Origin of the sequence: Pseudomonas flexibilis (assembly GCF_000802425.1) — a bacterium.
GTDB classification, from domain to species: Bacteria; Pseudomonadota; Gammaproteobacteria; order Pseudomonadales; family Pseudomonadaceae; genus Serpens; species Serpens flexibilis.
Genome location: NZ_JRUD01000003.1, coordinates 1 through 54,977 on the forward strand (window position 1 = coordinate 1; position 54,977 = coordinate 54,977).

Sequence of the window (54,977 nt, forward strand, 5' to 3'; positions counted from 1 at the left end):
GTGGAGTATTGCTGCTGCTCCTGATTTTTTCTGTTTGGTATGTTTTTTTGTTTAATGGAACGGCATAACATTGGATAAACACGTAAGGAGTCGTAGGCAGCGTCAGATGTGTATAAGAGACTGATAGTAGGTCATCGTCAAGCACCTAAAACCAAAACCCCAATCCGCAACCGCGGGTTGGGGTTTTGTCTTTTCCACGGCCTGGTTGCGAAGTTGGTGTGTAGAAAAGGGTAACGCTCGTGGGGGGCTTCGGCCTGGAGGGGAGTTTTCGGCACGACTATGGGTTGGCTGCCTCAGCGGCGCGAATCCCTATAGTGGAGCATTCGGAAGCCTCTACTTTTCAAGGAAGACCCGAATGCATACCCCTCGAGCCGGGCGTTTGCTAAGCCTTGTCTGTGGTGCACTGGTCGCCGGAACCAGCGCAGCAGCACTGAAACCTCTGAACGATGCCGAGCTGTCTGCTGTTTCCGGTCAGGCTCTGATCAGTCTGGATGCCCTGACCTATGCTGGCTACCAGTACACCCGCATCAACTTCGGAGCGGAGATTGACGTCCTCCTCAACATGGATGAGCTGCGCCTGGGTGACTTCGACCGCTCTGGCATCCCGGGGCTGGCGTCGAACCAGTCCGCTGACATTCTGATCAACAACTTCGCTCTCGGGCGGGTTCGTAACAACGATTCTTCTGCGGCTGCCATGGAGCCGTTCAAGATCCAGGATCCCTATCTGGAATTCGCCTTCAAGGTTAACGACCAGGGGATTCGAGAGGTCGCTGGTGTGCGCTTGGGTTTCGGTCGTTCCATGGGTCATCTCTCCGGGGACATCCTGTCGCTGACCGGCAAGATGCAGGGCAAGATCTATGGTCCAGCCTCCCTTGGCAAGGATTTCTACATGGAGCAGAACGGGATCAGCAATCTCGGCTGCCTGGTGGATATCAACTGCATCGCGCTTTCGCTGGCAGGTGACACGGAGGTCTACACGACCGTGGAGCTTCTGCAGCAGGGCACCGGCTATACCACGCTCGACGGGGTGCCTATCAACCGCGCCACACACATTGGCGTGCCTGCGGGTAGCTCGTTGCAGACCGATGAGACCGGCCTGATTGCGGCGTTGATCCCCACGCTGACCAAAGCGAGCAATTGTGAGGCCCTCGGGTTGATCACCTGTTTCCCGCTCACAAACTACAAGTCCATTTTTGTCGGTGACCCCACCAAGACGAACATTGCCCAAGGCGGCGCCGAGGGGATTTTCTTCTCGATCCAGAACCAGAACGTGCCCTGGCAGGATCTGGCCAATGCCGGCAAATTCGTGGATACCCAACGAGGCGCCTTTGCCAATTTCGCGAAGACAGGCAGCGGCGCAGATACCATTTACCCGTTCATGCTTAATCTCTTCGACGCCTTGCGGGGCACAGCCCGTGAACCAACTTGCATGGGTGCGCAGGCGGCGGGGTGCTGATCATGAATCGTTGGGCTCGGGATGGTGCCTTGCTGCTGCTCCTGGCCAGTACCCACGCAGGTGCAATGCAACCGCTGGACGATCGAGAACTGGATTCGGTCAGTGGTTCCGGGATCGGCTTCTTTCTCGATAGCTTCCTATACGACAAGGGGGAGGCGACGGCGCGGATCGAGGGCTTCAAGGATTCCAATGGCAATCCCGTGGTTATCCATCTGGAGGACTCCTATATAAAAGGGCAGGGCAGCCAACGGGGTTCCCTGGACACCCTGGCGGCCATCGGCAGCCCGCTGCATCCCTTCCGGTTAGGGATCGTGGAGGCTGCGCAGGTACCCTCCTTGCCCGTTGGTGTTGAGGCGCTGCAACTGAAGACGCCTACCTGGACGGACCCCCTCAACAACACTCATCAGTACGGCCTGTGGTCTTATTACCAGGGGTGCCTGTTTGGCGAGGCGGGTTGCAACAATCCCGATCTGGCCGTGACCAACCTGAATGCCGACATGGCCGCCCTGACGGCTCGGCAGTCATCCCTGCTTCAGCGCTATGCAGGGGTGGGCTTCCTGACCCTGCAGCAGGAAATCAATGCCGACATGGTGCTCGTCCAGACCCGGCAGCAGACCGTGGATACGATCAACGACCAGTACAACACCGCCCGTAGCACGATGACGAACCTGCACGGGGCGGCCCGGGATACCGGTATCTATCCCAAGCCCGCGCTGGGTGAGAAATACTGGTGCGGGAACGCTTGTATCCCCTCCGATGTAAGGGCTTACAACGCATCGGTCGATACGTTCATGGGCAAGAGTGACGAACTCATGGCTGCTTACCTCGCACTGAGCGAGGCCTGGCAGAAAGAACGCTATGGCCTGACGTTGACTGAGCGGGCACAGGACTACAACGAGTTCAGCAGCCTCTGCGGAACACCGAGCGCTGAACAGCCCACCTGTAGTGCAGGCCGCATCACCAAGCTGGAAGGGGACAGGGCATCCCTGCTGCTGGTCGCTTCCTCACTGAAGGACGGCAAGACACGGGTTCCGGGCCTGGATATCGGCTTTGGCTCGGTGTTCAGTCTGCCTTCTACCGCCTGGAGCGGCAGTTCCAGCGGCGCGACCCAGGGTGCTACGACCACGCGGAGCGACTTCTTCTCCCTGAACATCGAGGGTTTCACCCTGCATGGCTCGTATCTGAACATATGGGGGAATGCGGATGGACTGGTGGGTGAGATCAGCATGCAGCTGTACGCCGACAAGCTGATCGCCGGTGCCTGCCGCGATTGCAGCGATGCCAATCGTCTGGTCGCCAAAAACCTCTATCTCGACCTCAACCTTGGCCATGGGCGCCTGCAGCCCCTTAACTTCAGTGTGCTGGATGATGGCGAACTGCGTTTCCGCCTGCCGGGGGTGACATGGGCCAACCACCAGCAGTTCTATGCTCAGGTGCCGAAGAGCAACATCAGCATCGGCAACCTTTCGTTGAGTAACGTCAACCTGGGTTCCCAGGCCATTCGCGGCTTGCGCATCGACTACCTGGACATGCGAACGGTCAATCTGCCGCGCTGAGGAGGAAACATGCTTCGTTCTTTCGCCTGTCTGCTGAGTATTCTTTCCCCCTTGGCGCTGGCCGATCTGCAGCCTCTGGAAGAGGCGGAGATGGCAGCGGTCAATGGCCAGGACGGCATCAGTATCAGTGCGTCCATCCGCTTCAACCCGAACCCGCAACTGACGCGCTGTCCCGGCGGCTGCGGGGCGCGTGTCGCGATCCGACCAGGTCAAAGTGCCGGGGTTATCGCCATCGACAACATCAAGGGCACCTTCAGTTTCGATGGCGTCACCCTGGATGTCGTGACCATTGATAGCGGCTTCAATGGCGAGGGGGCCCTGTTCAATCAGGACGCACTCAAGCTGGGGTTACGCGAGAGTCATTTCAGTGATGTCCAGTTCACCCTCTCCGGTGCCAACCAGGTCAGCGTCAGCCAGCCGGAACTGCAGCAGACCGATCTACTGACCTTCCACACCGACGGACAGGTGCAACTGCGCGGCGACCTTTACATCTTCCCCTCGAACTGAAGGCGTTGACGGCCCGACTCGGGAACTGGTGCTTTCCCCTCGACAGGTTTCCGGCCACAATTCGCCGCATGTGGCGTGCGGGACTACCGGCGCCGGGTCGAGACTTGGGTTCCGAGGGTGCCGATATGAGCAGCAGCGAGCGCGTCATCATTTTCGATACCACTCTGCGCGATGGTGAGCAGAGCCCCGGTGCTTCCATGACCGGTGAGGAAAAGCTGCGAATCGCCAAGGCGTTGGAGCGCCTGAAGGTCGACGTCATCGAAGCCGGCTTTGCCATCGCCAGCCCCGGCGACTTTGCGGCGGTGAAGGCCATCGCCGATACCATCAAGGACAGCACTGTCTGCAGCCTGGCCCGGGCCCTGGACGCCGATATCGAGCGCGCTGCCGAGGCACTGGCCGGCGCCAATTCGGCACGCATCCACACCTTCATCGCCACCAGCCCCATCCATATGCAGCACAAGTTGCGTATGGCGCCCGATCAGGTGGTGGAGCAGGCCGTACGTGCGGTCCGCAAGGCGCGTAACCTGTGCGCCGACGTCGAATTCTCCTGCGAGGACGCCGGCCGCTCCGAGCTCGACTTCCTGTGCCGGATCATCGAGGCGGCCATTGATGCCGGCGCCCGCACCATCAACATTCCCGATACCGTGGGCTATGCCATTCCGCACCAGTACGGCGAGCTGATCGCTCAGTTGCTGGCGCGCATCCCCAATGCCGACAAGGCGATCTTCTCCGTGCATTGCCACAACGACCTGGGCCTGGCGGTGGCCAACTCGCTGGCCGCGGTAGCCGCCGGCGCACGCCAGGTGGAATGCACCATCAACGGCCTCGGGGAGCGGGCCGGCAACGCCGCGCTGGAAGAAGTGGTGATGGCCCTGCGCACCCGCCAGGATCTGTTCGGGCTGAGCACGCGCATCGAGACCGAGCACATCCTGGCCGCGTCCCGACTGGTTTCCGGCATCACCGGATTCCCCGTCCAGCCGAACAAGGCCATCGTCGGCGCCAACGCCTTCGCCCATGAGTCAGGCATTCACCAGGACGGCGTGCTCAAGCACCGCGAGACCTACGAGATCATGTCCGCCGAGTCGGTGGGCTGGAACACCAATCGCATGGTACTGGGCAAGCATTCCGGACGCGCCGCCTTCCGTTCGCGCCTCGAGGCGCTGGGCATCGGTTTCGCCAGCGATACGGAGCTGAACGCCGCCTTCGCGCGCTTCAAGGAACTGGCCGACCGCAAGCACGAGATCTTCGACGAAGACCTGCAGGCGCTGGTAACCGACACGCTGGCGGCGGAGATGCCCGAGCCGTTCAAGCTGAGCGACCTGGCGGTGACCAGCCGGATGGGCGAGGTGCCGGTGGCGCGCCTGGTTCTCAACCTGAATGGCGTGGAACGGGAAGCCCAGGCCCAGGGTTCCGGTCCGGTGGACGCCACCTTCAAGGCCATCGAAAGTCTGGTGCACTCCCAGGCGACCTTGCAGCTGTATTCGGTCAATGCCATCACCCAGGGCACCGACTCCCAGGGCGAGGTCACGGTGCGCCTGGAAAAGGATGGCCGCATCGTCAACGGCAACGGCGCCGATACGGATATCATCGTCGCCTCCGCCAAGGCCTACCTGAACGCGCTGAACCTGATGCAGGCCGGCGCGCGCAAGGCCCATCCGCAGGTATCCGGGATTTGATCGACGAAGCGCGCCGCCGCGCCTATTTGCGCGCCATGCAGATTGACAGCTGGGCCGCCTGCCGCACCCTGCCGTTTGCTGCGCCGTCCAACGCCGAGCTGTGGCTGCCGTTGCCTGTCGCGGTGCCGGAGCGTTTGCCGACTGCAGTGCAGGAAACCGCTGTGTCAGCGCCGGCTGCAACGATGCCCCGGGCCGAGTTGCCGCGGCCGCAGCTGCGCCCGCAGGTCCGCCCGGCCAGTGCCGTGGTGGACGAACCAGCGCCCGCGCCGAAGCCGGTGACCCGCAGCAGCGAACTGCCGCGCTTCAGCCTGCAACTGCTGCGTGCCGGACAATGCCTGCTGCTGGTGGAACTGCCCACCGGCGAGACGTTTCAGGGGCGCGATCCCGCCTATCTGCTGCTGCGCGATCTGCTACGCGCCGCCGGCCTGCCGGACAGCCCGCAACTGGTGGGTGAGCCGGTGCGCTGGCCGCTCCTGCAGGCCGGCAGCCTGGACCAGGGGCCGGAAATGGCCCGCGAGTTCGTGCAGAGTTTCGTTGCCGCGCGTCTGGAGGAACAGGCGCCGTGCGCCTGCCTCTGGCTGATCGGCGCCTCGGCGCTGCGCTTCGCTGGCGATCTGGAGCCCGGCGCGGTCCTGCGCGAGCTGCACCACGAAACGCTGGGGCCTGCCTGGACGCTGCCGGGTCTCGATCAACTGCTGGAACAACCTGCACTCAAAGCCGAGCTCTGGCGCTCGATGCGCCGGGTGATGCGCCGCTGGCAATCCCACTGAAGTAATCCCGACCCGCCATGACCGACAACCTGCATTTCCGCCCCATGACCGAAGCGGACCTCGACGCCGTGCTTGAGATCGAACGCTCGGCTTTCAGCCATCCCTGGTCGCCGGGCATCTTCCGCGACGCCTTGAAGTCGTATGAATGCTGGGTGATGCTCGAGGCCGGCCGCCAGGTTGGCCACGGCGTCATCGACCTGATCCTCGACGAGGCCCACCTGCTGAACATCACCGTCGCCCCGGATTGCCAGGGCCGGGGGCTCGGGCTGGCCCTGCTGAATCATCTGATGACCCGCTCGCGGGAGCGCGGCGGCCAGGAGTGTTTCCTCGAAGTGCGCGCCTCCAACCACAGCGCCTATCGACTTTATGAGCGCTACGGCTTCAACGAGATCGGCCGGCGTCGCAACTATTATCCGGCCGCCGGCGGCGGTTCCGAGGATGCGCTGGTCATGGCCTGCACGCTGCTCGACTAGCGCTCGTCCTCTTCGTCCTCTTCGTCTTCCTCCTCGTCCGGCCGGCCATCCAGCGGCATGACCCGCGCCATCTCGGCCTCGTCCAGCCCGCCGCCCTCGCCGATCTCACTCTCGTCGACGATGCTCAGGTCCTGGTCGGCCGGCAGGCCCTGGCCGCGCTCGCGGGGCGAGCGCGCGCCACTCTCGTCGAACAGGGTTTCCGGGCTGAGGTCATCCTGGGTGATGCCGTCCTCATGCACGTCCGGCCCCAGGGATTCTCCGCCGGTCATGCCGGCCTCGCGCTCGCGTTCCGGGGTCAACTGGTCCAGAACCTCACGGGGGGCGGGCTCGCCGAAGCGCCCGCTCGGCCCCGGGTCGTCGAAATCCAGCTGCTCGATCGAGCCCATGCGATCTTCCATCGTGTCGATTTCGGAGGGTCCGCTGGGCGGATGCTTCTTGTCGTTCATGGCCAGGACTCCACGGCTGCTCGTGCAGTGGACCGGGCAAAGATGGGATGATTCCGCCGCGCCGGCCGTCGGCGGCGCCCACAGGAGTGAACATGCGCATCATCGGTAGTCTGCTGGCACTGGCCTGCCTCATGGCCAGCCTGGCAAGTGGAGCGGCGGAACGCCGCTTCGTGGTCCTGCACACCAACGACTGGCAGTCGCGGCTGCTGGGCTATGGCCCCAACAGCGAATACAGCCCGGATTCCCTGAACGACGACCTGACCGTCGGCGGCGTCGCACGTCTGGCCACGTTGCTACACGAGCGCCGCGCGGCGCTCGGCGAGGTGCCGCTGCTGACCCTGGATGCCGGCGATTTCAGCATGGGCACGCTGTTTCACACGGTGGCCCGCGAGGAGGGCGGCGAACTGCGCCTGCTCGGCGCGTTGGGCTACGACGCCACCACGCTGGGCAACCACGAGTTCGATTTCCGCCCCGCCGGCCTGGCGCAGATGATCGCGGCCGCCGAGCGGGCCGGCGACGCACCGAATGTGCCGATCCTGGCCAGCAATATCCGTTTCTCTGCCCAGAGCGCCGACGACGATGCGCTGGAAGCGCTGCAGCGCGCCGGTCGTATCCAGCCGTACCGGATCGTGGAGAAGGGCGGCCTGCGTTTCGGCCTGTTCGGCCTGATGGGCCGCGATGCGGTGGAGGTCAGCCCGCTGATGGCGCCAGTGACCTTCGCCGACCCGCTGGCCGCCGCCCGCGACATGGTGCGCCTGCTGCGTGAACAGGAGCGGGTCGACGTGGTCATCCTGCTCTCGCACATGGGCGTCAGCGCGCAGCCAGACGGCAGCTGGCGCGGCGAAGACGTCGAACTGGTCGAGCAGGTGCCGGGCATCGACCTGGTAATCGGTGCACACTCCCACAGCCTGTTGCGAGAGCCGCTGCGGGTCAACGACACCACCCTCGTGCAGGTCGGCTCGGAGATCCAGTACCTGGGCGAGCTGCACATGACGCTGGATGCGCAGGGGCGCGCCCGAGTCGCGGAGTATCGCCTACACGCCATCGACGACCGCACTCCCGGCGATCCCGCCATCGGCCAGCGGGTCGCCGCGCTGCAGCAGGCGGTCAGCGAGCGGGTGCTGGCCGCCCATGGCTACGCCTTCGATCAGCCGCTGGCGCGGGTCGAGCGCACCCTGACGCGCGCCTACGACGACTCGGTGCTGGGCAATCTGGTTACCGATGCCCTGCGCCGCGGGGCCGGCAGCGATATCGCCTTCACCGGTAACGGCACCCTGCGCGACGAGCTTTACCGCGGCCGCGAGGGCGTGCAGAGCGTGGCGGACCTGTTCCGCGTCGCGCCGCTGGGCATCGGCGAGTTCGACGACCAGCCCGGCTATCCGCTGATGCGCGTGTACTTCACCCCCCGCGAGATCCGCCAGATCCTCGAAGTGCTGCTGCTCGCCTATCAGATGCGTGACAGCGACAGCTACTACCCGCGCGTCTCCGGCGTGAAGTTCACCTACAACCCCTGGCGCATGCCGTTCGACCGGGTCAGCCGCATCTGGCTGGGTGATGCCGAGCGCGGCTATCGCGAGCTGGACCCGGACGCCCCCGGACTGATCAGCCTGGGCGCCACCACCTACGTGGGCAGCTTCACCTGGCTGATTCCCGAGCTGACCTACGGCCTGTTCGAGGTGGTGCCCAAGGATGCCGAGGGCCGGCCGCTGGCGCAGATTCGCGATGCCGTGCTGGATCGCGACCCCGACACGCCGGGCATCCAGGAATACAAGGAATGGCAGGCCTTCCTCGACCATGTGGCGGCGCTGCCGGCGCGGGACGCCCGGGGGCTGGCGCTGCTCACCGATCAGGGCGCCGCTGCCGAGCAGCGCATGCTGCGGGTGGCCAGCCTGGCGCCGAGCGAGCTGTTCCGCCACGCCGGTGGGCTGCAATGGACGGCCACGCTGCTGTGCGCGTTGTTGTTGTGGCTGGCCGGCTGGCTGACCTGGCGCCTGTGGCGCCGGGTCAGGGCAGGATGACGAGACGGTCCGACAGCTGATTGTGCGGGTGGCTGGCCGGCAGCCGCTCGCGCAGCACCGCGCCACAGCCTTCGATGCAATCGAGGAAACCCTGCAGCACCTGACCCTGGCGCACCTGTGCGGTGAAGCGGTCCACCTGGGCCTGCCAGGTGGCATCCTCGATCCGGCTGGCAATGCCCCGGTCGACGAGGATCTCCACGTAGTGCTCGGCCTCGCTGACGAAGATCAGCATGCCGACGTCGCCGTGGGTGTGATGCAGCTTCTGTTCGAGGAACTGCCTGCGGGCCAGATTGGCGGCGCGCCAGTGGCGTACCGCGCGGGGCGTCAGGCGCACCCGCAGCGCGGGCAGGCGAAACAGCAGAGCCAGAGCCAGAAAACCCAGCCATTGCACCAGCAACAGTTGCCGGGCGTTCCACCATTCACCGAACAGGTTGAGCAGCCCAGGCAGCAGCAGGGCAAGCAGACCGGCCCAGAGCAGGGCGATGTAGCGGTAGTCGTCGGCCTGCGCGGCCAGCACCGTGACCAGCTCAGCGTCGGTGTCGCGCTCCACCCGGACGATGGCCTCGGCCACCCGCTGTTGTTCCTGTTCGTTGAGCAGGCTCATCTCGTCTCCCGTCTACCAGCCACCCGAGGCGCCGCCGCCCCCGAAACCACCCCCGCCACCGCCGAATCCGCCACCCCCGAATCCGCCACCCCCGCCCCGGCCCATTAGCGCGCCCAATGCGGCAGCGGCCATGACCGAGCGCGCCTGCCGGCCGCGGCCGCCACGGCCACCGCCGATGCCGATCACCGCCAGCATCACCAGGAACACAATCAGCAGCACCAGCAGCGGTGGCTGCTCCTGGGCGGGCTGGCCCAGCGCCGGTAGATAGCCCTCCATCGGCTCGCCACCGACCACCTGGATCATCCCTTCCACCCCGGCACGAATCCCGCCGGCGAAATCGCCCTGGCGAAACGCCGGGGCGATCAGGTTGTGGATGATCAGTGCACTCTGCGCATCGGTCAGGCGATCCTCCAGGCCATAGCCGACCTCGATGCGGATGCGGCGTTCGGCCTGTGCCACGATCAGCAGCGCGCCATTGTCGCGACCCTTCTGGCCGATACCCCATTCGCGGCCCAGGGTGAGACCGGTTTCCTCGATGCTGCGTCCGCCCAGGTCGGGCAACGTGACCACCACCAGCTGGTCGCCGGTGGCCTGCTCGTGGCCGGCCAGCAGACGGTTCAGCTCGGCCTCCTGGGCGGCGTCGAGCAGTTCGGCGCGGTCGACCACCCGGCCGGTGAGCGCGGGCACCGGCGGCTGGGCGAATGCCAGCACAGCCCAGAAAACCAGGCACAGACCGGACAGCGCGCGGAGCATCAGAAGCGCACGGCCGGCACCTGCTCGGCGTCCGGTGCGGTGGCCTCGAAGGTCTCGCGCAGCGGCATGTCGCTGTACAGCAACGTGTGCCAGATGCGCCCCGGGAAGGTGCGGATCTCGGTGTTGTAGCGCTGCACGGCGGCGATAAAGTCGCGGCGCGCCACCGCGATGCGGTTTTCGGTGCCTTCCAGCTGTGACTGCAGGGCCAGGAAGTTCTGGTTGGACTTGAGGTCCGGATAGCGCTCTACCACCACCATCAGGCGGCTCAGGGCGCCGCTGAGCTGCTGCTGGGCCTGATCGAACTGGCGCAGCTGCTCGGGGTTGTCCAGCGTGGAGGCATCCACCTGGATGGAGGTGGCCCGGGCGCGGGCCTCGATGACCGCCGTCAGGGTGTCCTGCTCCTGGCGGGCGAAACCCTTCACGGTCTCCACCAGGTTGGGAATCAGGTCGGCGCGCCGCTGGTACTGGTTCTCCACCTGCGCCCAGGCGGATTTCACCTGCTCGTCATAGCTGGGAATGTTGTTGATGCCGCAGCCGCTCAAAAGCAGTGCGACCAGGAGCAGTGGAAGGTGGCGCAGCATCGCGGCGATCTCCGTCGGCAGGGCATGAAAATGAGCGTAGCCGCATTGAGCCCTTACGCCGCCTGCGCGCGCCTCCTATAATCCGCGCCGCCCGACCCTTTTCCGCTATTGAACCGGAGAATCCCATGCTCAACCGTCCCCTGACGCTGGTCGCCAGTGTCGTCCTGTCCCTGTCCGCCGCATTCGCCAACGCCGCCGAGGTGCTGCGCGTATCCGCCATCCCCGACGAAGCGCCCACCGAACTGCTGCGCAAGTTCAAGCCGCTGGGGGCCTACCTGGAGCAGCAACTGGGCATGCCGGTGAAGTTCGTGCCGGTCTCGGATTACGCCGCCGTGGTGGAATCCATGGCCAGCGACCGCATCGACCTGGCCTGGCTGGGCGGTTTCACCTTCGTGCAGTTGCACCTGAAGGATGCCGAGGCCCGCCCGCTGGTGCAGCGCGAGCAGGACCGGGTGTTCACCAGCAAGTTCGTCACCGCCGATCCCAAGGTGCAATCGCTGGCCGACCTCAAGGACAAGACCTTCGCCTTCGGCTCGATTTCCTCCACCTCCGGCAGCCTGATGCCGCGCTACTTCATGCTGCAGGACGGCGTGGTGCCGGAAGAGCATTTCAGCCGCGTGGCCTATTCCGGCGCCCATGACGCCACCGCCGCCTGGGTGCAGGCCGGTCGTGCCGACGCCGGGGTGCTGAATGCCTCGGTGTGGGACAAGCTGGTGGCCAGCGGCAAGGTGGATACCGGCAAGGTGCGCGTGTTCGCCACCACGCCCACCTACTACGACTACAACTGGACGGTGCGCGGCGGCCTGGATGCCGAGCTGGCGCAGCGCATTCAGGCGGCCTTCCTGGCCCTCGATCCGGCCAATCCGGAGCACAAGGCGATTCTCGACCTGCAGGCTGCCAGCCGCTTCGTCGAAACCCAGCCGGAAAACTACCAGAGCATCGAGCAGGCGGCCCGTTCGGCAGGGCTGTTGAAGGAGTGAGTGTTCGACTGGCCGGCGTGGGCTTTGTCCACGCCAACGGGGTGCAGACCCTTTCCGACATCGAGCTGAGCGTGGCGCCCGGCGAACGAGTGGCGGTGATCGGGCCTTCCGGGGCCGGCAAGACCACGCTGCTCAATCTGCTGGCCACCCGCTTGCGCCCCAGCCATGGCCGCCTGGAGCTGCTCGGCGAGCAGCCCTGGGGGCTGTCGTCCCGTGCCCGCCAGCGACTGCGCGCGCGCATTGGCCTGGTGCACCAGGCGCCGCCGTTGCCGCCGCGCCAGCGCGTGGTCACGGCGGTGGGCGCCGGGCGCATCGGGCGTTGGTCGACGCTGCGTGCGCTGGCGAACCTGATCCATCCCCTGGACCGCGGCGGGGTACGCGACGCGCTGGCGCGTCTGGATCTCGCCGACAAGCTGTTCGCGCGCTGCGATCAGCTGTCGGGCGGGCAGCTGCAGCGGGTCGGCATCGCTCGCGTGCTGTATCAATCCCCGGAGCTGATGCTGGCCGACGAGCCGGTGTCGGCCATGGATCCGATCCTCGCTGGCCATACCCTGGCGCTGCTCAATCGCGAGGCGGCACAGCGCGGCATCAGCCTGCTGGCCAGTGTGCACGCCGTGGAGCTGGCCCTCGAACACTTCCCGCGCATCGTCGGCGTGCGTGACGGACGCATTGTCTTCGACCGTCCCGCCGCCGAGGTGACGGCCGCCGAGCTGCAGGCCCTGTACGCCAACGCGCAACTGCAGCAGGCGCCCGAGTTACACGCGCCGCTGCAACCGATCATTCCGCGCTGCTGATGAATAGCCTTCCCCGAGACCCGGCGGCCCTGCCGCGGCTGCTGTTGACCCTGCTGGCGCTGGCGCTGCTGTGGCCCGGCCTGTCGCTCAGCGAGCTGGACCTGACGGCGCTGTTCCGCGCTGACAACGCCACTGTGATGGGCGGCTTCCTGGCTGGCTTCTGGCCTCCGGCCCACGATGCGTCCTTCCTGCAGCTGCTCTGGCAGGCCACCCTGGAAACCCTGGCCATCGCCACGGCAGGCATGTGTCTGGCATTGCTGATCGCCATGCCCTGCGCGCTGCTGGCCACTCGGGCGCTGTCGCTGTCGGCGTTGCCGCGCGGCGGGCGTCCGGCCGGGTGGGCCGTCGCGTTGCGCTGGCCGGTGCGCGGCCTGCTGATCGTGCTGCGCAGCGTGCCGGAGATCGTCTGGGCCCTGCTGTTCGTGCGCGCCGTTGGCCTCGGCCCGACCGCCGGGGTGCTGGCCATCGCCATTACCTACAGCGGCATGCTCGGCAAGGTCTACGCGGAAATCTTCGAGTCGGTGGATCCGCGTCCTACCCGGGCCCTGTTCGGCGCGGGCAGCGGACGGCTGGCGGCCTTCGCCTACGGCATATTGCCGAATGCCGCCTCGGAAATGCTCTCCTACACCGTGTACCGCTGGGAGTGCGCCGTTCGCGCCTCGGTGGTGATGGGCTTCGTCGGCGCGGGCGGGCTGGGCCAGCAGATGGACCTGTCGCTGCGCATGTTCGCCGGCGGCGAAGTGGCCAGCATGCTGCTCACCTTCCTGCTGCTGGTGCTGCTGGCCGACCGGCTCAGTCGGCTGCTGCGGGAGCGCTACACATGACACGCCTGATCAACGGCCTGCTGCTGGCTGCCTTGCTGATTGCGGCGCTCTGGTCCTTCCAGTTCCTTGATCTGGACTTCGCCAACCTGGTCAGCGCTGACGGGCTGAGCCAGATGGCCGACTACGCCAGCGGTTTCCTGTCGCCGGATTTCTCCGCGCCACACCTGAACGCCATCGGTCGCGGCGCGCTGGAAACCCTGGCCATGTCGGCGCTGGGCACCCTGCTGGCCGCGCTGCTCGGTCTGGCGCTGGCGCTGCCGGCGTCCGGCCGCTATGGCGTCCTGGCGCTGCAGGCGTCGCGTTTGCTGCTCAACGCCCTGCGGGCCATTCCGGAACTGGTGTGGGCGGCGCTGATGGTGCTGGCCGCCGGACTCGGACCGAATGCCGGCACCCTGGCGCTGGCGCTGCACACCGCCGGGGTGCTGGGTCGACTGTTTGCCGAGGCGCTGGAGAACACGCCGGCCGAGCCGGCCGACGCGGTGCGTCTGGCCGGAGGAGGGCGGGTCGCTGCGTTCTGCTACGGCACGCTGCCGGGTGTCTGGCCGCAGCTGGTGGCCTACACGCTGTATCGCTGGGAAAACAATATCCGCATGGCCAGCGTGCTCGGCTTCGTCGGCGCTGGCGGGCTGGGGCAGATGCTCTACATCAGCCTGAGCCTGTTCCAGGAAGCCCAGGCCGCCACGGTGATCCTCGCCATGTTGCTGCTGGTGCTGGGTGTCGACGCGCTGAGCGGTTGGGTGCGCCAGCGCTGGGTGACTCAATAAGCGCGAGCGCGCTTGCGCCTGTGGGAGCGGACTTGTCCGCGAGCTTTTCCTTGGCTGATACCAGAAGCTCGCGAATGAATTCGCTCCCACAGTGCACCACGCGCCGCTCACACCGTCGGCGGCTTGTCCTGCGCCACATGCTCCAGATCCACCGGCTCGCCGGGCTGCAGAGCCAGGCGTTCGCGAATGTCCTCGAACATCCGGTCGTACTCCGCATGATTCGGCAGGATAGGACTGTGCTCCGCCACCGGCAGGCCGTGACGTTCGGCGATACGGGCCACCTGGCTGGCGAAGTTCGGCGCGGTGTCGCGGTGCAGGCTCAGCTCCTCGGCGAAAGGCTTGCCGTCCAGCTCGCCGGAAATTCGCAGGTGGAGCATCGGTCCTTCCCGGGCGTCGTGCCGCACCTCGTAGTGGAGGTCGAGATGCCAGGCGGGGGAGTCGCCCGGCAGGCTGGCGCGGTGCAGATGGCCGGGTTCGAACATGGGCGCCTCGGAAGCAGGGGAAGGGTTTCCTCAGCCTAGGCGCCATTCGTTTTTTGTAGGAGCGGCTTTAGCCGCGAAGGCTGCGGGGTACGCAAGGGCGTCGCGGCTGAAGCCGCTCCTACAGTTCCTGCGGATGCTGAAGCACCGTCTTAGTGCATCGCGGCGCTGCCGGCGCGCTCCTGCACCAGCACCCAGGGTGCCACTACCACCGCCCAGAGATACGGATCGCGGCGCTGCCAGTCTTCGGCGTACTCGGCGCTGATGCGTTCCAGCTGGCCCGAGGTCAGCCACGTGGCGACTTTCGACTGGTCGTCCCCGGCCACGGCTTCGGCCACGGCCACCAGATCCAGGCTGGCATCGACCCATAACAGGCTGCCCTTGGCGAAGAACGGCTGCAGTTCCTCCCAGCGGATCGTGGCGGTTTCGCCCAGCAGCTTGGCATAAAGAGTGCTTTGGGTTTGCGAGGACATGGCATTCACCGGATTGAGCGGGCGGCAATGATACCCGCACCGCTGTCGGTGGAAAAACCATGGGGTACGTCGCTCGGGCACGGAGGCTTTGTTTCAATTCGAGACCAGGCGCTCCGACCGGGGCCATGGCGGCTTCCCAAGGCGGGAAATGGCGCTCTACACTCATCGGGCACTGCCTGTGGTTTCAGTCATCCCGGACGACAACAATCAGAAGAGTGGACACTATGACCAAGTCGACACAGCACCTGCGCAAGCTCATTACCGCAATGGCCCTGGCCGGCTGCGCCAGTCAGGCCCTGGCCGCCGACAACATCAGGATCGCGCTGGCCGGACCGGTGACGGGTGCCGTCGCGCAGTACGGAGAAATGCAGTTCGTTGGCGCGCGCATGGCCATCGAGCAGATCAACAAGGCCGGTGGCGTCAACGGCGCCCAGCTCGAAGGCGTGGTCTACGATGACGCCTGCGATCCCAAGCAGGCCGTGGCCGTGGCCAACAAGATCGTCAATGACGGCATCTCCTTCGTGGTCGGCCACCTGTGTTCCAGTTCCACCCAGCCCGCCTCGGATATTTACGAGGACGAGGGCATCCTCATGATCACCCCCGCCTCCACCAGCCCGGACGTCACCGCGCGCGGCTACCAGCTGATCTTCCGCACCATCGGCCTGGACAACCTGCAGGGTCCGACCGCCGGCAACTTCATCGCCGACAAGGTGAAGCCCAAGGCCGTGGCCGTGGTGCACGACAAGCAGCAATACGGCGAAGGCATCGCCACCGCCGTGCGTGACACCCTGAAGGACAAGGGCATCAACGTGGAGGCCTTCGAAGGCATCAACGCCGGCGACAAGGACTTCTCCGCCCTGATCGCCAAGCTCAAGCGCGCCAATGTCGACTTCGTCTACTACGGCGGCTACCACCCCGAGCTCGGCCTGCTGCTGCGTCAGAGCAAGGAGCGCGGCCTGGCCGCCCGTTTCATGGGTCCGGAGGGCGTCGGCAACAAGGAAATCTCCGCCATCGCCGGCCCGGCCTCCGAAGGTCTGCTGGTGACCCTGCCGCGCTCCTTCGACCAGGACCCGAAGAACAAGGCGCTGGTCGAGGCCTTCAAGGCGAAGAAGGAAGACCCGAGCGGTCCGTTCGTATTCCCCGCCTATGCCGCCGTGCAGGTGATCGCCCAGGGTATCGAGAAGGCCGGCGGCACCGACACCGAGAAGGTGGCCGCCGCCCTGCGCGCCAACACCTTCGACACGCCCACCGGCACCCTGGCCTTCGACGAGAAGGGCGACCTGAAGGATTTCAGCTTCGTCGTCTACGAATGGCACCAGGACGGCACCAAGAGCGAAGCCACCAAGTAAGTCCGTCATGACCGGGAGCCCACCGCCTGCGCGGCGGGCTCCTTTCGCATGTGCCTTACGGACCCGTCGGCCGCCTTGTGGCGGCCGGACGGCACGAGGTAATCCGCAATGCCCGAGCTCTATCACTACCTTCAGCAACTGGTGAACGGCCTGACCATCGGCAGCACCTACGCGCTGATCGCCATCGGCTACACGATGGTGTACGGCATCATCGGCATGATCAACTTCGCCCACGGCGAGGTGTACATGATCGGCTCGTACATCGCCTTCATCGCCATTACCCTGCTGGCCATGGCCGGCGTCGACAGCCTGCTGCCGATCATGTTCGTCGCCTTCGCGGCCAGCATGATCGTCACCAGCGCCTACGGCTACAGCATCGAACGGTTCGCCTACCGGCCGCTGCGCGGCGGCAACCGGCTGATCCCGCTGATCTCCGCGATCGGCATGTCGATCTTCCTGCAGAACATGGTGATGCTGTCCCAGGACTCCAAGGACAAGGCCATCCCCAGCCTGCTGCCCGGCAACTTCGTGCTGGGGGAAAGCGCCATGAGCGGGGTGACCATTTCCTACATGCAGGTGCTGATCTTCGTGGTCACCTTCCTGGCCATGCTGGGCCTGAGCCTGTTCATCTCCCGCTCGCGCCTGGGACGTGCCTGCCGCGCCTGCGCCGAAGACCTGAAGATGGCCAACCTGCTGGGCATCAACACTAACCAGATCATCGCGCTGACCTTCGTCATCGGCGCTGCACTGGCCGCCGTGGCCGGCGTGCTGCTCGGCATGCAGTACGGGGTGATCAATCCGCACCTGGGCTTCCTGGCCGGCATCAAGGCGTTCACCGCCGCGGTGCTTGGCGGTATCGGCAGCATTCCCGGCGCGGTGCTTGGCGGCCTGCTGCTCGGCGTGGCCGAGGCGTTCGGCGCCGACCTGTTCGGTGACCAGTACAAGGACGTGGTGGCCTTCAGCCTGCTGGTGCTGGTGCTGCTGTTCCGTCCCACCGGGATCCTCGGCCGTCCGGAGGTGGAAAAGGTATGAGCCGCAACCTCAAGACCGCGCTGTTCAGCACCCTGCTGCTGTTGCTGATCTCCTACCCGATCCTCGGCCTGAAACTGAGCGTGATCGGCATCGGCCTGCAGGTGGAAGGCGCCGATGCGCGCACCCTGTGGACCATCGGCCTGGCCGCCGTGGCGATGTTCACCTGGCAGCTGCTGCGTGACCGTCTGCCGGGCGCGGGTCGCCTGGCGGCCATGACGCCGTCGGTGCCGGGCCAGGTGAAGCACTGGCTGACCCTGCCGTCCACCCAGCGCTGGATCATTCTCGCCCTGGTGATGCTGGCGCTGGTCTGGCCGTTCTTCGGTTCGCGGGCGGCAGTGGACATCGCCACGCTGATCCTCATCTACGTGATGCTCGGCATCGGCCTGAACATCGTGGTCGGCCTGGCCGGCCTGCTCGACCTCGGCTACGTCGGTTTCTACGCCGTGGGCGCCTACACCTATGCCTTGCTTGCCGAGTACGCCGGCTTCGGCTTCTGGCTGGCGCTGCCCATCGCCGGCCTGATGGCCGCCACCTTCGGCTGCCTGCTGGGCTTCCCGGTGCTGCGCCTGCGCGGCGACTACCTGGCCATCGTCACCCTGGGTTTCGGCGAGATCATCCGCATTCTGCTGCGCAACCTCACCGATATCACTGGCGGGCCGAACGGCATCAGCCAGATCCCCAAGCCGACACTGTTCGGGTTGAGTTTCGACCGCCGCGCACCGGAGGGACTGGAGACCTTCCACGGCTTCTTCGGCATTCCCTACGACTCCACCTACAAGGTGATCTTTCTCTACCTGATCGCCCTATTGCTGGTGCTGCTGGCGCTGTTCGTCATCAACCGGCTGATGCGTATGCCCATCGGCCGGGCCTGGGAAGCGCTGCGCGAGGATGAGATCGCCTGCCGCTCGCTGGGCCTGAACCCGACCATCGTCAAGCTCTCGGCCTTCACCCTGGGCGCCACCTTCGCCGGCTTCGCCGGCAGCTTCTTCGCCGCGCGCCAGGGGCTGGTGACGCCGGAATCTTTCACCTTCATCGAGTCGGCGATGATCCTCGCTATCGTGGTGCTCGGCGGCATGGGTTCGCAGCTGGGCATCATCCTCGCCGCGGTGGTCATGGTGCTGCTGCAGGAAATGCGCGAGTTCAACGAGTACCGCATGCTGATCTTCGGCCTGACCATGATCGTCATGATGATCTGGCGTCCGCAGGGCCTGTTGCCCATGCAGCGCCCGCACCTGGAGTTGAAGTCATGAGCCGCCCGCTGCTGGAAGTCCGGGGCCTGTGCATGCGCTTCGGGGGCCTGTTGGCCGTCAATGGCGTGAACCTCAGCGTGCGGGAAGGGCAGATCGTGTCAATGATCGGCCCCAACGGCGCCGGCAAGACCACCGTGTTCAACTGCCTGAACGGCTTCTACCGCCCCACCTCGGGGGAGATCCTCCTCGATGGCGAGCCGATCCAGGGCCTGCCGGGGCATCGCATCGCCTGCAAGGGCGTGGTGCGCACCTTCCAGAACGTGCGCCTGTTCAAGGAGATGACCGCGGTGGAGAACCTGCTGGTTGCCCAGCACCAGCACATCAACACCAACTTCTTCGCCGGCCTGTTCAAGACCCCCGGTTACCGACAGAGCGAGCGAGCGGCCATGGGCCGCGCCGCCGAGTGGCTGGAGCGCATGAGCCTCACCGAGGTGGCCAACCGCCCGGCGGGCACGCTGGCCTATGGGCAGCAGCGGCGTCTGGAGATCGCCCGCTGCATGATGACCCGGCCGCGCTTGCTGATGCTCGACGAGCCGGCCGCCGGCCTAAACCCCCGCGAGACCGAGGACCTCAAGACGCTGATCGGCCAGTTGCGCGACGAGCACGGGGTGACCGTGCTGCTGATCGAGCACGACATGAAGCTGGTGATGAGCATTTCCGAACGCATCCTGGTGATCAACCAGGGCGCCCCGCTGGCCGAGGGCACGCCGGTGGAGATTCGCGCCAATCCGGATGTGATCAAGGCCTACCTGGGGGAAACCTGATGCTGCAGTTCGACAACGTTTCCACCTTCTACGGCAAGATCCAGGCCCTGCACGGTGTCAGCCTGAGCGTCGAGCGCGGCGAGATTGTCACCCTGATCGGCGCCAACGGCGCCGGCAAGTCGACCCTGCTGATGACCCTGTGCGGCTCGCCGCGCGCCGCCAGCGGCAGCATCCGCTACGAGGGCGAGGAGCTGGTCGGCCTGGACACCTGCGACATCATGCGCAAGAGCATTGCCGTGGTGCCCGAGGGCCGGCGCATCTTCGCCCGCCTGACGGTGGAGGAGAACCTGGCCATGGGCGCCTTCTTCACCCGCAAGGACCAGTACCAGCAGGAACTGGAGCGGGTGCTGGCGCTGTTCCCGCGCCTCAGGGAGCGCTTCGTCCAGCGCGGCGGCACCATGTCCGGCGGCGAGCAGCAGATGCTGGCTATTGCGCGCGCGCTGATGAGCCGGCCGAAGCTGCTGTTGCTCGACGAGCCCTCGCTTGGCCTGGCACCGATCGTCATCCAGCAGATCTTCGAGATCATCGAGCAACTGCGCCGTGACGGGGTGACCGTCTTCCTGGTCGAGCAGAACGCCAACCAGGCGCTCAAGCTGGCCGACCGCGGCTACGTGCTGGAAAACGGCCGGATCGTCATGCAGGGCAGTGGCGACGAGCTGCTGCGCGATCCGCGCGTGCGCGAGGCCTACCTGGGCGGCTGAGCGGTGGCCTGCTGCGGCCGGTAGCCCAGGCGCACGCCGCCCCAGTGGCGGCCAAGCACGTGGACCGGGACCGACAGGTCGTGCATCAGCTCGCCGGTGTCGCGGCTGTAGGTCTGCAGCAGCAGGTTGCGCTCATGGCTGCCGCAGCGGAGGCCGGTGCGGTCGTTGAAGATGCGCTTGCTGCGGCTGCGCAGCTGGTCCACCTCGGGATCGCCGGTCGGCGGCTGGTTGAAGGCCTGGTTGTGGGTGGGCACATAGCCGTCCGGCGTGGTGGCGATGGCGTACACCAGCGCCGGGTCGCGGGCCAGCAGCGGCTCCTGGATGGCCGGCAGCACCTGGTCGGCATAGCGATCGAAACGGGTGTGATAGCGGACTGGGTCGGTGCCGGCTACGGCCTGGTAGTCACGGTCGAACAGGTCATCCATGCTGAGTCGCCCGCTGGCCAGATCCGCCTCGAAACGCGCCGCCAGTGCGGCGGCGCCCTCGCGGGCCAGGTCGTAGAAACGCTGGTGATAGGCATCCAGCTGCACGTTGGCCAGCTGCTCGCTGACCGTTTCAGCCTGCGTCACCAGTTGCCCGGCGGCCTGTTCCAGCTGCCGCGTCTGGCCTTCGCTGTCCAGCACATCGGTGCGCAGTCGGTCGAGCGCGGTGAACTGAGCGGTCAGGCGTTGCTGGCTGTCCTCGGTGCCGGCGGCGATCTGGCTGACCTGGCTGGCCACATCGCCGGCCAGCTCGGCAATGTTGCCCAACTGGCGGCCGGTGACTTCGATCAGCGCGCCGGTCTCGTCCAGCTCGCCGGCCTGGCGCTGGATGTGGGTGACCACCGCTTCGCTCTGCTGGTGGATCTCGGCGATGCGCGCGCGAACCTCCTCGGTGGCCCTGGCGGTGTGCGAGGCCAGGTTGCGCACCTCGTCGGCCACCACCGCGAAGCCGCGCCCGGCGTCACCGGCCCGCGCCGCCTCGATGGCCGCGTTGAGGGCCAGCAGATTGGTCTGGCTGGCGATGGTCTCGATCACGTCGGCGATGCGGCGGATCTCCTCGGAACGGGTCGCCAGCTCGCCCACCAGTCCACGGCTGGCCTGGCTTTGCGCGCTCAGCCGGCGCATGCGGGCGATGGTCTGCTCCAGCTCCGCCTGTCCACTGACACTGCCCTGGCGCATCGCCTCGGCGGCATCCAGCGCTCGCTGCGCCTGTGCGGCGCTCTGCTGCCCGGTGCTGACCATGGCCTCGGCGCCCAGGGCGATCTCGCCCAGCGCGTCGCGCTGCGAATGCAGGCGCTGGGCCAGTTGCTCCACATTGAAGGCCACCTGGGCGGCGGCCAGGGCGTTCTGGGTGGTATGCCGGGAGAGTTCCTGGCTGAGGTTGCGGAACGCCTGAGCTTCCTGCTGGGTGCTGGCCGGCGCGTCCGCGCGCAAGCGGCGCAGCCTGAGCCAGGGCCACAAGCCGAGTAATAGCAGTGCCGCCAGGTCGAGCCCGGCGGGCAGCGCAAGCCCGCGCAGAATCAGCCAGGCGCCGAGCAGGGTAGCGCCATGCAGCAGAAAGAGCGGGGCGAGCGGGCGAAGGGTGGGGCGCATGGCGGCTCATTCTTGTTATCCGGGCCCCCCGTTAAACCACGAAGCGGGCGGATTCCACCATGCGCCAATGGTCGTGACCGGCCGGTCGCGGCTGTTACAGCCGGTGGCTGATACCCAGGCTGAGTGCCTCGACTTCGGGAAGCATCAGGAACTCGGCATTCAGCGTCAGCTCCCGGGTGGGGTGGTACTGCGCGCCGATGCCCAGCGCGATGCCGGATTCGGTGCCGCTGGCATTGCCCCACCAGCCATCCACCGAATAGGCCACGCGGGCCAGGCCGGCGACGCCGTACACCGCCAGGTTGCTATCGACCGGCAGGATGCCCTTGGCCAGCAGGGCAAAGTAGTTGTCGATTTCCAGGTTGTCATCCTCGCCCAACCCCAGGCCCAGGCGGGCTTCGGCAGCCAGGTTCGGGTGCAGGACCGCGCCGGCGTGGGCGCCGAGGCCCAGCACGGTCGGGTCGTCGAACAGCGATCCGTTGACGCCGACATACAGGTTGTCCCGGGCGGAGGCGAGCATGTCATCTATCGGGGCGGCCTGGGCGAGGGTGCTCAGGCCGAAAACCAGGGCGGCCAGCGTGCATTGCAGTTTCATATCTTTCCTTGCGGAGTGGGATGCGGGGGGAGGGCTGCGGGCAGCCTGCGCTGATGCAGGCCAGGCATGGCCCGGCGCCACATCAGGCTGGGCCGGAATCTTATGGACAACCCCCGCGGAGTCAATGCCATCGTCAGCGACCTGGGTCGAGCAGAACGGATAATGGGATACCCTTGGCGCAATCCCTTCACTGGAGTCCGGAATGTCTGCCCTGCCTTCCCTCGCCTTCGCCGGCATCGGCCTGATGGGCCTGCCGATGTGCCGCCGCCTGCTGGCGGCCGGTTTTCCGCTCACGGTCTGGAACCGTTCCGCCGACAAGTGCGCGCCGCTGGTGGCGAACGGTGCGCGCATCGCAGCCCATCCCGCCGATCTGTGCGAGGCGGACATTGTCATGCTCTGCCTGGCGGACACTGCCGCCGTGCGCGACGTGGTGTTCGGCGCCGGTGGCATCGTCGAGCGTGCGCGGCCCGGCCAGTTGCTGGTGGATTTCTCCAGCGCGGAACCGGCTGCCACCCGCGAGATGGCCGCTGAACTGGAGGCGCGCACCGGCATGCGCTGGGTGGATGCGCCGGTTTCCGGCGGCACGCCGGGCGCGGCGGCCGGCACCCTGGCGATCATGGCCGGCGGTCAGGAGGCCGATATCGAGCTCGTTCGCCCGGTGCTGGCGCATCTGGGCCAGCGGCTGACGCGCATGGGCGAGGTCGGCGCCGGGCAGGTGACCAAGGTGTGCAACCAGATGATCGTCGCCTGCAATGCGCTGGTGATCGCCGAAGTGGTTGCGCTGGCGGAAAAGGCCGGGGTGGATGCCGCGCTGATCGCACCGGCGCTGGCCGGCGGCTTTGCCGATTCCAAACCGCTGCAGATTCTTGCCCCGCAGATGGCCGAAAGCTGTTTCGAGCCAATCAAGTGGCACGTGCGCACGCTGCTCAAGGACCTGGACACCGCTGTGCGCCTGTCCCGCGAGCAGGGCAGCGCCACGCCGATGAGCGGCCTGGCCGCCCAGCTGATGCGCCTCCATGCCGGCCAGGGCCACGCGGAGCACGACCCGGCCACGCTGGTGCTGCAATACCGGGAGGCCCGGCCGTGAGAATCGCCGCCAATCTGTCGCTGCTGTTCACCGAGCGCCCGCTGATCGAGCGGCCGCGTGCCGCCTGCGCCGCGGGTTTCGAGGGCGTGGAGATCCAGTTTCCCTACGAGCTGCCAGCCGTACGCCTGAAGGAGGAGCTGGAGCGCCTGGCGCTGCCGCTGGTGCTGATCAACCTGCCGGCCGGCGACCTGATGCAGGGCGGCGACGGGCTGGCCTGCGTGCCGGCGCGCCAGGCCGACTTCGACCGGGCGCTGCAGGAGGCGCTGAGTTATGCGGCCATGACCCGCCCGCAGGCGGTCAACGTGCTGGCCGGGCGCCTGCCGGCCGGCGTCGCCCGCGAAGACGCCCTGGCCACCCTGGCCGCCAACCTGCGCACCACCGCCGACGCGTTCCAGCTGCTGGGCATCCGGGTGTACTGCGAAGCCATCAACCCGCTGGACATGCCGGGCTTTCTGGTCAATACCCCCGAGGATCTGCTCGGCCTGCTGGACGCCGTCGCGCACCCCAATCTGTTCGCCCAGCTCGACCTCTACCACATGGCCCGCCAGGGTCTGGACCTGCCGACGGCCATCCGGGCGCTGGCCGGGCGCATCGGTCATGTGCAGTTCGCCGACTGTCCGGGGCGCGGCGCGCCGGGCAGCGGGGCGCTGGACTTCACCGCCGCGCTGCAGGCCCTGCGCGAGGCGGGTTATGACGACTGGCTGGCCGCCGAGTACCGTCCGGACGCGGCGGGCACCGAAGCCGGGCTGGGGTGGCTTTCCCGCTGGCGGCCCTGACCGCCTGCCCGAACACAAAAGCGCGCGGACACGTCCGCTCCCACGAAAAGCACCGCCGCATGGCGGTCAGTGCTTTTCCAGCCGCCGTGCCCACCGCTTCGGCGGCCAGGCACGACGTTGTCCGCCCTACGACCGGCATTTGTGCGCCTTCGCTTCTACAGTCAACGGTCGAAGCCTCTGCCGGAGTCCGCCGACCATGCCGCCCACCGCCGTCCAAGCTCCCAACGCCTGGCGTGTGCTGTTCCTGCTGTTCCTCGCCAATCTGTTCAACTTCTTCGACCGCACCATCCCGGCCATCGTCACCGAGCCGGTGCGCCGCGAGTGGAACCTCAGCGACCTGCAGATCGGCCTCTTCGGTACTGCCTTCACGCTGATCTATGCACTGGCCGGCATTCCCCTTGGACGGCTCGCTGATTCCGCCTCGCGGACACGCATCATGGGCTGGGGACTGACCCTGTGGAGCGGCCTGACCGCCCTCAATGGCCTGGCCTGGAATTTCTGGAGCTTCCTGTTGATGCGCATGGGCGTGGGCATCGGCGAGGCCAGCTACGCGCCGGCGGCCAACTCGCTGATCGGCGACCTGTTTCCCGCCGATCGCCGGGCACGGGCCATGGGTCTGTTCATGCTCGGTCTGCCGCTGGGGCTGACCCTGGCGTTCTTCACCGTCGGTGCCATGGTGGAAGCCTTCGGCAGCTGGCGGGCGCCGTTCTTCCTGGCCGCCGTGCCGGGCCTGCTGCTGGCGCTGTTCCTCTTCTTCATCCGCGAGCCGGCGCGCGGCGCGGCGGAGGGGCGGGTGATGGCGGCGCAGCCGGTGGACCGGCCGCTGCGCCGATTGCTGGCCATCCCCACCTTCGGCTGGCTGATCCTGGCCGGGCTGGCGTTCAACTTCGCGGTGTACGCCTGCAACCTGTTCATGGTGCCGCTGCTGATGCGCTACTTCGCCCTGACGCTGAACCAGGCGGCACTGTCCACCGGGCTGATCGTAGGGGTATCCGGCCTGATCGGCCTCACCGCCGGCGGCTGGCTGGCCGACCGCACCCACCAGCAATGGCCGAGCGGCCGGCTGCTGTTCGGCGCGCTGAGTCTGTTGCTGGCCACGCTGTTCACCGGCGTGCCGCTGCTGGCCGGGCGCATCGAGGCGGCATGGTTCGTCGGGCTGTTCAGTGTCGGCTGGCTGTGTTCCTACTGCTTCTACACCACGGCCTATCCGGCCATTCAGGACGTGGTCGAGCCACGGCTGCGCGCCACCGCCATGGCGCTGTTCTTCGCCGGGTTGTATCTGCTGGGCGGCGGTCTGGGGCCGGTGGTGGTGGGGCTGTTGTCCGATCACTTCGCCGAAACGGCCCGGCTGGCGGCGGGCACCGCCGACATGCAGGAGGTGTTCAAGGCCGCCGGGCTGCACGACGCGCTGTATGTGATTCCGGTGGCGCTGCTGCTCACCACGCTGTTTCTGCTCCAGGCGTCGCGCTGCTTCGTGGCGGATGCGCGGCGCATGCAGGACGGGCTGAGTGAGTCGAACGGCGAAGAGGATGGGTTTATCCCCGCCGAAGGATCGAGCCGGCCGTAGGGTGGTTGCGGTGGGCAAAAAAAATAGGCTGGCCTACGCGGCTTGGTAGGTCAGCCGCGATGCTTTTAGTGCAGATCACACAAAAGCTCGCGGCTGAAGCCGCTCCTACAGGATTTGGTCTGGTGGCGAGCAAACCCGCCTGGCGCTTACAGCAGCTCCACCGCCACCGCCGTGGCCTCACCACCACCGATGCACAGCGACGCCACGCCCCGCTTGCCGCCGGTCTGGCGCAGCGCGTTGATCAGCGTGACGATGATCCGCGAGCCGGTGGAGCCGACCGGGTGGCCCTGGGCGCAGGCGCCGCCGTAGATGTTCACCTTGGCGTGGTCCAGGCCATGCTCGCGCATGGCCAGCATGGTGACCATGGCGAACGCCTCGTTGATCTCGAACAGGTCGACATCCTCGACGCTCCAGCCGGTCTTGCGGAACAGGCTGGACAGCGCGCCGACCGGCGCCAGGGTGAACTCGCTGGGGTCCTGGCTCTGCGTGGCGTGGCCGACGATTTTCGCCAGCGGCTTGAGTCCGCGCTTGGCGGCTTCCTCGGCGGTCATCAGCACCAGCGCGCTGGCGCCGTCGGAGATCGAGCTGGCGTTGGCGGCGGTGATGGTGCCGTCCTTGCGAAACGCCGGCTTGAGACCCGGAATCTTCTCCGGGTTGGCGGTCAGCGGCTGCTCGTCGTCCTTGACCAGCACCTCGCCCTTGCGGGTGGTGACGGTGACCGGAATGATCTCGGCGTCCAGCGCGCCGCTCTGGATGGCGGCCTGGGCGCGGCGGAGGGATTCGATGGCGTAGGCGTCCATCTCCTCGCGGGTGATGCCGTGGCGATCGGCGGTTTCCTGGGCGAAGGAGCCCATCAGCCGACCGGTGCGCGCATCCTCGAGGCCATCGAGGAACATGTGGTCCTTGAGTTCCGCGTGGCCCATGCGCAGGCCGCTGCGGGCCTTTTCCAGGATGTAGGGCGCGTTGGACATGCTCTCCATGCCGCCGGCCACCATCACCTGGTTGGTGCCGGCCTTGAGCAGGTCGTGGGCGAGCATCACCGCCTTCATGCCCGAGCCGCACAGCTTGTTGATGGTGGTGCAGCCGGTGGCGGCCGGCAGGCCGGCATTCAGCGCCGCCTGGCGCGCCGGACCCTGCTTGAGGCCGGCGGGGAGCACGCAGCCCATGATCACTTCCTGCACATCCTCGGGTTGCACGCCGGCGCGGCGCACGGCCTCGCGAATGGCCGCGGCGCCCAGCTCGACGGCGCCTAGCGCCGCCAGGCTGCCCTGGAAGCCGCCCATGGGGGTACGCACACCACTGACGATGACGATCTCGGACATCGAAAACACCTCTGCTGTCTGGGGTCGGGCAGGCGTTTCCGCGGGTAACCCCGCACGCGTGCCCGGACGGGCTTTCTCGGACTATCGGAACCAGCCGATGCGTCGGATTCTACAGCGTGACCGGAATCTCCATAAGGGTCACGCGGAAAATCAGTCTTTGGGCTGATGAGGGTTTCTCTCGGGCCTCCTAGAGTTTCCCCACCCAACAAAAACAACAACCGAAGGTGACCTTTCATGCAGACCCGCATCATCCCGCCCGCCGACAATGCTCACCCTTGCCCGTTGCTGATCAAGCGCCTGCTGCTCTCCGGCAGCCGCTACGAACGTACCCGCGAAATCGTCTACCGGGATCAGGTGCGCTACAGCTATGCCACCTTCAACGAGCGCGTCGCCCGCCTGGCCAACGTGCTGACAACGGCGGGCGTGCGCCCCGGCGATACCGTGGCGGTCATGGACTGGGACAGCCACCGCTACCTGGAGTGCATGTTCGCCGTGCCGATGATCGGCGCGGTGCTGCACACCATCAACGTTCGCCTTTCCCCCGAACAGATCCTCTACACCATGAACCACGCCGAGGACCGGCTGGTACTGGTGAATGCCGAGTTCCTGCCGCTCTACCAGGCCATTGCGCCGCACCTGACCACGGTCGAGAAGACCCTGCTGCTCAGCGATCATCCGGAGGCTTCGGCCGAGTTGCCAGGGCTTGTGGGGGAATACGAAAGCCTGATGGCAGAGGCCGGCACGCGGTACGACTTCCCCGACTTCGACGAGAACTCGGTGGCCACCACCTTCTACACCACCGGCACCACCGGCAATCCCAAGGGGGTGTACTTCACCCACCGTCAACTGGTGCTGCACACCCTGGCCATGGCTTCCACCCTCGGTTCGATGGACAGCGTGCGGCTGATGGGCAGCGACGACGTCTACATGCCGATCACGCCGATGTTCCACGTGCATGCCTGGGGCGTGCCGTACGTGGCCACCATGCTGGGCGTCAAGCAGGTCTACCCGGGCCGTTACGACCCGGAATTCCTGGTCGAGCTGTGGAGGCGTGAGAAGGTCAGCTTCTCCCACTGCGTGCCGACCATCCTGCAGATGCTGCTCGGTGCCAAGGCCGCCCAGGGAGTGGATTTCGGCGGCTGGAAGCTGATCATCGGCGGCAGTGCGCTCAATCGCGGACTCTATGACGCCGCCAAGGCCTGCGGCATCCAGCTCACCGCTGCCTACGGCATGTCGGAAACCTGTCCGCTGATCAGTGGCGCCTACCTGAACGAGGAGCTGCGCGCCGGCAGCGAGGACGAGCGCAGCCGCTACCGCATCAAGGCCGGCGTGCCGGTGCCGCTGGTGGAGGCGGCGATCATGAACGAGGACGGCACCTTCGCCCCGGCGGATGGCGAGACCCAGGGCGAGCTGGTGCTGCGCGCCCCTTGGCTGACCCAGGGCTATTTCCGCGAGCCGGAGAAGAGCGAGGCGCTGTGGGCCGGCGGCTGGATGCACACCGGTGATGTCGCCACGCTGGACGACATGGGCTTCATCGACATCCGCGATCGCCTCAAGGACGTGATCAAGACGGGCGGCGAATGGATCTCCTCGCTGGACCTGGAAGATCTGATCAGTCGCCACCCGGCGGTGCGCGAGGTGGCGGTGGTGGGTGTCCCCGATCCGCAGTGGGGAGAGCGCCCCTTTGCGTTGCTGGTGCTGCGTCCCGACGCCGCTCTGGATGCGCGTGCGCTGAAGGATCACCTCAAGCCTTTCGTGGAACAGGGGCACATCAACAAATGGGCGATTCCCAGTCAGATCGCCACTGTTACCGAAATTCCCAAGACCAGTGTGGGGAAGCTGGACAAGAAGCGCATCCGCCAGGATGTCGCTACCTGGCAGGCGGCCGGGAGCACATTTCTGTCCACGCTGTAGGGGCCGGCTGGCGAGGGTGATGAGCGTGACCGATCAGTCAAGCAAGCGTTGGCTTGGTTATTGCTCCGGGGGAAGCGGCGAAAGGTTTTGCTGTACGTCGCAAACTGGCGAGCCAGACGCCTTCGAGGAGCGCAAATCACTCTTTCGGGGGATCAGGCCGGCCGCGTGGCTGGTTATAGTCGCCCGCAGGCATAACAACAAAAATGGAGTAGCGTCGATGACAACAACCAAACCGTTCTGGCGTCGGGCCCGACTGCCGCTGGCGATCAGCCTGGCTTCGACCCTGTCGGCACCGGCATTCGCTCTGAACTTCAATATCGGCGAGATCGAAGCGCAGTTCGACTCTTCCCTCTCGGTGGGTGCCAGCTGGGCTACCTCCAAGCCGAACCAGGACCTGATCGGCGCCAACAACGGTGGCCGCGGTCTGTCGCAGACTTCCGATGATTCACACCTGAACTTCAAACGTGGGGAGACGTTCTCGAAGATCTTCAAGGGTGTGCATGACCTGGAACTGCGTTACGGCGACATGGGTGCCTTCCTGCGCGGCAAATACTGGTACGACTTCGAACTCAAGGACGAAGACCGCCCCTTCAAGGAAATCTCCGACAAGGGTCGCGAGCGCCTGGCGCAATCCTCTGGCGCCGAGCTGCTGGATGCCTTCGTCTATTACAACTACGCCATCGCCGACCTGCCGGGCAGCGTGCGCCTTGGCAAGCAGGTGGTGAGCTGGGGTGAGAGCACCTTCATCCAGGGTGGCATCAACTCCATCAACCCGGCCGACGTCTCCGCCCTGCGCCGTCCCGGCGCCGAGCTGAAGGAAGCCTTCATCCCGGTCAACATGTTCTATGTCGGCCAGAGCCTGACCGACAACCTGTCCGTCGAGGCGTTCTATCAGATCGAGTGGGACCCGACCGTGGTGGAGAACTGCGGCACCTTCTTCTCGCAGCCGGATGTGGTGGCGCCGGGGTGTGATAACAACCTGGCGGTGCTGAACCCAGGGCTCGGTGCCGCGTATGACGCAGCGCTGGCATACCTGACTGCCACCAGCTCGCCGGCTGCAGGCCTTGTCGCGGCGAACGGCTTCGATATTAGCCCCTATGGCGAGGGTGTTCTGGTTGGCCGCGGCAAGGATGTCACGCCAAAGGATGATGGCCAGTGGGGTATTGCCTTTCGCTATATGTTCGAGCCGCTGGACACCGAGTTCGGTGCCTACTTCATGAACTATCACAGCCGTCTGCCGATCTTCAGTGGCAAGGCGGGACCGCTGTCGGCGTATCAGGCTGCCGGCGCTGCAGGCCAGGCAGCCGGTGCTGCATTGCAGTCAACTGTCGCTGGCCAGGTGTGTTTGGCCGCTCCTGCTTTGTGTCCCGGAGGTGTGCCTTCGACGACGGCTCAGGGGATTATCGCCCAGCAGTTGCAAACCATTGGTACGGGGGTCGCGTCAGCGGTCGCAGCCGGTGCCGGCGAGTACTTCATCGAATACCCTGAAGACATCCGCCTGTATGGCCTGAGCTTCTCCACCACGCTGCCCACCGGTACCGCGTGGCAGGGCGAGATCAGCTACCGTGACAACGCGCCGGTGCAACTGAACACAACCGACGTGCTGTACAGCGCGCTGACTCCGCTGGATCCGACCGTTTCGGTACTGCAGGCCACACCTGGCTCAACCCGCCATGGCTTTGAGCGCAAGGAAATCACACAGGTGCAAACCACCTTCACCCACTTCTTCGATCAGGTCATGGGCGCCTCGCGCGTGACGGTGGTGGGCGAGGTCGGCTGGACTCACGTCGGGGGCCTGGAAGATACCAGCGTGAAGCGCTATGGCCGCGACCCGATCTTCGGGCCGGGACCGCTGCCCAATGGCCGTTGCGAGTCGCTGAACGCCGGCACGCTGGCCAACACCGCCGACAAGCGCAACCTGAGTCGCTACTGCGAGGACGACGGCTTCACCACCGCCAACTCGTGGGGCTATCGCCTGCGCGCCGTGTGGGACTACCCGAACGCCTTCCTGGGTGTGAACCTGCAGCCGAACCTGGCCTGGTCGCATGACGTCGAGGGTTACTCCCCCGGTCCAGGCGGCAACTTCGAGGAAGACCGCAAGGCCATCAGCGTGGGTCTGAACGCCGACTACCAGAACACCTACACCATGAACCTGTCGTACACCGACTTCTTCGACGGCAAGTACTCGACCCAGGACGACCGCGACTTCGTGGCCCTGAGCTTCGGCGTGAACTTCTAACGGGCCTGTATTGAAGGAAATGCACCTATGAAAACAAAAAACCTGATGCAGACCGGCGTACTGGCGATCTCCCTCCTGGCAGGCAGCGTGATGGCTGCCGTCCCGGAGTCCGAGGCTGCCAAGCTGGGCACCACCCTGACCCCGCTGGGCGCTGAGAAGGCCGGCAACGCCGCCGGCACCATTCCGGCCTGGACCGGTGGCCTGCCGAAGAATGCCGGTACCGTCGACAGCCGTGGCTTCCTGTCCGATCCGTTCGCTGCCGAACGTCCGCTGTTCACCATCACCGCCAAGAATGTCGAGCAGTACAAGGACAAGCTGACCCCTGGCCAGCTGGCGATGTTCAAGCGCTACCCGGATACCTTCCGGATGCCGGTGTTCACCACCCACCGCACCGCCACCGTGCCGGAGAGCGTGATTCAGGCCACCCGCCAGAACGCCACGCGCACCAAGCTGCTGGCCGGCGGCAACGGCCTGGAGGACTTCCGCGTCGCCAACGCCTTCCCGATTCCGAAGAACGGACTGGAGGTGATCTGGAACCACATCACCCGCTACCGCGGTGGCAGCGTGCGCCGCATGGTGACTCAGGCGACTCCGCAGGTGAACGGCTCCTACAACCTCGTGTACTTCAATGAGGAATTCGCCTTCCGCGAAGCCCTGAAGGACTACGATCCCAGCAAGCCGAGCAACGTGCTGTTCTACTTCAAGCAGCGCGTGACCGCCCCGGCGCGTCTGGCGGGTAACGTACTGCTGGTGCACGAGACCCTTGACCAGGTGAAGGAACCGCGTCTGGCCTGGCTGTACAACGCTGGTCAGCGCCGCGTGCGTCGTGCCCCGCAGGTGTCCTATGACGGTCCGGGTACCGCTGCCGACGGCATGCGCACCTCCGACCAGCTGGACATGTACAACGGTGCCCCGGATCGCTACGACTGGAAACTGGTCGGCAAGAAGGAGCTGTACATCCCGTACAACAGCTACCGCCTGGACTCCCCGAACCTCAAGTACTCGGACATCCTCAAGGCCGGTCATATCAACCAGGATCTGACCCGCTACGAGCTGCACCGCGTCTGGCACGTGGAAGCCACCCTCAAGTCCGGCGAGCGCCACATCTATGCCAAGCGTGACTTCTATATCGACGAGGACACCTGGCAGGCCGCAATCATCGATCAGTACGATGGCCGCGGTAACCTGTGGCGTGTCTCCGAAGCCCATGCCCAGTACTACTACGACAACCAGGTACCGTGGTACACCCTGGAAACCAGCTACGACCTACAATCCGGTCGTTACCTGGCCCTGGGCATGAAGAACGAGGAGAAGCGCGCCTACGAGTTCGGCTTTACCGCCACCGAAAGCGAGTTCACCCCGGCAGCCCTGCGCCAGTCCGGCGTGCGTTAACGCAACACCTTCCGGCGCAAGGCCGGAACACAAAGCCCACGCCTTCGCGCGTGGGCTTTTTCATTAGGGCCAGGCACTGACGAGCCCTCAGTCTGTGGGGGTGAATTCATCAAGCTTCTGAGATGCTGCACAAGAGTTCGCGAGCAATGCGGTGCGTAGACCTGCGGGAGCGAATTCATTCGCGAGCTTCTGGGGAGTCACACAGGGCCCGCAGACGAGTGTCCGCCCCATCAGCAGCGTCGGCTCGCCAGCACTTCCCTCCGCACTCCCGCCCGCGTAGGGTTGTCCCATGACCGATACCATCGACCGCCTCGCCGACCTCCCGGCCAGCGACTGGGATGCCCTGTTGCCTGCCGGACAGCTTTTCCTGCGTCATGCATTCCTGAGCAGTCTGGAAGACAGCGGCGCGGTCGGCCCTGGCACGGGGTGGCTACCTGCTCATCGGATGATGCGCGATGCGCAAGGCCGCCTGACTGCCGCTGCCCCGGCCTACCGCAAGCTGCACTCCTACGGCGAATACGTGTTCGACTGGGGCTGGGCGGATGCCTGCCGGCGCGCCGGCATCGCCTACTACCCCAAGCGATTGAGTGGCGTGCCATTCACCCCGGTGCCTGGCGCACGCCTGTTGGGCGCCCCGGCAGCGCTGGCGCAGTTGCTGGAGGCCGGCGAGGCGCAATTGGCCGAGCAGGGGGAATCCGGCTGGCATATCAATTTCACCCAGCCGGCGGATGACGCCCTGTTGCGTGGGCGCAGCGGCTGGCTGGAGCGCATGGGCTGCCAGTTCCACTGGTTCAACCGGGGCTATCGGGACTTTCAGGATTTCCTCGACACCCTGAGTTCCCGCAAGCGCAAGCAGCTGCGCAAGGAGCGCGACCAGGTGGCGGGCCAGGGCATCGAGTTCGAATGGCGCGACAGCAGCCAGATGCGCGAGGTGGACTGGGACTTCGTCCATGCCTGCTACGCCCGCACCTATCAGGTACGCGGCCAGGACCCCTACCTGCCGCGTGGCTTCTTCAGCCTGTTGGCCGAACGCATGCCAGCGGCACTGCGCGTGGTGCTGGCGCGGCAGCGCGGGCGGCCGGTGGCCATGGCCTTCTCGCTGCAGGGCGATGACTGCCTATTTGGCCGCTACTGGGGTTGCCTGGCGGAGTTTGACCGGCTGCATTTCGAGACCTGCCTGTATCAGGGCATCGACTGGAGCATCGAACAGCGGCTGGCGCGTTTCGAGGCCGGTGCCCAGGGCGAGCACAAGTTGCTGCGCGGCTTCGAACCGGTGCTGACGCGCTCCTGGCATTACCTGCTGCATCCCGGCTTGCGGGCCGCGGTGGTGGGGTTTCTCGAAGAGGAGCGGGTGGCAGTGAGCGCCTACCTGCAAGAGGCGCGCGGTCACCTGCCATACCGGAAGGTGTAGGGTGGTCAAGGCGATGCCTTGGCAACCGATAGCGAGGGAGCGGCGGCCGGAACAGCGCCGCCCGCCCTACGAACTGTAGCCGCGACGCTCCGGTCGCGGCTAACACTCCCCTTGCCTCAGGCGAGGATCATTCCACCCGCTTGGCCGAAATGATTTCCACCGCCTCGCGCGGCACGTTCTGGTGCATGCCGCGGTTGCCGGTCGGCACCTGGGCGATCTGGTCGACCACGCCCATGCCGCGCACCACCTTGCCGAACACCGCATAGCCGAAGTCGCGCGGGCCGTGGTTGAGGAATTCGTTGTCGCTGTGGTTGATGAAGAACTGGCTGGTGGCCGAGTCGCGCACCTGGGTGCGGGCCATGGCCAGGGTGCCGCGATCGTTGCGCAGGCCGTTGTCCGCCTCGTTGCGGATCGGCGCATGGGTCGGCTTCTGGCGCATCTGCGCATCGAAACCGCCGCCCTGGATCATGAAGCCCGGAATCACCCGGTGGAACACGGTGCCGTCGTAGAAGCCGCTATCCACGTACTCGAGGAAGTTCTTGACACTGATCGGCGCCTTTTCCTCGTTCAGCTCGATCTCGATCTCGCCCAGGCTGGTGGCCAGCAGCACGCGGGGATTGTCGGCGGCCAGCAAGTGAGAGGTGAACAGCAGGGCGCAGGCGCCCAGGGTCAGTTTCTTCAGCATGAGTGCGTCCTTGAGGGGTTTGAATGGGGGCAGCATAGAGGCTGCCGGGAATTCTGCGAAGGGGTCAGGGCCTCTCGCCGGGGCAGACTTCGTCAGGGTCGGCGTCCGCGAAGGTCATGATGGACTCCACCAGAATCTGGGTTGCCGGGCCCAGCGGCTTGTCCTTGTTGGCGTACAGGCGAAAGCGCGGCCGGTGGATGCCACCCTGGGGCAGGGGCAGCTCCTTGAGCCGACCCTCGTGGAGTTCGCGGGCGATCACCGGGCGCGGCAGCCAGGCGAAGCCCAGGCCGCGTCGCACGAACAGCGCGGCAGTGGCCATGCTGCTGACTGTCCAGCGCTGCTCGGCGCCGAGCCAGCCGACATCCATGGGCTGGGCCCGGCCAGAGTCGCGGATGACGATCTGCAACTGGTTCTCCAGGTCCTGCGAGCTCAGCTCGCGGCGCAGCTGGTGCAGCGGATGGTTCGGGTGCGCCACCGCGACGAACTCCACGGTGCCCAGCTCGGTGCCCAGGTAGCCGGGAATCTCCAGGCTGGAAATGGCCAGGTCGGCGGTGCCTTCGCGCAGCACATCCACCACCCCGGACAGCACTTCCTCGCGCAGCCGCACCCGGCAGCCACGGCTCTTGGGCATGAAATCGGTCAAGGCCCGAGCGATGCGCCCGCTGGGGAAGGCGGCGTCGATCACCAGGCGTACCTCGGCCTCCCAGCCCAGCTCCAACTGATGGGCCAGGTCCTCGATCTGGCTGGCCTGCTTGAGCAGGTGGCGGGAGCGACGCAGCAGCACGGCGCCAGCCTCGGTGAGCACGGCCTTGCGGCCTTCGATGCGCAACAGCGGCACACCCAGCTGTTCCTGCATGCGGGCCACGGTATAGCTGACTGAGGACTGCGAGCGGTGCAGGGCTTCGGCGGCCTGGGCAAAGCCGCCGTGATCGACGACGGCCTGCAGGGTTCGCCACTGATCCAGGGTGACACGGGGCGCTTTCATGGAGGCGGCCTCGGTGAAAATGGGGTGCGCTCGAGCCTAGTGAGAGGCTGCGAACTAATCAACTGGTTCGATTGAAATCAGCAGAATTATGCGCTTTTTGATCGAAATGACTCTGGGTAAAGTGTGCGCCATTCCTCGAACACCCTCTGGAGTCAAAGATGTCCCGCGTACTCGTGATCGAAAGCAGTGCCCGTCAGGAAGGTTCGGTTTCCCGCCAGCTGACCCAGGCCTTCGTCGCCCAGTGGAAGCAGGCCAACCCGGCCGACAGCATCCAGGTTCGCGACCTGGCCAAGCAGCCACTGCCGCACCTGGACATGGATCTGCTTGGCGGCTGGATGAAGCCCGCCGACCAGCAGAACGCCGCCGAGCAGGCCGCCGCGCAGCGCTCCGACGCGCTGGTCGCCGAGCTGAAGGCCGCCGACGTGCTGGTGCTGGCCGCGCCCATGTACAACTTTGCCATCCCCAGCACCCTCAAGGCCTGGCTGGACCATGTGCTGCGCGCCGGCGTGACCTTCCAGTACACCGCCAATGGTCCGCAGGGCCTGCTGACTGGCAAGCGCGCCTACGTGCTGACCGCCCGCGGCGGCATCTACACCGGCAGCCCGCTGGATCACCAGGAACCCTACCTGCGCCAGGCGCTGGGCTTCATCGGCATCACCGATGTCGAGTTCATCCATGCCGAAGGCCTGAACATGGGCGGCGACACCGCTGCCAAGGGCCTGGAAAGCGCACAGGCGAAAGTCGCCGCGATCGCCTGATCAGACGATTCATTTGTGGGTCGGGCAGTGGCTATACCGTGCTCGGTTTGACCGTAGGGTGGAAAACTCGCGCAGCGATTTTCCACCGAACGACAGCCCGCTGCCGGGGCAATGGTGGACAAGGAAAGCGTTGTCCACCCTACGGTCTGCCGGAAACAAAAAACCGCCCGAGAGGGCGGTTTTTTTGTTGTTCGGCAACATCAGAGGTCGTAGTCGTAATCGGTCAGACGCTTCTGCAGGCGGCGCTCTTCGAGCAGGTTGTCGATGATGCGGCGCTTGGTCAGGTTGGTCTTGGCGACTTCGACCTGCTCAACGGCTTCTTCGTTGCTCTCAACAACGAAGTCATCATCCAGTTCGAGTTCGGCTTTTTCGGTCATGAGTCACTCCAGGCGGGGTGCGATGGCGCACCTTATAGCGACTCCGATCCGGCGGGTAAAAAAGATTTTTTCAATGAAAACAGCGGGTCAAGTCTATAAGACTCAATCGTCAGAGGTCTTCAGCTTGTATTCGCACAGATCCTCGATGCGGCAGCTGCCACAGCGCGGCTTGCGCGCCTGGCACACGTAGCGTCCGTGCAGGATCAGCCAATGGTGGGCATCGAGCAGATACTGCTTCGGCACCACCTTGAGCAGCTTCTTCTCCACCTCCAGCACGTTCTTCCCCGGCGCGATGCCGGTGCGGTTGCTGACCCGGAAGATATGCGTGTCCACCGCCATGGTGTGCTGACGGAAGGCGGTGTTGAGCACCACGTTGGCGGTCTTGCGGCCCACGCCCGGCAGGGCTTCCAGGTCCTCACGGTTGTCGGGCACCTGGCTGCCATGCTTCTCGATCAGGATGCGGCAGGTTTCCAAGACGTTCTTCGCCTTGGTCGGGTACAGGCCGATGGTCCGGATGTACTCACACAGCCCTTCGTAGCCAAGCGCGTAGAGGGCTTCCGGTGTGTTGGCCACCGGGAACAGCTTGGCGGTGGCCTTGTTCACCCCCACGTCGGTGGCCTGCGCGGAGAGGATCACCGCGATCAGCAACTCGAACGGCGAGCTGTAGGCCAGCTCGGTGGTGGGGTGAGGGTTGTCCTCGTGGAAGCGACGGAAGATTTCCAGGCGTTTGGCGGCGTTCATGGTTCTCTGCGCAAAGGGGGGAAGGCGCGCTGTGGGAGCGGACTGGTCCGCGAGCTTTTATGCAGGGGCTGGCAAAACGCTCGCGAATGAATTCGCTCCCACAGGCTCCGCGAGTTACTCGATTACCCCGGTTACCCGCACGCGGCGGCTGGGGGCGGGCGCGGCGACCGGCTCGCGTGCCTTGGCGCGTTCAGCCAGCTGCTCATCGATGCGGTTCTTCAGGGCGATCAGCAGGCCTAGCACAATGAACGCGCCTGGCGGCAGGATGGCCAGCAGGAAGCCCTGGTAATCCTCCACCAGGGTGATCTGCCAGTTGGCGGCCAGCGGGCCGAACAGCAGCTGCATATTGGCGAACACCGCGCCGGTCCCGAACAGTTCGCGCACCAGGCCGATGGCCAGCAGGACCAGGGCGAAGCCAATGCCCATCACCAGACCGTCATACGCCGCGCGAGCGACAGTGTTCTTGGCGGCGAACGCCTCGGCGCGGCCGAGGATCACGCAGTTGGTGGTGATCAGCGGAATGAAGATGCCGAGGATCTGGTACAGCTCGTAGGTGAAAGCCTGCATCAGCAGCTCGATGCAGGTGGTCAGCGCGGCGATGATCATCACGAAGGCCGGCAGGCGCACGGCGGGGGTCACCGCACCGCGGATCAGCGACACGGCGGCGTTGGAACAGGTCAGTACCAGTACGGTGGCCAGCCCCAGGCCCAGGGCGTTGACCGCCGAGTTACTGGTGCCCAGCAACGGGCACAGGCCCAGCAACTGCACCAGCCCGGGGTTGTTCTTCCACAGGCCATTGACGGTGATGTCGCGGTAGCTGGTGCTCATCGGGCGGTCTCCTGCGCGAAGAGTTCATCGCGGTGGGCATCGACGTATTGCAGGGCCTGATGCACGGCCTTCACCACCGCACGCGGGGTAATGGTGGCGCCGACGAACTGGTCGAACTGGCCGCCGTCCTTCTTCACCGCCCAGCCGCTTTCGCCGGGCTGCTGCAGGGACTTGCCGTCGAAGCCGAGAATCCAGCGGTTCTTGGCCAGCTCGATCTTGTCGCCCAGGCCGGGGGTCTCGCGGTGGCCAATGACCCGCACGCCACTCAGGCGCCCATCGGAGTGCACGCCGATCAGCAGCTGGATGGCTCCGCTGTAGCCGTCCGGCGCGGTGGCCTGCAGGATCACCGCCGCAGGCTGGCCCTCGCGGGTGGCGATCCAGGCCGTCACCGGGCGCGGTCCGAGGAGGGCGTGGCGCAGCTCGCGCTGGCTGTCGAGCAGGTCGTTGTCGTAGCTGCCGGCCGGCAGGATCTGCGCCAGCGCGTCGATCCGCGCCTGGCGCTCGGCCTGGGCGATACGCTCGGCCGTGCTCTGCTGGGTGAAGGCCACCAGGCCCACGGTGACGATGGCGAACAGGCCGAGGACCAGGCTGTTCCTGAGCATCGAGCGACGGATTTCCAGAGTGCTCATCGGTTCATTCGCCCAGCTTGAGGCCGCGCTCGGCCTTGGCATGGCCATAGGTGCGCGGACGGGTGTAGTAGTCGATGGTCGGTGCGGCCAGGTTCATCAGCAGCACGGCGAAGGCTACGCCGTCCGGGTAGCCGCCCCACGCGCGGATCACGTAGACCAGGATGCCCACGCCGATGCCGAACAGCAGGCGGCCACGGGTACTGGTGGCGCCGGACACCGGGTCGGTGACGATGAAGAAGGCACCGAGCATGGTGGCGCCGGAGAGCAGGTGGAACAGCGGCGAGCCGTGGCTGTCCGAGCCCGAGCCGTTCCAGAACAGCAGGCTCATCAGCAGCAGGGCGCCGAGCATGCCCACCGGCGCGTGCCAGCCGATGACCCGCCGGCCGAGCAGGAACAGCCCGCCGGCGAGGAACGCCAGGTTGACCACTTCCGAGCCGATGCCGCCGTAATGGCCGAAGGCCGGCTGCTTCCACAGCTCGGCAATGGTCAGGCTCTTGTTGGTCTTCAGCACATCCAGGGCGGTGGCCTGGCTCCAGCCGTCCACCAGCGGCGCCAGGCCGAAGATGTGCTGGAAGCCGTCGAGCAGGCCCACGGCGTGAGGAATCGGCCAGCTGGTCATCTGCACCGGGAAGGACACCAGCACCACTACGTAGCCGACCATCGCCGGATTGAACGGATTCTGGCCGAGGCCGCCGTACAGCTGCTTGCCGAAGGCGATGGCGCTGAGCACGGCGATCAGGGTCAGCCACCAGGGCGAATAGGGCGGCAGCGCCAGGGCCAGCAGCACGGCGGTGACCAGGGCGCTGCCGTCGCGCAGGAAGAACTGCACCGGGCGCTGGCGCAGCTTGAGCAGCAGCGCTTCGATGCCCAGCGCCAGGGCGCTGGCCCAGAGCAGGTTGATCAGCGTGCCGGCGCCGTACAGCCAGGTCAGCACGACAAAGCCGGGCAGGGTGGCGGCCAGCACCGTCAGCATGACGCGCTGGGTGCGGTTGGCCCCGATGGCATGGGGCGAGGTGATGCGGGGCAGGGCCATGGGGGCTCCGAATCCTGTACGTCTTGCCGCCGTCGGCGTGACGGCAGCCTGTGTTTCAACTTCCAGCGGTTGGCGCTGTCCTGGCCGCCGGGGAGGCCTAACGGCCTCCTTTCGGTGGACAGGAAAAGCGCTGTCCACCCTACGTCAACCGTTCCGTCGCTCGTAGGGTGGAAAACTCGCGCAGCGATTTTCCACCGAAAGCGGCCGGTTCACTCTGCCGTGTTCGCTGCGAGCTTGCGTTCGGCCTCGGCGAGCTTGGCGCGCGCGGCGTCCAGTGCGGCCGGTTCCGGGTTTTCCGTGCGTTCCAGCTTGCGCAGCTCGGCGCGGGCGAAGGCCAGTTCGGTCTTCAGCTGCCGGGTGGCGTCGTCGACCGGGCGCTTTTCCACCCGTACCAGATCCGGCGCCGGCTTGGCCGTGCTGTCCTCGGCCGCGTGCAGCGCCTGTTCGGCATTGGCCAGTGCCTTGCGCAGGCGGGTCAGCTCGGCCTCGTCGGCGCCGGCCTTCTCGGCCTTCTTCAGTTCGGCGCGGGCCATGGCCAGCTCGATCTTGGCCTTCTTCAGCGCTTCATCGGTTGGCTTGGCCGCCGGCACCGGCGCCGGCGCGGCAGCTTCGGCGCTGGCCAAGGCCTGGTCGGCCTCTTCCAGTTGCTGGCGCAGGCGGGCCAGTTCGGCCTGCTGATCGTCGTCCGGAGCTTCCAGTTTTTCCAGCTTGCGGATCTGCGCGCGCAGCATGGCGGCCTCGATCTTGGCCTTCTTCAGGGCTTCGTCACCGGCCGGCTTGGCGGCCGGCGCGGGTACGGCGGCTTCGGCGGCGGCCAGCAGCTTGTCGGCTTCTTCCAATTGCTGGCGCAGATGCGCCAATTCGGCCTGCTGATCGTCGTCCGGGGCTTCCAGCTTCTCCAGCTTGCGGATCTGCGCGCGCAACATGGCGGCTTCGATCTTGGCCTTCTTCAGCGCCTCGTCGCTGGCCGGCTTGGCTGCGGCGGGCGCCGGCGTGGCTGGCTGGGCGGCGAGCGCCTGCTGGGCCTGTTCGGCGGCGGCGCGCAGGGTTTCCACCTGCTGGCGCAGCTCCTCGGTGTCGTGCTGGGCCAGCTGCTTCTCGGCCTTCTTCAGGGCCACCTGGGCCATGCTGGCCTCGATCTTCAGGCGCTTGAGGGTTTCGCCGGCTTCCACCGCCTGGGGCGTGGCCTCGACGGCGGGCGCAGCCTCCTTGGCGGCCTTGGCCAGCGCGGCCTTCTCGGCCCGCGCCTTGCGTTCGGCTTCCTTCTGTTCCTCGGCGCGGCGCAGGCGTTCCTGGCGCTGCTCGAAGCGCTGGCGCGAGTGCTCGGCCTTCTGCTGCTTCTGTTCCAGCTCGCGGATCTCGCCCTTGGCGGCGCGGAAATACTGCACCAGCGGAATGTTCGACGGGCACACGTAGGCGCAGGCGCCGCATTCGATGCAGTCGAACAGGTGCTGGGCGCGTAGCTGTTCGTGGTCCTGGCCCAGGGCGAAGAAATGCAGCTGCTGCGGCAGCAGGCTGGCCGGGCAGGCCTCGGCGCACTCGCCGCAGCGGATGCACGGCAGTGCCGGCGGGGGCGGCGGCAACTCCTTTGCGGTGGCGGCCAGCAGGCAGTTGGTGGTCTTGATCAGCGGAACGTCCAGCGACGGCAGGCTGAAACCCATCATCGGCCCGCCCATGATCAGGCGATCCAGGCTGTTCGACTGGAGGCCGGCAAAGGCCAGCAGTTCGTTCACCGGCGTGCCGATCAGCGCCTCGACGTTCATCGGCCGCGCCAGCGCCTCGCCGGTCAGCGTGGTGATGCGCGAGATCAGCGGCTTGCCGAGCACCACGGCGTCATGGATGGCCACGCAGGTGCCGACGTTCTGGCAGAGCATGCCGATGTCGGCCGGCAGCCCGCCGCTGGGCACTTCGCGGCCGGTGAGAATCTGGATCAGCTGCTTCTCGCCACCGGAGGGGTACTTGGTGGGGAACACCTTGAGCACATAGGGGCGCTCGCCGAGCGCCGCGCGCACGGCGGCGATGGCCTCGGGCTTGTTGTCCTCGATGCCGATCAGCACGCTTTCCGGCTGGATCAGGTGCGCGAGGATGTCGATGCCGCTGACCAGCTTGGCGGCCTTCTCGCGCATCAGCACATCGTCGGCGGTGATGTAGGGTTCGCACTCGGTGCCATTGATGATCAGCGTGCTGACCTTGTCCAGCGGCCGCGCGGCCAGCTTGGCGGCGGTGGGGAAGCCGGCGCCGCCCAGGCCGTTGATGCCGGCCTCGCGGATCAGCGCCAGCAGATCGGCGGGCGCCAGGCTGCGGAAATCGGCGACCGGCTGCAGCTCGCACCATTCATCCTGGCCGTCGCTGTCGATGACGATGGCCGGTGCGGCCATGCCGGAGACATGCGGATAGGGCTGCGGACCGATGAAGCTGACCATGCCGGAGGTCGGCGCATGCAGCGGCACGCTGACCGTGCCCTGGGCCTCGGCGATCTTCTGGCCCTTGCGCACGCGCTCGCCGACGGCCACGCAGGGTTCGGCCGGCGCGCCGAGATGCTGGCTCAGCGGCAGGATCAGCCGGGCCGGCAGCGGCGCGGTCTGGATCGGCGCGCGGTTGGACAGCTCCTTGCGCTCCGGCGGATGAATGCCGCCGGGGATGTCCCAAACAGTGGTGTGCATCGCGGTCATGCGGCCTGCTCCCGGTCGGTGGCGATCAGCTGGCCCGGCGCCAGCGGCAGCGTCCAGCTCCAGCTCTGCAGGCTCTTGCCCACTTCAAGCATGTCGATGCAATCCACCGGGCAGGGCTCCACACACAGGTCGCAGCCGGTGCATTCGCTGGCGATCACCGTGTGCATCTGCCGCGCGGCGCCGACGATGGCGTCCACCGGGCAGGCCTGGATGCACTTGGTGCAGCCGATGCATTCGGCCTCGCGAATGAAGGCGACCATCTGCGGTTTCTCGCCACCCTCGGCGTCCAGCGGCTCGGGCTCCATGTCCAGAAGGTCGGCCAGGGCCTGGATGGTGGCTTCGCCACCGGGCGGGCACTTGTTGATCTTGTCGCCGTTGGCGATGGCCTCGGCGTAGGGTTTGCAGCCCGGATAGCCGCACTGGCCGCACTGGGTCTGCGGCAGCAGGGCGTTGATCTGTTCGGCGATGGGGTCGCCCTCGACCTTGAAGCGAATCGCCGCGTAGCCCAGCAGGGCTCCGCAGGCCAGGCAGAGGATCAGCAGCGCGACGACGGCAATCAGCACCAGACTCATAGCTTGATCAACCCGGCAAAGCCCATGAACGCCAGCGACATCAGGCCGGCGGTGATCATGCCGATGGCCGGGCCCTGGAAGGCCTTGGGCACATCGGCAATGGCGATGCGCTCACGCATGGCGGCGAACAGCACCAGCACCAGCGAGAAGCCCAGGCCGGCGGCGAAGCCGTTCAGCGTGGCGGTAATGAAGGTGAACTCGCTGCGGTTGGCGTTGAGCAGCGCCACGCCGAGCACGATGCAGTTGGTGGTGATCAGCGGCAGGAAGATGCCCAGCACGCGATAGAGCAGCGGACTGGTCTTGTTCACCACCATCTCGGTGAACTGCACCACCACGGCGATCACCAGGATAAAGCTGATGGTGCGCAGGAATTCCAGGCCCAGCGGTTCGAGCAGGTATTCCTGCACGAGATAGGCGCACATGGCGGTCAGGGTCAGCACGAAGGTGGTGGCCAGCGACAGGCCGATGGCCGTTTCCACCTTCTTGGAGACGCCCATGAACGGGCACAGGCCGAGGAACTGCACCAGGACGAAATTGTTGACCAGGATGGCGCTAACCATGATCAGGGCGAGTTCGGTCATTGCAGGGGCATCGCTCTGGGTGGGCCGTTGAAGAGGGCCGGTATTATCCGGGAGGGGGACAGGGCATACAAGGCGCGACAGGCAGCCGCAGGCTGACGGGCATCAATGGGCGGCCAGGCCGCCCGGCCAGTACGGCTGTCCACTGGCGCGCAGCGCATGGGCCGGGGTGGTGCGCGCGGCACGCTGGCGCCACAGCGGTTCCAGCTGGCCGGCCGCCGCCTCGAGTCCGGCCTGTTGCAGCGCGGCCTCACTGGCGCGCAGCACGCGCTGTGCGCCATGGGCGATCTGCGCCTCGTCGAAGGCGTCCAGGGCAGCCAGGCGGTAGAGGTCCACATCGGGCTCCTCGCTGCGCCCCGGCAGGCTGTCGTCCAGGCACAGGCCGGTCAGCAGCTGGCACAGGGCGGCTAGCAGCGCCACGCCGGGCGCGGCGTCGAAGGCCTTGAACTCGATGCGCCCGACTTCACCGGGCAAGCGCGCCGGACGCATCAGCGGCGAGGCCTGTAGCGCCGCGTGGTTATCCGCCTCGACATACACCCGCACCGCCGGTCTGCAGCCGCAGCGCATCCAGGTGCGCCGCGACCAGCCGGTCCAAGGCTGGCCGGCGTACCAGGGCGAATCGAAGCTGAACGGCACGATGAACGGCGCGTAGAAGTTCAGCTTGCGCGCGGCGTCCAGGTCGCGTCGCCAGTCCCGCTCGGCGAAGGACAGGTTGAGGTCCGGGCCGAAGGTCAGGGTGGCGATGTCGTTGCCGGCGAAGTCCCGATCGGCCGCCCGCGTGCGCTGTTCGTAGGTGTTCAGCGGTGGGTCGAAGACGTAGCGTTCGTGCAGCGGGTTGAGTGCCGCGATGCCCAGTGCCAGGTGATGGGTGGCCAGGGTAGCGGCCAGTTGCCGTTCGATCTCCAGCAGCAGGTCCAGCGCCTCGGCGACGCTGTTGCGCGGCGGCGTGCGAATCTCCACGCCCTTGACCGCCAGGCCGGCGAAGCGACCGTCCGGGTGGGCACGCTCGTCACCTTCCAGGTACCAGTAGCCGCTGCGAATACCCTGGTCTCCGGTGGCCAGGGTGGGATCGTCGAGCCCTGGCTTGGCGGCCAGCATCCGGCTGAGGGCGGAGAAGTCCAGGTTGGTGAAATCGCGGATGCGTCCGGCGTGTGGGCCCGAGGCATCGATCAGCAGGTATTCGAATTCGATGCCGTAGCGCATCGCGGAGCCTGAACGAACCATGATGTTGCGTCCTGCCGCCAGTGTCCTGACCAGTGTAGGCCGGCGGCTGGATGAATCCTTTGCATGCAAATTAGTCGCTGACTTAAAGAAAGCTCGCTAACAATCATTAGACTTTGGTCGTAGAATGCGCCGCGTCAGAACACCACACCCCCGAGGCTCTTTGCTCTTTATGAACACCCAGGAACTGCAACGCCTGCTCGATGATTTGGATGCCACCCACACCGCCAGCGACAGCCTGAGCCGTCTGGTCGTCAGCCGTCTGGCCAAGCAGGGCGTCCCCTACAAAGCGATGCTGGGCAAGCTGGAGGTGGGTGGTCGCGTGGTGTCGCCGCATTTCTGGGTGGAGAGCAATGGCTGCGTGATCGACTACCGCGGCGGCAAGGACAAGCGCGGCGTATTCGCCAAGACCGAAGCGCCGGCCTACCAGGGCACCGAGATCGTCCTCGATCCGCTGCCCGACTACATGTTCGAGCAGATGGCCCGCTGACGGCGACCAGGCTGAGAAATTAAAAAAACGGAACCCGAGGGTTCCGTTTTTTTTATTGTGGTTCGGTGCCGCGCCGATCGTAGGGTGGAAAACTCGCGCAGCGATTTTCCACCACAGCCACGCCTGCGTATGCCCGGTAGACAAGGCTTCGCCGTTGTCTACCCTACGGCACCAACCCCGCCTTACTTCACCCGCTGGCCCGGCTTGGCGCCGGCGTCGGGGCTGAGCAGGAAGATTTCGCTACCGCCGGGGCCGGCGGCCAGCACCATGCCTTCGGAGACGCCGAACTTCATCTTGCGCGGCGCCAGGTTGGCCACGTACAGGGTCAGGCGGCCTTCCAGCTGGCTCGGATCCGGGTAGGCGCTCTTGATGCCGGAGAACACATTGCGCTTGGCGTCGCCGATGTCCAGGGTCAGGCGCAGCAGCTTGTCGGCGCCTTCCACGAACTCGCACTTCTCGATCAGCGCGATACGCAGGTCGACGGCCGCGAAGGCGTCGAAGTTGATCTCAGCGGCCAGCGGGTCCTTTGCCAGCTCGCCATTGCCGGCCGGCGCGTTCGTGGCCGCCAGGTCTTCCTTGGAGGCTTCGATCATGGCCTCGACCTTGGCCGGTTCGATACGGGTCATCAGCGGAGTGAAGGCATTCAGCTGATGGTTGGCCAGCGGCTGCGCCAGGTTCGCCCAGGTCAGCGGCGGCACATTGAGGAACTGCTCGGCGTCGGCGGCCAGCTTCGGCAGCACCGGCTTGAGCAGGATGACCAGCTGGCGGAACAGTTCGACGCCCAGGGCGCAGATTTCCTGCACTTCCTGCTGCTTGCCTTCCTGCTTGTTCAGCGCCCACGGCGCCTTCTCGGCGATCCAGGCGTTGGCCAGATCCGCCAGGTGCATGATTTCGCGCATGGCGCGGGCGAAGTCACGCTTCTCGTAGGCGTCGGCGATGCTCGGCAGCGCGTCGCGGAAGCTGGCGCGCAGCTGGGGCTCGATGTCGGTGGCCACCAGCACGCCGGCGTTGCCCTTATGGATGAAGCCGGCGCAGCGGCTGGCGATGTTGACCACCTTGCCGACCAGGTCGGAGTTGACCTTCTGCACGAAGTCCTCAAGGTTCAGGTCCAGGTCGTCCACGCCGCGGCCCAGCTTGGAAGCGTAGTAGTAGCGCAGGTATTCCGGGTTCAGGTGATCCAGGTAGGTGCGCGCCTTGACGAAGGTGCCACGCGACTTGGACATCTTCTGGCCGTTGACGGTCAGGTAGCCGTGCACGTTCAGCGCGGTCGGCTTGCGGTAACCGGCGCCTTCCAGCATCGCCGGCCAGAACAGCGCGTGGAAGTTGATGATGTCCTTGCCGATGAAGTGGTAGACCTCGGCGCTGGAGTCCGGCTTCCAGTACTCGTCGAAGTCCAGCTCCGGGCGGCGGGCACAGAGGTTCTTGAAGCTGGCCATGTAGCCGACTGGCGCATCCAGCCAGACATAGAAGTACTTGCCCGGCTCGTCCGGGATCTCGAAGCCGAAGTAGGGCGCGTCGCGGGAAATGTCCCACTCCTGCAGGCCGCCATCCAGCCATTCGGCGATCTTGTTGGCCACGGAGTCTTGCAACGCGCCGCTGCGGGTCCACTCCTTGAGCATCGCCTCGAAGTCCGGCAGCTTGAAGAAGAAGTGCTTGGACTCCTTGAGCACCGGCGTGGCGCCGGAAATGGCCGAGCGCGGATTCTTCAGCTCGGTCGGCTCGTAGGTGGCGCCGCACTTCTCGCAATTGTCGCCGTACTGGTCCTCGGCCGCGCATTTGGGGCAGGTGCCCTTGATGAAGCGGTCGGCCAGGAACATGCCTTTCTCGGGATCGAAGTACTGGGTCACCGAGCGGGTGGCGATGTGGCCCTTGTCGCGCAGCGCCAGGTAGATGGCGCTGGACAGCTCGCGGTTCTCTTCGCTGTGCGTGGAATGGAAATTGTCGAAGTTCACGCCGAAGTCAGCGAAGTCGGCCATGTGTTCGGCCTGCACGTTGGCGATCAACTGTTCGGGGGTGATGCCTTCCTTTTCGGCGCGCAGCATGATGGCCGAGCCGTGGGCATCGTCGGCGCACACATAGGTGCAGGTGTTGCCGCGCAGCTTCTGGAAGCGCACCCACATGTCGGTCTGGATGTATTCCAGCATGTGGCCGAGGTGGATCGAGCCGTTGGCGTAGGGCAGGGCGCTGGTGACGAGAATCTTGCGGGCTTCGGACATGGCGGTTGGGCTGCACGCTGATGGAACAAGCCGGCAACTATAAGGGAAGGGGCGCGCCGGAAGCCACCAGCCGCAGGGGGGAAAACGCGCGCAGCGATTTTCCACGCGGCATACCCGCGCATACCCGGTAGACAGGCTGCGCCGTTGTCTACCGTACGGCCTGCTCCAGCCTGAGGCGTGTCGCTGCTGCTATCATGCCCGCCTGTCCCGCCGGTCCGAATCTGGAGCCCCCATGTCCATTACCCGCGAAGCCGTCGAAGCCGCGCTGCGTCAATACACCGACCCGCACCTCAACCAGGACCCGGTCAGCGCCGGCTGCGTCAAGCAGATCGACATCCAGGGCGAGCGCGTCGCCGTGCGCCTGGAGCTCGGCTATGCCGCCGGCCTGTTCAAGAGCGGCCTGGCCCAGCTGCTGCAGATGGCCCTGGAGAACCTCGACGGCGTCAGCCAGGCCAGTGTGCAGGTGGACTGCGTGATCACCGCGCACAAGGCACAGGATTCGGTGCCGGCATTGAGCAACGTGAAGAACATCATCGCCGTGGCCTCCGGCAAGGGCGGCGTCGGCAAGTCGACCACCGCCGCCAACCTGGCGCTGGCCCTGGCCCGCGAGGGCGCCCGGGTCGGCATGCTGGACGCGGACATCTACGGCCCCAGCCAGGGCATCATGTTCGGCATTCCCGAGGGCACCCGGCCGAAAGTGCGCGACGAGAAGTTCTTCGTGCCCATCGAGGCCCATGGCGTTCAGGTGATGTCCATGGCCTTCCTCACTGACGACAAGACGCCGGTGGTCTGGCGCGGGCCGATGGTCTCCGGTGCGCTGCTGCAACTGATCACCCAGACCGCCTGGGACAACCTCGATTACCTGGTGGTCGACATGCCGCCGGGCACCGGCGACATCCAGCTGACTCTGGCGCAGAAGGTGCCCGTGGCCGGCGCGGTGATCGTCACCACCCCGCAGGACCTGGCCCTGCTGGATGCCAAAAAGGGCGTGGAGATGTTCCGCAAGGTGAACATTCCGGTGCTGGGCGTGGTGGAGAACATGGCCATCCATATCTGCTCCAATTGCGGCCATGCCGAGCACCTGTTCGGCGAAGGCGGCGGCGAAAAGCTGGCGGCGCAGTACAACGTCGACCTGCTGGCCTCAATGCCGCTGTCCATGGCCATCCGCAGCCAGGCTGACGCCGGTCGGCCGACGGTGATCGCCGATCCGGAAAGCCAGATCGCCATGCTCTACCAGCAGGTGGCGCGCACGGTGGGCGCGCGCATCGCCCAGGGCAGCCAGATCGTCGCGCAGTCGATGCCGAAGATCGAAATCAGCGACGATTGAGGATATTGGCTGGCACCCGGTGCCTGTCCGGGTGCTCAGCCGAAGAACTTGCCGAGCATGCGCGAGGCGAAGCCGCGGTCGAGGTTCTTCTTGACCAGGGCGACGTAGTGCTTGTCTTCGTGCTTGATGTGGTTGATCAGCCACAGGCCCACGTCGGTGCGCATGTCGCGCGCCACCTTGAGCGGGTCGATGCCGTTGGTCACCTTGTCCAGGTATTCGTTGGCGCGCTGGCGGAATGCGTCGTGTACCTGGCGATGGGCTTCGAACATCGGATAGCCGGCCTGCTCCATCAGTGACTCCTCGAACACCAGGTGCGAAAGCACATAGTCGATCAGGCCGCGGCAGAGAATCTCCACCTGGCTGCCATCGCCACTTTCGATGCAGTTCTGAATCTCCTCGAAATACTCGAACAGCCGCTTGTGCTGTTCATCAATCAGGTCGATCCCTGTTTCGAATTCGGCCGACCACTCGATCTTGAGCGCCATCGTTCATTCCCTTCCGCTGCTGGATATCCCGGTTCGTTCGGTTTAAAGGCACCGTGCCAGCATGCGAGGCTATGCAAGAGCGGGGCTGGGAATGTTGATCTGGATCAGTGGACGAATGGGGGAAAATGGGCTTCACCCGGCGCCTCGGCTTGGAAGGAGCGACATTGGCCCGGTAAGATGCGCGCCATTCCAGTTGAACCCATTCAGGACACCGCGATGAGCATCAAATCGGACAAGTGGATCCGCCGCATGGCCCAGGAGCACGGCATGATCGAGCCCTTCGTCGAACGCCAGGTGCGCACCGAGGGCAGCGAGCGGCTGATCTCCTACGGTGTCTCCAGCTATGGCTACGACGTGCGCTGCGCCGACGAATTCAAGGTGTTCACCAACATCCACTCGGCCACCGTGGACCCGAAGAACTTCGACGAAAAGAGCTTCGTGGACGTGAAGGGCCCGGTGTGCATCATTCCGCCGAACTCCTTCGCCCTGGCGCGCACCGTCGAGTACTTCCGTATTCCGCGCGACGTGCTGACCATCTGCCTGGGCAAGAGCACCTACGCGCGCTGCGGCATCATCGTCAACGTCACCCCGCTGGAACCGGAATGGGAAGGCCACGTGACCCTGGAATTCTCCAACACCACCACCCTGCCGGCGAAGATCTATGCCAACGAGGGTGTGGCGCAGATGCTGTTCCTGCAGTCCGACGAGCCCTGCGAAGTCTCCTACCGCGATCGCGGCGGCAAATACCAGGGCCAGACCGGCGTCACCCTGCCCAGGGCCTGATCGGGTAGTTCCTGGCCGCCGGGGCGGGATCGCCCCACGGGCCGTAACCCGGGCGTAGGATGGTCAAGGCATCGCCTTGGCCACCGAGTGGGACCCTGCGGCGGCCGGAACAGCGCCGACCGCCTACGCGGCCGGTGTGCCCCGGTCATCCAGCCAGCGCAGCGCCTTCTCGCGGGCTTGTGCCAGGTTGCGCACGAACGCCAGCTCGCCCTCGCGACGGTGGATGCCGGCGCGGCGCAATTTCAGACGCACCCGGGGCGTGGTGCCGACCAGTACCAGGCCGATGCCGTGGCGCTGGTAGTGATCCAGGATGCTTTCCAGTGCCGCCAGGGCGGTCATGTCCAGCAGCGGCACGGCGCTCATCTCGACGATCACCACCTTCATCTCGCGATCGAAGCGGCGCAGGGCATCCAGCGCCTTCTCCGCCGCGCCGAAAAACAGCGGGCCGCGAATGGCATAGGCGGCCACGCCCTCGGGCAAATCATGCAGTGCCTCGTGGTAGCCGGGTGGCAGGCTGGCGGTGTCGGTGACATCGCTCATGCGCTTGATGAACAGGCCGGCGGCCAGCAGCAGGCCGACGCCGACCGCCAGGACCATGTCGAACAGCACGGTGAGCACCAGGCAGACCAGCAGCACCAGCACATCGGTGCGCGGCGCGATCTTCACGGTGTGCACCACATGGTGGGCTTCGCTCATGTTCCAGGCGACCATCAGCAGCAGGGCCGCCAGGGCCGACATTGGCAGGTAGCTGAACAGCGGCGACAGCAGCAGCACGGCCAGCAGCACCACCCCGGCATGCACGATGGCTGCCACCGGCGAAAAGGCGCCCGCCTTCACGTTGGTGGCGGTGCGGGCCAGCGCCGCCGTGGCGGTGATGCCGCCGAACAGCGGCGCCACCAGGTTGCCGATGCCCTGGCCGAGCAGTTCGGCGTTGGGATCGTGCTTGGTGCCGGCCATGCCGTCGGCCACCACCGCGCACAGCAGCGACTCGATGGCGCCCAGCATGGCGATGGCAAAGGCCGGCGCCATCAACTGGCGGATCAGCTCGAAGGACAGCACCAGTGGCTGGCCGTCCGGGCCGGGCAGATCCCACGGCCAGGCGAAACTGGGCAGGAACGGCGGGATCCCGGGATGCTCGACGCCATCCAGCACGTAGCTGAAACGCTCGCCCAGGGTGGCCAGCGGCAGGCCGACCGATTCCAGCAGCAGGCCGAGCAGGGTGCCGACCAGCAGGGCGACCAGGTGTCCCGGGATCTTCGGCACGAAGCGCGGCCAGACGATCAGCACGCCCAGGCAGACCATGCCAACCAGCGCGTCGCCGAACTGCAGGGTGGGCAGCGCCTCGCCCAGGCTCATCAGCTGCGCCACATAGTGGGCGGGTTCGCCCTGCGGCTGCAGGCCGAGGAAGTCCTTGATCTGCAGGGTAGCGATGACAATGCCGATGCCGGCGGTGAAGCCCAGGGTCACCGGATAGGGCACGAAGCTGATCAGCTTGCCAGCGCGCAGCAGGCCCAGGGCGATCAGGATCAGTCCGGCCAGCAGGGTGCAGAGCAGCAGGCCGCCGATGCCGTATTGCTGGGTGATGGGCAGCAGGATGACCACGAAGGCGGCGGTGGGGCCGGAAATGTTGAAGCGCGAGCCGCCAAGCAGGGCAATCAGCGGAGCGGCGACCAGCACGGTGTACAGGCCATGCTGTGGCGGCACGCCAACGGCGATGGCCAGCGCCATGGCCAGGGGGATGGCGATGATGCCGACCGTCAGGCCGGCGGCGAGGTCCCCCTGCAGGGAAGAACGGGAATAGCCGGCGCGCAGCGTCTGGCGCCAGGCCGCGAACAGCGGTAGTTGCAAGGACATGATGGCTCCCGGAGGGCAATGCCGGGCCAGTATACGCCTGCTCTCCGTAAGGAAATGCGCAGCGATTGGTTGCGTTGAGCGCCGCCGGGGCAGGGGAGTACACTGCGGGCCCTTTGACATGAGCGAGGCGAGCGATGCGCAAGGACAAGAAGCAGGTGATCGGCGAGGAAATCGGCGACGAAGCCATCAAGGCCTACCTGGCCATGGAGCCGGCCGACGACACCCCGCCGGCACTGCACAAGCTGGTCAAGGCCTATCGTGGCCTGCGCATCGGCGACTTCGAGCGCTTCCTGGTGTTCTTCCGCGAGGCCGGCTACGACCTGGCGGCCGCCGACGCCTTCATCGCCATGATCGAGGACCAGCGCCAGGCTGAGCCCTATATCGAGGCGATCCGCGCAGCGCGCGGCTGAAAGTAGGGCAGTCGGCGCCGTTCTGGCCGCCGCTTCGGCGTTGCGAGGCGGTGGACAAGGCAAACGTTGTCCACCCTGCGCGGCTTGCCAGTTCCACGTCGTGGATGCTTAGTGCTTGCGCGCCAGCGGCAGTCGCTCGAACGCCACGCCGGCCAGGCCGGTCTTCAGCAGCGCACGGATGTTGCCGTGGTCACTTCCCTCGGGCGTGGCCAGCACGCTGCGGTAGTGCTCGCCGAAGGCCCGCAGGGCCTCCTCGTCCGTCAGGCCTTCCAGCAGGGCCATGCCCAGCACCTTGCACGAGCCTTCGTTCTGGCCGGCGGCGTTCTGCTGGTCGCCGTTGCGAAAGGCGCTTGGCGTGTAGTCGTACCGGGCGCCGATGAACGCCAGGGTGTCGGCGAACAGGTGCTGTTCGCTGCGCAGGGCGGTGCGAAAGTCGTTCAGGTTCATTCGGGCTTGTTCTTCTCGAAACTGGCCAGTTGCTCGGCGCTGGCTTCGCGCTGGTAACGGGACTTCCACTCGGCATACGGCATGCCGTACACCGCCTCGCGCGCGGCCTCCAGCTCCAGTTCCACGCCGCGCTCGTCGGCGGCGGCCTTGTACCACTTGGCCAGGCAGTTGCGGCAGAAACCGGCCAGGTTCATCAGGTCGATGTTCTGCACATCGGTGCGTTCCTGGAAATGCTGCACCAGGCGGCGGAAGGCCGCGGCTTCCAGTTCCAGGCGTTGTTGTTCGTTCATAGGGGGACTCCAGGCTATTCGCGGTGACCGGCGAGGGTGATGGAGACGGATTCGGCGAAGCGCAGCGCGTGGGGCTTGTCTACCTCGACTTCCGCGTAGCGCACCTCGGAGTGGGCCATCACCAGGTCCAGCACTTCCTGGGTCAGGCGTTCCAGCAGGGCGAAGCGGTTGCCCTCCACGTGGGCGATGATCGCCTTGGTGATGGTGCGGTAGTTCAGCGCCCGCTCGATGGCGTTTTCCGCCACCGCCTGGTGCGCCGCATAGAGGATGGTCAGGTTGATCAGCACGTCCTGCTTGTTGAGGACTTCCTCTTCCTTGATGCCGATGTAGGTCCGCAGGCGCAGGTCCTTGACCCGAATGCGCGCCATTCCCGGTTCCAGTCGCATGGCCGTTGCTCTCCGATTCTGGGGGGCGGCGAGTATCGCACGACTGGGCCTACTTGAGATGCCGACCGCCATTCACCGTGAGCGTGGTGCCGGTCAGGTAAGGGGTATCCAGCAGATAGCGCAGGCTCTGATAGATCACCTCCGGCCCCGGCGCGAATCCCAGCGGCGACTTGGCCAGTGCGCGCCGGCGGTAATCCTCGTCGTCACCCTCGTTGAACATCAGCAGCGCCGGGGCAATGCCGTTGACCTTGATGTTCGGCGCCAGGCGTGCGGCGAACGACAGGGTCAGGCTGTCCAGGCCGGCCTTGCTGGCGCAGTAGGCGGTGTGCTTGGCGCTGCCCTTGCGCACCACGTCGTCGCCGATGTGCACGATGTCCGCCGGCGCGCTGCCCAGCAGCAGGTCGGCGCAGTGCAGGTTGATCAGGTAGGGCGCCAGCATGTGCACGTTGACCATGCGCCGGAACGCCTCGGCCTCCTGGCCGGGCTCTTCGGCCAGCCATTCGGAGGCGTTGTGCACGATGGCGCGCAGCTGGCCGGTGTGCTGGCGCAGGCGGGCGATGAAATCGAGGATGCCGGCCTCGTCGGCAAAGTCCGCGCGCAGCAGCTCGGCGCCGCGCTGGCGCAATTGCTCCAGGCCTGGGCGCTCGCTGCGGTAGCTGACGATCACCGGCTGGCCGTCGTCGAGCAGGCGCAGCGCGCAGTGCAGGCCGACGCGCTGGCTGGCGCCGGTGATCAGGATGGGGGCCGGGGAGTGGGGCATGGGCACGCTCGGGCGGTGACGGCTGGAGGCGCCAACCTATAGCAGCCGTCCGCCGCCGGCAATCAGTGGCGGGCCAGCAAGGCGCGCAGGCGGGCGCTGGCCCGGGTCGGCCGCTGCAGCCAGGGCGCCAGCAGGCGCGTCACCTGCGGAATCACCAGGTAGGTCATCAGTGGCGTCAGGGCCAGCGTGGTGACCAGCACCCGGGCCGGCATCGGCCAGTCGGCCAGGTAGCCGCCGAACAACAGGTTGAACAGCAGCGACACCGGAAAGAACGCCAGCCAGATCACCAGGCTCTGTTTCCAGCGCGGCGGGCGGGTGGCCTCGTT

General features: G+C 66.2%; 56 protein-coding genes (1 of these 56 running past the window's edge). 28 read left to right on the forward strand and 28 right to left on the reverse strand.

From position 1 onward, the window contains the following. Window positions 1-355: 355 nt before the first annotated feature. The 6 genes from SF06_RS02595 (at window position 356) to rimI (ending at window position 6,438) form a co-directional block, all read left to right on the forward strand. Window positions 356-1,456 carry a hypothetical protein gene (locus SF06_RS02595; protein ID WP_039559830.1) on the forward strand — a complete coding sequence of 367 codons (1,101 nt, stop codon included), beginning with the start codon at window positions 356-358 and terminating at the stop codon, window positions 1,454-1,456. A 29-nt stretch (window positions 1,457-1,485) separates the two neighbouring features. After that, window positions 1,486-3,012, forward strand: coding sequence for a hypothetical protein (locus tag SF06_RS02600; protein WP_139326720.1), 1,527 nt, complete (start codon window positions 1,486-1,488; stop codon window positions 3,010-3,012). Window positions 3,013-3,021: 9 nt separating this feature from the next. Then, window positions 3,022-3,519 (forward strand): DUF6160 family protein, encoded by a 498-nt coding sequence (locus SF06_RS02605; RefSeq protein WP_039559832.1) that lies wholly within the window; start codon window positions 3,022-3,024, stop codon window positions 3,517-3,519. Window positions 3,520-3,644: 125 nt separating this feature from the next. Further along, the gene (locus tag SF06_RS02610) at window positions 3,645-5,195 is read left to right on the forward strand and encodes a 2-isopropylmalate synthase (protein WP_039559833.1); all 1,551 of its coding nucleotides are present in this window, start codon (window positions 3,645-3,647) and stop codon (window positions 5,193-5,195) included. Further along, on the forward strand, window positions 5,192-5,965 hold the full coding sequence (locus SF06_RS02615; RefSeq protein WP_039559835.1) for a hypothetical protein: 774 nt from the start codon (window positions 5,192-5,194) through the stop codon (window positions 5,963-5,965). The genes SF06_RS02610 and SF06_RS02615 overlap by 4 nt, the downstream gene beginning before the upstream one ends. Before the next feature lie 17 nt (window positions 5,966-5,982). After that, window positions 5,983-6,438: a ribosomal protein S18-alanine N-acetyltransferase gene (gene rimI, locus SF06_RS02620; RefSeq protein ID WP_039559837.1), complete on the forward strand. Its 456-nt coding sequence runs from the start codon at window positions 5,983-5,985 to the stop codon at window positions 6,436-6,438. Here rimI and SF06_RS02625 read toward each other — a convergent pair. After that, window positions 6,435-6,884, reverse strand: a complete 450-nt coding sequence (locus SF06_RS02625) for a hypothetical protein (protein ID WP_027591844.1) — start codon at window positions 6,882-6,884, stop codon at window positions 6,435-6,437. The genes rimI and SF06_RS02625 overlap by 4 nt on opposite strands. Before the next feature lie 92 nt (window positions 6,885-6,976). On the opposite strand from SF06_RS02625, the gene SF06_RS02630 reads away from it, so the two are divergent. After that, entirely contained in the window at window positions 6,977-8,902 is a 1,926-nt protein-coding gene (locus tag SF06_RS02630) for a bifunctional metallophosphatase/5'-nucleotidase (RefSeq protein ID WP_039559838.1), read from the forward strand. On the opposite strand, the gene SF06_RS02635 is transcribed toward SF06_RS02630, so the two are convergent. The 3 genes from SF06_RS02635 to SF06_RS02645 are packed head-to-tail and all read right to left on the reverse strand — an operon-like array spanning window position 8,889 to window position 10,840. Next, a complete protein-coding gene (locus SF06_RS02635) occupies window positions 8,889-9,506 on the reverse strand; it encodes a TPM domain-containing protein (RefSeq protein ID WP_039559840.1) in 618 nt (205 codons plus the stop codon). The genes SF06_RS02630 and SF06_RS02635 overlap by 14 nt on opposite strands. A gap of 12 nt (window positions 9,507-9,518) precedes the next feature. Further along, window positions 9,519-10,259, reverse strand: coding sequence for a TPM domain-containing protein (locus SF06_RS02640; RefSeq protein ID WP_039559843.1), 741 nt, complete (start codon window positions 10,257-10,259; stop codon window positions 9,519-9,521). Continuing rightward, window positions 10,259-10,840, reverse strand: a complete 582-nt coding sequence (locus tag SF06_RS02645; protein ID WP_039559845.1) for a LemA family protein — start codon at window positions 10,838-10,840, stop codon at window positions 10,259-10,261. Before SF06_RS02645 ends, SF06_RS02640 begins: the two co-directional genes overlap by 1 nt. Window positions 10,841-10,965: 125 nt before the next feature. Here SF06_RS02645 and SF06_RS02650 point away from each other — a divergent pair, with 125 nt between their 5' ends. From SF06_RS02650 to phnE, 4 genes are read left to right on the forward strand one after another with little or no spacing between them, the layout of a single operon-like run. Beyond that, complete coding sequence (locus SF06_RS02650) at window positions 10,966-11,820, forward strand: putative selenate ABC transporter substrate-binding protein (RefSeq protein ID WP_039559847.1); 855 nt, start codon at window positions 10,966-10,968, stop codon at window positions 11,818-11,820. After that, window positions 11,817-12,614 (forward strand): phosphonate ABC transporter ATP-binding protein, encoded by a 798-nt coding sequence (locus SF06_RS02655; RefSeq protein WP_039559848.1) that lies wholly within the window; start codon window positions 11,817-11,819, stop codon window positions 12,612-12,614. Before SF06_RS02650 ends, SF06_RS02655 begins: the two co-directional genes overlap by 4 nt. Next, the gene (locus tag SF06_RS02660) at window positions 12,614-13,438 is read left to right on the forward strand and encodes a PhnE/PtxC family ABC transporter permease (RefSeq protein WP_437123609.1); all 825 of its coding nucleotides are present in this window, start codon (window positions 12,614-12,616) and stop codon (window positions 13,436-13,438) included. The genes SF06_RS02655 and SF06_RS02660 overlap by 1 nt, the downstream gene beginning before the upstream one ends. Then, window positions 13,435-14,202 (forward strand): phosphonate ABC transporter, permease protein PhnE, encoded by a 768-nt coding sequence (gene phnE, locus SF06_RS02665; RefSeq protein ID WP_039559851.1) that lies wholly within the window; start codon window positions 13,435-13,437, stop codon window positions 14,200-14,202. Before SF06_RS02660 ends, phnE begins: the two co-directional genes overlap by 4 nt. Window positions 14,203-14,309: 107 nt before the next feature. Here the strand turns inward: phnE and SF06_RS02670 are convergent, their stop codons facing one another. Continuing rightward, window positions 14,310-14,684 (reverse strand): DUF5064 family protein, encoded by a 375-nt coding sequence (locus SF06_RS02670; protein WP_027590842.1) that lies wholly within the window; start codon window positions 14,682-14,684, stop codon window positions 14,310-14,312. Window positions 14,685-14,833: 149 nt separating this feature from the next. Continuing rightward, window positions 14,834-15,154, reverse strand: a complete 321-nt coding sequence (locus SF06_RS02675) for a DUF2288 domain-containing protein (protein WP_039559854.1) — start codon at window positions 15,152-15,154, stop codon at window positions 14,834-14,836. A gap of 224 nt (window positions 15,155-15,378) precedes the next feature. On the opposite strand from SF06_RS02675, the gene SF06_RS02680 reads away from it, so the two are divergent. The 5 genes from SF06_RS02680 (at window position 15,379) to SF06_RS02700 (ending at window position 20,250) form a co-directional block, all read left to right on the forward strand. After that, on the forward strand, window positions 15,379-16,503 hold the full coding sequence (locus tag SF06_RS02680; RefSeq protein WP_039559855.1) for a branched-chain amino acid ABC transporter substrate-binding protein: 1,125 nt from the start codon (window positions 15,379-15,381) through the stop codon (window positions 16,501-16,503). A 108-nt stretch (window positions 16,504-16,611) separates the two neighbouring features. After that, window positions 16,612-17,535: a high-affinity branched-chain amino acid ABC transporter permease LivH gene (gene livH, locus SF06_RS02685; RefSeq protein ID WP_039559856.1), complete on the forward strand. Its 924-nt coding sequence runs from the start codon at window positions 16,612-16,614 to the stop codon at window positions 17,533-17,535. After that, window positions 17,532-18,785 carry a high-affinity branched-chain amino acid ABC transporter permease LivM gene (locus tag SF06_RS02690; protein ID WP_039559859.1) on the forward strand — a complete coding sequence of 418 codons (1,254 nt, stop codon included), beginning with the start codon at window positions 17,532-17,534 and terminating at the stop codon, window positions 18,783-18,785. The genes livH and SF06_RS02690 overlap by 4 nt, the downstream gene beginning before the upstream one ends. Continuing rightward, a complete protein-coding gene (gene livG / locus SF06_RS02695; RefSeq protein WP_039559860.1) occupies window positions 18,782-19,549 on the forward strand; it encodes a high-affinity branched-chain amino acid ABC transporter ATP-binding protein LivG in 768 nt (255 codons plus the stop codon). The genes SF06_RS02690 and livG overlap by 4 nt, the downstream gene beginning before the upstream one ends. After that, window positions 19,549-20,250: an ABC transporter ATP-binding protein gene (locus SF06_RS02700; protein WP_039559862.1), complete on the forward strand. Its 702-nt coding sequence runs from the start codon at window positions 19,549-19,551 to the stop codon at window positions 20,248-20,250. The genes livG and SF06_RS02700 overlap by 1 nt, the downstream gene beginning before the upstream one ends. Here the strand turns inward: SF06_RS02700 and SF06_RS02705 are convergent. Together SF06_RS02705 and SF06_RS02710 are read right to left on the reverse strand one after the other, a co-directional pair. Then, window positions 20,235-21,824, reverse strand: coding sequence for a methyl-accepting chemotaxis protein (locus SF06_RS02705; RefSeq protein ID WP_039559863.1), 1,590 nt, complete (start codon window positions 21,822-21,824; stop codon window positions 20,235-20,237). The genes SF06_RS02700 and SF06_RS02705 overlap by 16 nt on opposite strands. Before the next feature lie 94 nt (window positions 21,825-21,918). Continuing rightward, on the reverse strand, window positions 21,919-22,416 hold the full coding sequence (locus tag SF06_RS02710; protein ID WP_027590834.1) for an outer membrane beta-barrel protein: 498 nt from the start codon (window positions 22,414-22,416) through the stop codon (window positions 21,919-21,921). Between the two features lie 202 nt (window positions 22,417-22,618). Here SF06_RS02710 and SF06_RS02715 point away from each other — a divergent pair, with 202 nt between their 5' ends. From SF06_RS02715 to SF06_RS02725, 3 genes are all read left to right on the forward strand, one after another. Then, on the forward strand, window positions 22,619-23,503 hold the full coding sequence (locus tag SF06_RS02715) for an NAD(P)-dependent oxidoreductase (RefSeq protein ID WP_027590833.1): 885 nt from the start codon (window positions 22,619-22,621) through the stop codon (window positions 23,501-23,503). After that, the gene (locus SF06_RS02720) at window positions 23,500-24,279 is read left to right on the forward strand and encodes a hydroxypyruvate isomerase family protein (RefSeq protein WP_027590832.1); all 780 of its coding nucleotides are present in this window, start codon (window positions 23,500-23,502) and stop codon (window positions 24,277-24,279) included. The genes SF06_RS02715 and SF06_RS02720 overlap by 4 nt, the downstream gene beginning before the upstream one ends. A 196-nt stretch (window positions 24,280-24,475) precedes the next feature. Further along, window positions 24,476-25,846 carry a spinster family MFS transporter gene (locus SF06_RS02725; RefSeq protein ID WP_039559864.1) on the forward strand — a complete coding sequence of 457 codons (1,371 nt, stop codon included), beginning with the start codon at window positions 24,476-24,478 and terminating at the stop codon, window positions 25,844-25,846. A gap of 146 nt (window positions 25,847-25,992) precedes the next feature. Here SF06_RS02725 and SF06_RS02730 read toward each other — a convergent pair whose 3' ends face one another. After that, window positions 25,993-27,168: a thiolase family protein gene (locus SF06_RS02730; RefSeq protein WP_039559867.1), complete on the reverse strand. Its 1,176-nt coding sequence runs from the start codon at window positions 27,166-27,168 to the stop codon at window positions 25,993-25,995. 234 nt (window positions 27,169-27,402) lie between these two features. Here SF06_RS02730 and SF06_RS02735 point away from each other — a divergent pair, with 234 nt between their 5' ends. From SF06_RS02735 to SF06_RS02750, 4 genes are all read left to right on the forward strand, one after another. Further along, window positions 27,403-29,082, forward strand: coding sequence for a fatty acid--CoA ligase (locus tag SF06_RS02735; RefSeq protein WP_039559868.1), 1,680 nt, complete (start codon window positions 27,403-27,405; stop codon window positions 29,080-29,082). Window positions 29,083-29,299: 217 nt separating this feature from the next. Further along, a complete protein-coding gene (locus tag SF06_RS02740; RefSeq protein WP_039559869.1) occupies window positions 29,300-31,321 on the forward strand; it encodes a DUF1302 domain-containing protein in 2,022 nt (673 codons plus the stop codon). Between the two features lie 27 nt (window positions 31,322-31,348). Further along, on the forward strand, window positions 31,349-32,713 hold the full coding sequence (locus SF06_RS02745; RefSeq protein ID WP_027590827.1) for a DUF1329 domain-containing protein: 1,365 nt from the start codon (window positions 31,349-31,351) through the stop codon (window positions 32,711-32,713). 289 nt (window positions 32,714-33,002) lie between these two features. After that, a complete protein-coding gene (locus tag SF06_RS02750; RefSeq protein WP_039559871.1) occupies window positions 33,003-34,124 on the forward strand; it encodes a GNAT family N-acetyltransferase in 1,122 nt (373 codons plus the stop codon). A 127-nt stretch (window positions 34,125-34,251) separates the two neighbouring features. Here the strand turns inward: SF06_RS02750 and SF06_RS02755 are convergent, their stop codons facing one another. Together SF06_RS02755 and SF06_RS02760 are read right to left on the reverse strand one after the other, a co-directional pair. Continuing rightward, window positions 34,252-34,809 (reverse strand): peptidylprolyl isomerase, encoded by a 558-nt coding sequence (locus SF06_RS02755; protein ID WP_027590825.1) that lies wholly within the window; start codon window positions 34,807-34,809, stop codon window positions 34,252-34,254. 64 nt (window positions 34,810-34,873) lie between these two features. Then, window positions 34,874-35,794 (reverse strand): LysR family transcriptional regulator, encoded by a 921-nt coding sequence (locus tag SF06_RS02760; RefSeq protein ID WP_051587462.1) that lies wholly within the window; start codon window positions 35,792-35,794, stop codon window positions 34,874-34,876. A gap of 158 nt (window positions 35,795-35,952) precedes the next feature. On the opposite strand from SF06_RS02760, the gene SF06_RS02765 reads away from it, so the two are divergent. Beyond that, a complete protein-coding gene (locus tag SF06_RS02765; RefSeq protein ID WP_027590824.1) occupies window positions 35,953-36,552 on the forward strand; it encodes an FMN-dependent NADH-azoreductase in 600 nt (199 codons plus the stop codon). A 200-nt stretch (window positions 36,553-36,752) separates the two neighbouring features. Here the strand turns inward: SF06_RS02765 and SF06_RS18475 are convergent, their stop codons facing one another. The 9 genes from SF06_RS18475 to SF06_RS02810 all read right to left on the reverse strand — a co-directional run bounded on the left by SF06_RS18475 (window position 36,753) and on the right by SF06_RS02810 (window position 45,206). Then, on the reverse strand, window positions 36,753-36,929 hold the full coding sequence (locus SF06_RS18475) for a PA3496 family putative envelope integrity protein (protein ID WP_027590823.1): 177 nt from the start codon (window positions 36,927-36,929) through the stop codon (window positions 36,753-36,755). Window positions 36,930-37,031: 102 nt separating this feature from the next. Beyond that, window positions 37,032-37,670, reverse strand: a complete 639-nt coding sequence (gene nth, locus SF06_RS02775; RefSeq protein ID WP_039559872.1) for an endonuclease III — start codon at window positions 37,668-37,670, stop codon at window positions 37,032-37,034. Between the two features lie 114 nt (window positions 37,671-37,784). After that, window positions 37,785-38,498: an electron transport complex subunit E gene (locus SF06_RS02780; protein WP_039559874.1), complete on the reverse strand. Its 714-nt coding sequence runs from the start codon at window positions 38,496-38,498 to the stop codon at window positions 37,785-37,787. Further along, the gene (rsxG, locus tag SF06_RS02785) at window positions 38,495-39,127 is read right to left on the reverse strand and encodes an electron transport complex subunit RsxG (RefSeq protein WP_039559876.1); all 633 of its coding nucleotides are present in this window, start codon (window positions 39,125-39,127) and stop codon (window positions 38,495-38,497) included. Before rsxG ends, SF06_RS02780 begins: the two co-directional genes overlap by 4 nt. A gap of 4 nt (window positions 39,128-39,131) precedes the next feature. Then, window positions 39,132-40,160 (reverse strand): RnfABCDGE type electron transport complex subunit D, encoded by a 1,029-nt coding sequence (locus SF06_RS02790; RefSeq protein WP_027590819.1) that lies wholly within the window; start codon window positions 40,158-40,160, stop codon window positions 39,132-39,134. A gap of 209 nt (window positions 40,161-40,369) precedes the next feature. After that, on the reverse strand, window positions 40,370-42,832 hold the full coding sequence (rsxC, locus tag SF06_RS02795; RefSeq protein WP_039559877.1) for an electron transport complex subunit RsxC: 2,463 nt from the start codon (window positions 42,830-42,832) through the stop codon (window positions 40,370-40,372). Further along, window positions 42,829-43,404, reverse strand: a complete 576-nt coding sequence (gene rsxB / locus SF06_RS02800) for an electron transport complex subunit RsxB (RefSeq protein ID WP_027590817.1) — start codon at window positions 43,402-43,404, stop codon at window positions 42,829-42,831. Before rsxB ends, rsxC begins: the two co-directional genes overlap by 4 nt. Beyond that, the gene (gene rsxA / locus SF06_RS02805) at window positions 43,401-43,985 is read right to left on the reverse strand and encodes an electron transport complex subunit RsxA (RefSeq protein ID WP_027590816.1); all 585 of its coding nucleotides are present in this window, start codon (window positions 43,983-43,985) and stop codon (window positions 43,401-43,403) included. Before rsxA ends, rsxB begins: the two co-directional genes overlap by 4 nt. A gap of 102 nt (window positions 43,986-44,087) precedes the next feature. After that, complete coding sequence (locus tag SF06_RS02810) at window positions 44,088-45,206, reverse strand: glutamate--cysteine ligase family protein (RefSeq protein WP_052199682.1); 1,119 nt, start codon at window positions 45,204-45,206, stop codon at window positions 44,088-44,090. 169 nt (window positions 45,207-45,375) lie between these two features. On the opposite strand from SF06_RS02810, the gene SF06_RS02815 reads away from it, so the two are divergent. Beyond that, window positions 45,376-45,693, forward strand: coding sequence for a hypothetical protein (locus SF06_RS02815; protein ID WP_027590814.1), 318 nt, complete (start codon window positions 45,376-45,378; stop codon window positions 45,691-45,693). A 182-nt stretch (window positions 45,694-45,875) separates the two neighbouring features. Here SF06_RS02815 and metG read toward each other — a convergent pair whose 3' ends face one another. After that, window positions 45,876-47,909 (reverse strand): methionine--tRNA ligase, encoded by a 2,034-nt coding sequence (gene metG / locus SF06_RS02820; protein ID WP_039559879.1) that lies wholly within the window; start codon window positions 47,907-47,909, stop codon window positions 45,876-45,878. 232 nt (window positions 47,910-48,141) lie between these two features. Here metG and apbC point away from each other — a divergent pair, with 232 nt between their 5' ends. After that, window positions 48,142-49,236 (forward strand): iron-sulfur cluster carrier protein ApbC, encoded by a 1,095-nt coding sequence (gene apbC, locus SF06_RS02825; RefSeq protein ID WP_039559880.1) that lies wholly within the window; start codon window positions 48,142-48,144, stop codon window positions 49,234-49,236. Between the two features lie 35 nt (window positions 49,237-49,271). Here the strand turns inward: apbC and SF06_RS02830 are convergent, their stop codons facing one another. Further along, window positions 49,272-49,721, reverse strand: a complete 450-nt coding sequence (locus SF06_RS02830; RefSeq protein WP_027590811.1) for a bacteriohemerythrin — start codon at window positions 49,719-49,721, stop codon at window positions 49,272-49,274. 216 nt (window positions 49,722-49,937) lie between these two features. Here SF06_RS02830 and dcd point away from each other — a divergent pair, with 216 nt between their 5' ends. Then, window positions 49,938-50,504, forward strand: a complete 567-nt coding sequence (dcd, locus tag SF06_RS02835; RefSeq protein WP_027590810.1) for a dCTP deaminase — start codon at window positions 49,938-49,940, stop codon at window positions 50,502-50,504. Window positions 50,505-50,627: 123 nt separating this feature from the next. Here the strand turns inward: dcd and dauA are convergent, their stop codons facing one another. Continuing rightward, complete coding sequence (gene dauA / locus SF06_RS02840) at window positions 50,628-52,358, reverse strand: C4-dicarboxylic acid transporter DauA (protein ID WP_027590809.1); 1,731 nt, start codon at window positions 52,356-52,358, stop codon at window positions 50,628-50,630. A gap of 134 nt (window positions 52,359-52,492) precedes the next feature. Between dauA and SF06_RS02845 the strand changes: the two genes are divergently transcribed. Continuing rightward, on the forward strand, window positions 52,493-52,768 hold the full coding sequence (locus tag SF06_RS02845) for a PA4642 family protein (protein ID WP_039559882.1): 276 nt from the start codon (window positions 52,493-52,495) through the stop codon (window positions 52,766-52,768). Between the two features lie 108 nt (window positions 52,769-52,876). Here SF06_RS02845 and SF06_RS02850 read toward each other — a convergent pair whose 3' ends face one another. From SF06_RS02850 to SF06_RS02870, 5 genes are all read right to left on the reverse strand, one after another. After that, entirely contained in the window at window positions 52,877-53,215 is a 339-nt protein-coding gene (locus SF06_RS02850; RefSeq protein ID WP_039559884.1) for a HopJ type III effector protein, read from the reverse strand. Then, complete coding sequence (locus tag SF06_RS02855; protein WP_027590806.1) at window positions 53,212-53,505, reverse strand: DUF1244 domain-containing protein; 294 nt, start codon at window positions 53,503-53,505, stop codon at window positions 53,212-53,214. Before SF06_RS02855 ends, SF06_RS02850 begins: the two co-directional genes overlap by 4 nt. A gap of 14 nt (window positions 53,506-53,519) precedes the next feature. After that, window positions 53,520-53,891, reverse strand: coding sequence for a dihydroneopterin triphosphate 2'-epimerase (folX, locus tag SF06_RS02860; protein WP_037009107.1), 372 nt, complete (start codon window positions 53,889-53,891; stop codon window positions 53,520-53,522). A 49-nt stretch (window positions 53,892-53,940) separates the two neighbouring features. Then, the gene (folM, locus tag SF06_RS02865; protein ID WP_039559886.1) at window positions 53,941-54,651 is read right to left on the reverse strand and encodes a dihydromonapterin reductase; all 711 of its coding nucleotides are present in this window, start codon (window positions 54,649-54,651) and stop codon (window positions 53,941-53,943) included. A 62-nt stretch (window positions 54,652-54,713) separates the two neighbouring features. Beyond that, window positions 54,714-54,977 carry the end of an antibiotic biosynthesis monooxygenase gene (locus SF06_RS02870; RefSeq protein WP_027590803.1) on the reverse strand. Its footprint extends 303 nt past the window's final position, so the window shows 264 of its 567 coding nt (coding positions 304-567); its start codon lies beyond the right edge, outside the window; the stop codon is at window positions 54,714-54,716.

Coding starts and splice junctions, on each gene's coding strand:
- SF06_RS02725 (WP_039559864.1), top strand. CDS start 24,476: ATGCCGCCCACCGCCGTCCAAGCTCCCAACGCCTGGCGTGTGCTGTTC.
- SF06_RS02755 (WP_027590825.1), bottom strand. CDS start 34,809: ATGCTGAAGAAACTGACCCTGGGCGCCTGCGCCCTGCTGTTCACCTCT.
- SF06_RS02705 (WP_039559863.1), bottom strand. CDS start 21,824: ATGCGCCCCACCCTTCGCCCGCTCGCCCCGCTCTTTCTGCTGCATGGC.
- rimI (WP_039559837.1), top strand. CDS start 5,983: ATGACCGACAACCTGCATTTCCGCCCCATGACCGAAGCGGACCTCGAC.
- nth (WP_039559872.1), bottom strand. CDS start 37,670: ATGAACGCCGCCAAACGCCTGGAAATCTTCCGTCGCTTCCACGAGGAC.
- SF06_RS02740 (WP_039559869.1), top strand. CDS start 29,300: ATGACAACAACCAAACCGTTCTGGCGTCGGGCCCGACTGCCGCTGGCG.
- SF06_RS02675 (WP_039559854.1), bottom strand. CDS start 15,154: ATGTCCTCGCAAACCCAAAGCACTCTTTATGCCAAGCTGCTGGGCGAA.
- apbC (WP_039559880.1), top strand. CDS start 48,142: ATGTCCATTACCCGCGAAGCCGTCGAAGCCGCGCTGCGTCAATACACC.
- folM (WP_039559886.1), bottom strand. CDS start 54,651: ATGCCCCACTCCCCGGCCCCCATCCTGATCACCGGCGCCAGCCAGCGC.
- SF06_RS02830 (WP_027590811.1), bottom strand. CDS start 49,721: ATGGCGCTCAAGATCGAGTGGTCGGCCGAATTCGAAACAGGGATCGAC.
- dcd (WP_027590810.1), top strand. CDS start 49,938: ATGAGCATCAAATCGGACAAGTGGATCCGCCGCATGGCCCAGGAGCAC.
- SF06_RS02850 (WP_039559884.1), bottom strand. CDS start 53,215: ATGAACCTGAACGACTTTCGCACCGCCCTGCGCAGCGAACAGCACCTG.
- SF06_RS02815 (WP_027590814.1), top strand. CDS start 45,376: ATGAACACCCAGGAACTGCAACGCCTGCTCGATGATTTGGATGCCACC.
- SF06_RS02855 (WP_027590806.1), bottom strand. CDS start 53,505: ATGAACGAACAACAACGCCTGGAACTGGAAGCCGCGGCCTTCCGCCGC.
- SF06_RS02640 (WP_039559843.1), bottom strand. CDS start 10,259: ATGCTCCGCGCGCTGTCCGGTCTGTGCCTGGTTTTCTGGGCTGTGCTG.
- SF06_RS02780 (WP_039559874.1), bottom strand. CDS start 38,498: ATGAGCACCAGCTACCGCGACATCACCGTCAATGGCCTGTGGAAGAAC.
- metG (WP_039559879.1), bottom strand. CDS start 47,909: ATGTCCGAAGCCCGCAAGATTCTCGTCACCAGCGCCCTGCCCTACGCC.
- SF06_RS02680 (WP_039559855.1), top strand. CDS start 15,379: ATGACCAAGTCGACACAGCACCTGCGCAAGCTCATTACCGCAATGGCC.
- SF06_RS02670 (WP_027590842.1), bottom strand. CDS start 14,684: ATGTTCGAACCCGGCCATCTGCACCGCGCCAGCCTGCCGGGCGACTCC.
- livG (WP_039559860.1), top strand. CDS start 18,782: ATGAGCCGCCCGCTGCTGGAAGTCCGGGGCCTGTGCATGCGCTTCGGG.
- livH (WP_039559856.1), top strand. CDS start 16,612: ATGCCCGAGCTCTATCACTACCTTCAGCAACTGGTGAACGGCCTGACC.
- SF06_RS02730 (WP_039559867.1), bottom strand. CDS start 27,168: ATGTCCGAGATCGTCATCGTCAGTGGTGTGCGTACCCCCATGGGCGGC.
- dauA (WP_027590809.1), bottom strand. CDS start 52,358: ATGTCCTTGCAACTACCGCTGTTCGCGGCCTGGCGCCAGACGCTGCGC.
- phnE (WP_039559851.1), top strand. CDS start 13,435: ATGACACGCCTGATCAACGGCCTGCTGCTGGCTGCCTTGCTGATTGCG.
- SF06_RS02625 (WP_027591844.1), bottom strand. CDS start 6,884: ATGAACGACAAGAAGCATCCGCCCAGCGGACCCTCCGAAATCGACACG.
- rsxB (WP_027590817.1), bottom strand. CDS start 43,404: ATGAGTCTGGTGCTGATTGCCGTCGTCGCGCTGCTGATCCTCTGCCTG.
- SF06_RS02690 (WP_039559859.1), top strand. CDS start 17,532: ATGAGCCGCAACCTCAAGACCGCGCTGTTCAGCACCCTGCTGCTGTTG.
- SF06_RS02760 (WP_051587462.1), bottom strand. CDS start 35,794: ATGAAAGCGCCCCGTGTCACCCTGGATCAGTGGCGAACCCTGCAGGCC.
- SF06_RS02765 (WP_027590824.1), top strand. CDS start 35,953: ATGTCCCGCGTACTCGTGATCGAAAGCAGTGCCCGTCAGGAAGGTTCG.
- rsxC (WP_039559877.1), bottom strand. CDS start 42,832: ATGACCGCGATGCACACCACTGTTTGGGACATCCCCGGCGGCATTCAT.
- SF06_RS02745 (WP_027590827.1), top strand. CDS start 31,349: ATGAAAACAAAAAACCTGATGCAGACCGGCGTACTGGCGATCTCCCTC.
- SF06_RS02715 (WP_027590833.1), top strand. CDS start 22,619: ATGTCTGCCCTGCCTTCCCTCGCCTTCGCCGGCATCGGCCTGATGGGC.
- SF06_RS18475 (WP_027590823.1), bottom strand. CDS start 36,929: ATGACCGAAAAAGCCGAACTCGAACTGGATGATGACTTCGTTGTTGAG.
- SF06_RS02710 (WP_027590834.1), bottom strand. CDS start 22,416: ATGAAACTGCAATGCACGCTGGCCGCCCTGGTTTTCGGCCTGAGCACC.
- rsxG (WP_039559876.1), bottom strand. CDS start 39,127: ATGAGCACTCTGGAAATCCGTCGCTCGATGCTCAGGAACAGCCTGGTC.
- SF06_RS02645 (WP_039559845.1), bottom strand. CDS start 10,840: ATGCTGCGCCACCTTCCACTGCTCCTGGTCGCACTGCTTTTGAGCGGC.
- SF06_RS02700 (WP_039559862.1), top strand. CDS start 19,549: ATGCTGCAGTTCGACAACGTTTCCACCTTCTACGGCAAGATCCAGGCC.
- SF06_RS02595 (WP_039559830.1), top strand. CDS start 356: ATGCATACCCCTCGAGCCGGGCGTTTGCTAAGCCTTGTCTGTGGTGCA.
- folX (WP_037009107.1), bottom strand. CDS start 53,891: ATGCGACTGGAACCGGGAATGGCGCGCATTCGGGTCAAGGACCTGCGC.
- SF06_RS02605 (WP_039559832.1), top strand. CDS start 3,022: ATGCTTCGTTCTTTCGCCTGTCTGCTGAGTATTCTTTCCCCCTTGGCG.
- SF06_RS02790 (WP_027590819.1), bottom strand. CDS start 40,160: ATGGCCCTGCCCCGCATCACCTCGCCCCATGCCATCGGGGCCAACCGC.
- SF06_RS02650 (WP_039559847.1), top strand. CDS start 10,966: ATGCTCAACCGTCCCCTGACGCTGGTCGCCAGTGTCGTCCTGTCCCTG.
- rsxA (WP_027590816.1), bottom strand. CDS start 43,985: ATGACCGAACTCGCCCTGATCATGGTTAGCGCCATCCTGGTCAACAAT.
- SF06_RS02610 (WP_039559833.1), top strand. CDS start 3,645: ATGAGCAGCAGCGAGCGCGTCATCATTTTCGATACCACTCTGCGCGAT.
- SF06_RS02845 (WP_039559882.1), top strand. CDS start 52,493: ATGCGCAAGGACAAGAAGCAGGTGATCGGCGAGGAAATCGGCGACGAA.
- SF06_RS02635 (WP_039559840.1), bottom strand. CDS start 9,506: ATGAGCCTGCTCAACGAACAGGAACAACAGCGGGTGGCCGAGGCCATC.
- SF06_RS02750 (WP_039559871.1), top strand. CDS start 33,003: ATGACCGATACCATCGACCGCCTCGCCGACCTCCCGGCCAGCGACTGG.
- SF06_RS02735 (WP_039559868.1), top strand. CDS start 27,403: ATGCAGACCCGCATCATCCCGCCCGCCGACAATGCTCACCCTTGCCCG.
- SF06_RS02630 (WP_039559838.1), top strand. CDS start 6,977: ATGCGCATCATCGGTAGTCTGCTGGCACTGGCCTGCCTCATGGCCAGC.
- SF06_RS02810 (WP_052199682.1), bottom strand. CDS start 45,206: ATGGTTCGTTCAGGCTCCGCGATGCGCTACGGCATCGAATTCGAATAC.
- SF06_RS02660 (WP_437123609.1), top strand. CDS start 12,614: ATGAATAGCCTTCCCCGAGACCCGGCGGCCCTGCCGCGGCTGCTGTTG.